This is a genomic window from Shewanella donghaensis, assembly GCF_007567505.1.
Taxonomy (GTDB): Bacteria; Pseudomonadota; Gammaproteobacteria; order Enterobacterales; family Shewanellaceae; genus Shewanella; species Shewanella donghaensis.
In genome coordinates this window covers 4,786,727-4,844,397 of the sequence record NZ_CP041783.1, presented here as the reverse complement: position 1 = coordinate 4,844,397, position 57,671 = coordinate 4,786,727, and the positions used below count along the sequence as shown (strand labels likewise).

At 40.8% G+C, this 57,671-nt stretch carries 50 protein-coding genes and 16 tRNA genes (2 of these 66 running past the window's edge); 33 read left to right on the top strand and 33 right to left on the bottom strand.

Features of this window, described 5'->3' with window-relative positions:
* The 3 genes in view from FPK91_RS20635 to FPK91_RS20625 are tightly spaced (at most 34 nt apart) and all read left to right on the top strand, a layout consistent with a single transcriptional unit that may run on beyond the window.
* A protein-coding gene (locus FPK91_RS20635) for an efflux RND transporter permease subunit (protein ID WP_144213937.1) crosses the window boundary here: on the top strand, nucleotides 1-149 show its 3' end. 3,079 nt of this gene lie to the left of the window's left edge; only the last 149 of its 3,228 coding nucleotides appear in the window; its start codon lies beyond the left edge, outside the window; the stop codon is at nucleotides 147-149.
* A gap of 20 nt (nucleotides 150-169) precedes the next feature.
* Nucleotides 170-391, top strand: a complete 222-nt coding sequence (locus FPK91_RS20630) for a YgaP family membrane protein (protein WP_144213935.1) — start codon at nucleotides 170-172, stop codon at nucleotides 389-391.
* Nucleotides 392-425: 34 nt separating this feature from the next.
* Nucleotides 426-836, top strand: a complete 411-nt coding sequence (locus tag FPK91_RS20625; protein WP_168926962.1) for a rhodanese-like domain-containing protein — start codon at nucleotides 426-428, stop codon at nucleotides 834-836.
* 101 nt (nucleotides 837-937) lie between these two features.
* Here the strand turns inward: FPK91_RS20625 and FPK91_RS20620 are convergent, their stop codons facing one another.
* From FPK91_RS20620 to FPK91_RS20600, 5 genes are all read right to left on the bottom strand, one after another.
* The gene (locus FPK91_RS20620) at nucleotides 938-1,402 is read right to left on the bottom strand and encodes a GNAT family N-acetyltransferase (RefSeq protein ID WP_144213933.1); all 465 of its coding nucleotides are present in this window, start codon (nucleotides 1,400-1,402) and stop codon (nucleotides 938-940) included.
* Between the two features lie 112 nt (nucleotides 1,403-1,514).
* Entirely contained in the window at nucleotides 1,515-2,090 is a 576-nt protein-coding gene (locus tag FPK91_RS20615; protein WP_158638105.1) for a CBS domain-containing protein, read from the bottom strand.
* A gap of 342 nt (nucleotides 2,091-2,432) precedes the next feature.
* Nucleotides 2,433-2,969: a YaeQ family protein gene (locus FPK91_RS20610; RefSeq protein WP_144213929.1), complete on the bottom strand. Its 537-nt coding sequence runs from the start codon at nucleotides 2,967-2,969 to the stop codon at nucleotides 2,433-2,435.
* A 130-nt stretch (nucleotides 2,970-3,099) separates the two neighbouring features.
* Nucleotides 3,100-4,026, bottom strand: coding sequence for a precorrin-2 dehydrogenase/sirohydrochlorin ferrochelatase family protein (locus FPK91_RS20605; protein ID WP_144213926.1), 927 nt, complete (start codon nucleotides 4,024-4,026; stop codon nucleotides 3,100-3,102).
* Between the two features lie 145 nt (nucleotides 4,027-4,171).
* On the bottom strand, nucleotides 4,172-4,489 hold the full coding sequence (locus tag FPK91_RS20600; protein ID WP_144213924.1) for a putative signal transducing protein: 318 nt from the start codon (nucleotides 4,487-4,489) through the stop codon (nucleotides 4,172-4,174).
* Nucleotides 4,490-4,618: 129 nt separating this feature from the next.
* On the opposite strand from FPK91_RS20600, the gene FPK91_RS20595 reads away from it, so the two are divergent.
* Together FPK91_RS20595 and FPK91_RS20590 are read left to right on the top strand one after the other, a co-directional pair.
* Entirely contained in the window at nucleotides 4,619-5,017 is a 399-nt protein-coding gene (locus FPK91_RS20595; protein ID WP_144213922.1) for a DUF3224 domain-containing protein, read from the top strand.
* On the top strand, nucleotides 5,014-5,238 hold the full coding sequence (locus tag FPK91_RS20590; RefSeq protein ID WP_144213920.1) for a hypothetical protein: 225 nt from the start codon (nucleotides 5,014-5,016) through the stop codon (nucleotides 5,236-5,238). Before FPK91_RS20595 ends, FPK91_RS20590 begins: the two co-directional genes overlap by 4 nt.
* A 95-nt stretch (nucleotides 5,239-5,333) precedes the next feature.
* On the opposite strand, the gene secF is transcribed toward FPK91_RS20590, so the two are convergent.
* From secF to FPK91_RS20560, 6 genes are all read right to left on the bottom strand, one after another.
* Entirely contained in the window at nucleotides 5,334-6,281 is a 948-nt protein-coding gene (gene secF, locus FPK91_RS20585; RefSeq protein WP_144213918.1) for a protein translocase subunit SecF, read from the bottom strand.
* Between the two features lie 14 nt (nucleotides 6,282-6,295).
* Nucleotides 6,296-8,143: a protein translocase subunit SecD gene (secD, locus tag FPK91_RS20580; protein ID WP_144213916.1), complete on the bottom strand. Its 1,848-nt coding sequence runs from the start codon at nucleotides 8,141-8,143 to the stop codon at nucleotides 6,296-6,298.
* A gap of 17 nt (nucleotides 8,144-8,160) precedes the next feature.
* Complete coding sequence (gene yajC / locus FPK91_RS20575; protein WP_144213914.1) at nucleotides 8,161-8,493, bottom strand: preprotein translocase subunit YajC; 333 nt, start codon at nucleotides 8,491-8,493, stop codon at nucleotides 8,161-8,163.
* Nucleotides 8,494-8,523: 30 nt separating this feature from the next.
* Nucleotides 8,524-9,666: a tRNA guanosine(34) transglycosylase Tgt gene (tgt, locus tag FPK91_RS20570; RefSeq protein WP_144213912.1), complete on the bottom strand. Its 1,143-nt coding sequence runs from the start codon at nucleotides 9,664-9,666 to the stop codon at nucleotides 8,524-8,526.
* 144 nt (nucleotides 9,667-9,810) lie between these two features.
* Complete coding sequence (gene queA, locus FPK91_RS20565; RefSeq protein ID WP_144213910.1) at nucleotides 9,811-10,851, bottom strand: tRNA preQ1(34) S-adenosylmethionine ribosyltransferase-isomerase QueA; 1,041 nt, start codon at nucleotides 10,849-10,851, stop codon at nucleotides 9,811-9,813.
* A gap of 124 nt (nucleotides 10,852-10,975) precedes the next feature.
* A complete protein-coding gene (locus tag FPK91_RS20560; RefSeq protein ID WP_144213908.1) occupies nucleotides 10,976-11,173 on the bottom strand; it encodes a hypothetical protein in 198 nt (65 codons plus the stop codon).
* 183 nt (nucleotides 11,174-11,356) lie between these two features.
* Here FPK91_RS20560 and FPK91_RS20555 point away from each other — a divergent pair, with 183 nt between their 5' ends.
* Nucleotides 11,357-11,953: an acyl carrier protein phosphodiesterase gene (locus tag FPK91_RS20555; protein WP_144213906.1), complete on the top strand. Its 597-nt coding sequence runs from the start codon at nucleotides 11,357-11,359 to the stop codon at nucleotides 11,951-11,953.
* Between the two features lie 130 nt (nucleotides 11,954-12,083).
* On the top strand, nucleotides 12,084-12,740 hold the full coding sequence (locus tag FPK91_RS20550; RefSeq protein ID WP_144213904.1) for an RluA family pseudouridine synthase: 657 nt from the start codon (nucleotides 12,084-12,086) through the stop codon (nucleotides 12,738-12,740).
* 250 nt (nucleotides 12,741-12,990) lie between these two features.
* On the opposite strand, the gene sstT is transcribed toward FPK91_RS20550, so the two are convergent.
* From sstT to FPK91_RS20515, 7 genes are all read right to left on the bottom strand, one after another.
* Entirely contained in the window at nucleotides 12,991-14,214 is a 1,224-nt protein-coding gene (sstT, locus tag FPK91_RS20545; RefSeq protein WP_144213901.1) for a serine/threonine transporter SstT, read from the bottom strand.
* Between the two features lie 247 nt (nucleotides 14,215-14,461).
* On the bottom strand, nucleotides 14,462-15,340 hold the full coding sequence (locus tag FPK91_RS20540) for a chemotaxis protein CheV (protein WP_144213899.1): 879 nt from the start codon (nucleotides 15,338-15,340) through the stop codon (nucleotides 14,462-14,464).
* An 88-nt stretch (nucleotides 15,341-15,428) separates the two neighbouring features.
* Nucleotides 15,429-16,991: a phospholipase D family protein gene (locus FPK91_RS20535; RefSeq protein WP_144213897.1), complete on the bottom strand. Its 1,563-nt coding sequence runs from the start codon at nucleotides 16,989-16,991 to the stop codon at nucleotides 15,429-15,431.
* Nucleotides 16,992-17,052: 61 nt separating this feature from the next.
* Nucleotides 17,053-17,523, bottom strand: coding sequence for a phosphatase domain-containing putative toxin (locus tag FPK91_RS20530; protein ID WP_144213896.1), 471 nt, complete (start codon nucleotides 17,521-17,523; stop codon nucleotides 17,053-17,055).
* Nucleotides 17,524-17,586: 63 nt separating this feature from the next.
* Nucleotides 17,587-18,849 carry a DEAD/DEAH box helicase gene (locus FPK91_RS20525; RefSeq protein ID WP_227006785.1) on the bottom strand — a complete coding sequence of 421 codons (1,263 nt, stop codon included), beginning with the start codon at nucleotides 18,847-18,849 and terminating at the stop codon, nucleotides 17,587-17,589.
* Between the two features lie 356 nt (nucleotides 18,850-19,205).
* A complete protein-coding gene (locus FPK91_RS20520; RefSeq protein ID WP_144213891.1) occupies nucleotides 19,206-19,727 on the bottom strand; it encodes a methylated-DNA--[protein]-cysteine S-methyltransferase in 522 nt (173 codons plus the stop codon).
* Nucleotides 19,714-21,270, bottom strand: a complete 1,557-nt coding sequence (locus FPK91_RS20515; protein WP_144213889.1) for an Ada metal-binding domain-containing protein — start codon at nucleotides 21,268-21,270, stop codon at nucleotides 19,714-19,716. The genes FPK91_RS20520 and FPK91_RS20515 overlap by 14 nt, the downstream gene beginning before the upstream one ends.
* A 234-nt stretch (nucleotides 21,271-21,504) precedes the next feature.
* On the opposite strand from FPK91_RS20515, the gene FPK91_RS20510 reads away from it, so the two are divergent.
* On the top strand, nucleotides 21,505-23,334 hold the full coding sequence (locus FPK91_RS20510; protein ID WP_144213887.1) for an ABC transporter ATP-binding protein: 1,830 nt from the start codon (nucleotides 21,505-21,507) through the stop codon (nucleotides 23,332-23,334).
* A 288-nt stretch (nucleotides 23,335-23,622) separates the two neighbouring features.
* Here the strand turns inward: FPK91_RS20510 and FPK91_RS20505 are convergent.
* The 7 genes from FPK91_RS20505 to FPK91_RS20475 all read right to left on the bottom strand — a co-directional run bounded on the left by FPK91_RS20505 (nucleotide 23,623) and on the right by FPK91_RS20475 (nucleotide 24,436).
* Nucleotides 23,623-23,698 (bottom strand) — tRNA-Val (locus tag FPK91_RS20505).
* Nucleotides 23,699-23,747: 49 nt separating this feature from the next.
* Nucleotides 23,748-23,823: transfer RNA gene (locus FPK91_RS20500), tRNA-Val, on the bottom strand.
* Between the two features lie 49 nt (nucleotides 23,824-23,872).
* Nucleotides 23,873-23,948: transfer RNA gene (locus FPK91_RS20495), tRNA-Val, on the bottom strand.
* A gap of 49 nt (nucleotides 23,949-23,997) precedes the next feature.
* Nucleotides 23,998-24,073 (bottom strand) — tRNA-Val (locus FPK91_RS20490).
* A gap of 51 nt (nucleotides 24,074-24,124) precedes the next feature.
* Nucleotides 24,125-24,200 (bottom strand) — tRNA-Val (locus tag FPK91_RS20485).
* A 43-nt stretch (nucleotides 24,201-24,243) separates the two neighbouring features.
* Nucleotides 24,244-24,319: transfer RNA gene (locus FPK91_RS20480), tRNA-Val, on the bottom strand.
* 41 nt (nucleotides 24,320-24,360) lie between these two features.
* A tRNA-Val gene (locus FPK91_RS20475) sits at nucleotides 24,361-24,436 on the bottom strand.
* A 421-nt stretch (nucleotides 24,437-24,857) separates the two neighbouring features.
* Between FPK91_RS20475 and gltX the strand changes: the two genes are divergently transcribed.
* The 10 genes from gltX (at nucleotide 24,858) to FPK91_RS20425 (ending at nucleotide 28,079) form a co-directional block, all read left to right on the top strand.
* Nucleotides 24,858-26,267 (top strand): glutamate--tRNA ligase, encoded by a 1,410-nt coding sequence (gltX, locus tag FPK91_RS20470; protein ID WP_144213885.1) that lies wholly within the window; start codon nucleotides 24,858-24,860, stop codon nucleotides 26,265-26,267.
* A gap of 108 nt (nucleotides 26,268-26,375) precedes the next feature.
* A tRNA-Ala gene (locus tag FPK91_RS20465) sits at nucleotides 26,376-26,451 on the top strand.
* Between the two features lie 81 nt (nucleotides 26,452-26,532).
* Nucleotides 26,533-26,608: transfer RNA gene (locus FPK91_RS20460), tRNA-Glu, on the top strand.
* A 122-nt stretch (nucleotides 26,609-26,730) separates the two neighbouring features.
* Nucleotides 26,731-26,806: transfer RNA gene (locus tag FPK91_RS20455), tRNA-Glu, on the top strand.
* Between the two features lie 106 nt (nucleotides 26,807-26,912).
* Nucleotides 26,913-26,988: transfer RNA gene (locus FPK91_RS20450), tRNA-Glu, on the top strand.
* A gap of 122 nt (nucleotides 26,989-27,110) precedes the next feature.
* Nucleotides 27,111-27,186 (top strand) — tRNA-Glu (locus tag FPK91_RS20445).
* A gap of 239 nt (nucleotides 27,187-27,425) precedes the next feature.
* Nucleotides 27,426-27,501, top strand: a tRNA-Glu gene (locus tag FPK91_RS20440).
* Between the two features lie 122 nt (nucleotides 27,502-27,623).
* Nucleotides 27,624-27,699, top strand: a tRNA-Glu gene (locus FPK91_RS20435).
* Nucleotides 27,700-27,805: 106 nt separating this feature from the next.
* A tRNA-Glu gene (locus FPK91_RS20430) sits at nucleotides 27,806-27,881 on the top strand.
* Between the two features lie 122 nt (nucleotides 27,882-28,003).
* Nucleotides 28,004-28,079, top strand: a tRNA-Glu gene (locus tag FPK91_RS20425).
* 501 nt (nucleotides 28,080-28,580) lie between these two features.
* Here the strand turns inward: FPK91_RS20425 and FPK91_RS20420 are convergent.
* The 3 genes from FPK91_RS20420 to tesB form a co-directional block, all read right to left on the bottom strand.
* Nucleotides 28,581-29,837: an MFS transporter gene (locus tag FPK91_RS20420; protein ID WP_144213883.1), complete on the bottom strand. Its 1,257-nt coding sequence runs from the start codon at nucleotides 29,835-29,837 to the stop codon at nucleotides 28,581-28,583.
* Nucleotides 29,838-30,026: 189 nt separating this feature from the next.
* Nucleotides 30,027-30,422, bottom strand: a complete 396-nt coding sequence (locus FPK91_RS20415; RefSeq protein ID WP_144213881.1) for a YbaY family lipoprotein — start codon at nucleotides 30,420-30,422, stop codon at nucleotides 30,027-30,029.
* Between the two features lie 6 nt (nucleotides 30,423-30,428).
* Nucleotides 30,429-31,292 carry an acyl-CoA thioesterase II gene (gene tesB, locus FPK91_RS20410; protein WP_144213879.1) on the bottom strand — a complete coding sequence of 288 codons (864 nt, stop codon included), beginning with the start codon at nucleotides 31,290-31,292 and terminating at the stop codon, nucleotides 30,429-30,431.
* A gap of 232 nt (nucleotides 31,293-31,524) precedes the next feature.
* Here tesB and FPK91_RS20405 point away from each other — a divergent pair, with 232 nt between their 5' ends.
* Nucleotides 31,525-32,406 (top strand): 1,4-dihydroxy-2-naphthoate polyprenyltransferase, encoded by an 882-nt coding sequence (locus FPK91_RS20405; RefSeq protein WP_144213877.1) that lies wholly within the window; start codon nucleotides 31,525-31,527, stop codon nucleotides 32,404-32,406.
* 129 nt (nucleotides 32,407-32,535) lie between these two features.
* Here the strand turns inward: FPK91_RS20405 and FPK91_RS20400 are convergent, their stop codons facing one another.
* On the bottom strand, nucleotides 32,536-33,300 hold the full coding sequence (locus tag FPK91_RS20400; RefSeq protein WP_144213875.1) for a phytanoyl-CoA dioxygenase family protein: 765 nt from the start codon (nucleotides 33,298-33,300) through the stop codon (nucleotides 32,536-32,538).
* Between the two features lie 256 nt (nucleotides 33,301-33,556).
* Between FPK91_RS20400 and FPK91_RS20395 the strand changes: the two genes are divergently transcribed.
* Nucleotides 33,557-34,321 (top strand): IclR family transcriptional regulator, encoded by a 765-nt coding sequence (locus FPK91_RS20395; protein ID WP_144214633.1) that lies wholly within the window; start codon nucleotides 33,557-33,559, stop codon nucleotides 34,319-34,321.
* Nucleotides 34,322-34,471: 150 nt separating this feature from the next.
* A complete protein-coding gene (locus FPK91_RS20390; protein ID WP_144213873.1) occupies nucleotides 34,472-35,950 on the top strand; it encodes an OmpA family protein in 1,479 nt (492 codons plus the stop codon).
* Nucleotides 35,951-36,024: 74 nt separating this feature from the next.
* On the opposite strand, the gene gndA is transcribed toward FPK91_RS20390, so the two are convergent.
* A complete protein-coding gene (gene gndA / locus FPK91_RS20385; protein WP_144213871.1) occupies nucleotides 36,025-37,554 on the bottom strand; it encodes an NADP-dependent phosphogluconate dehydrogenase in 1,530 nt (509 codons plus the stop codon).
* A 378-nt stretch (nucleotides 37,555-37,932) separates the two neighbouring features.
* Nucleotides 37,933-40,323: an OmcA/MtrC family decaheme c-type cytochrome gene (locus tag FPK91_RS20380; protein ID WP_144213869.1), complete on the bottom strand. Its 2,391-nt coding sequence runs from the start codon at nucleotides 40,321-40,323 to the stop codon at nucleotides 37,933-37,935.
* 409 nt (nucleotides 40,324-40,732) lie between these two features.
* On the opposite strand from FPK91_RS20380, the gene FPK91_RS20375 reads away from it, so the two are divergent.
* The 5 genes from FPK91_RS20375 (at nucleotide 40,733) to FPK91_RS20355 (ending at nucleotide 46,619) form a co-directional block, all read left to right on the top strand.
* Nucleotides 40,733-41,392: a 4Fe-4S dicluster domain-containing protein gene (locus FPK91_RS20375; RefSeq protein ID WP_144213867.1), complete on the top strand. Its 660-nt coding sequence runs from the start codon at nucleotides 40,733-40,735 to the stop codon at nucleotides 41,390-41,392.
* Between the two features lie 39 nt (nucleotides 41,393-41,431).
* Entirely contained in the window at nucleotides 41,432-43,657 is a 2,226-nt protein-coding gene (locus FPK91_RS20370; RefSeq protein ID WP_144213865.1) for an aldehyde ferredoxin oxidoreductase, read from the top strand.
* 15 nt (nucleotides 43,658-43,672) lie between these two features.
* A complete protein-coding gene (locus FPK91_RS20365; protein WP_144213863.1) occupies nucleotides 43,673-44,191 on the top strand; it encodes a hypothetical protein in 519 nt (172 codons plus the stop codon).
* 307 nt (nucleotides 44,192-44,498) lie between these two features.
* Nucleotides 44,499-45,500, top strand: a complete 1,002-nt coding sequence (locus FPK91_RS20360) for a LysR family transcriptional regulator (RefSeq protein ID WP_144213861.1) — start codon at nucleotides 44,499-44,501, stop codon at nucleotides 45,498-45,500.
* A 369-nt stretch (nucleotides 45,501-45,869) separates the two neighbouring features.
* A complete protein-coding gene (locus tag FPK91_RS20355) occupies nucleotides 45,870-46,619 on the top strand; it encodes an SDR family oxidoreductase (RefSeq protein ID WP_144213859.1) in 750 nt (249 codons plus the stop codon).
* A gap of 183 nt (nucleotides 46,620-46,802) precedes the next feature.
* Here the strand turns inward: FPK91_RS20355 and FPK91_RS20350 are convergent, their stop codons facing one another.
* Both FPK91_RS20350 and FPK91_RS20345 read right to left on the bottom strand, forming a co-directional pair.
* Nucleotides 46,803-47,279 (bottom strand): hypothetical protein, encoded by a 477-nt coding sequence (locus FPK91_RS20350; RefSeq protein ID WP_144213857.1) that lies wholly within the window; start codon nucleotides 47,277-47,279, stop codon nucleotides 46,803-46,805.
* A gap of 395 nt (nucleotides 47,280-47,674) precedes the next feature.
* Complete coding sequence (locus FPK91_RS20345) at nucleotides 47,675-49,594, bottom strand: propionyl-CoA synthetase (RefSeq protein WP_144213855.1); 1,920 nt, start codon at nucleotides 49,592-49,594, stop codon at nucleotides 47,675-47,677.
* A 505-nt stretch (nucleotides 49,595-50,099) separates the two neighbouring features.
* Between FPK91_RS20345 and FPK91_RS20340 the strand changes: the two genes are divergently transcribed.
* The 7 genes from FPK91_RS20340 to FPK91_RS20310 form a co-directional block, all read left to right on the top strand.
* Nucleotides 50,100-50,498, top strand: a complete 399-nt coding sequence (locus tag FPK91_RS20340) for a MerR family transcriptional regulator (protein WP_144213853.1) — start codon at nucleotides 50,100-50,102, stop codon at nucleotides 50,496-50,498.
* A gap of 126 nt (nucleotides 50,499-50,624) precedes the next feature.
* Entirely contained in the window at nucleotides 50,625-51,794 is a 1,170-nt protein-coding gene (locus tag FPK91_RS20335) for an isovaleryl-CoA dehydrogenase (protein WP_144213851.1), read from the top strand.
* A 245-nt stretch (nucleotides 51,795-52,039) separates the two neighbouring features.
* Entirely contained in the window at nucleotides 52,040-53,647 is a 1,608-nt protein-coding gene (locus FPK91_RS20330) for a carboxyl transferase domain-containing protein (RefSeq protein WP_144213849.1), read from the top strand.
* Nucleotides 53,648-53,674: 27 nt separating this feature from the next.
* A complete protein-coding gene (locus tag FPK91_RS20325; protein ID WP_144213847.1) occupies nucleotides 53,675-54,535 on the top strand; it encodes an enoyl-CoA hydratase-related protein in 861 nt (286 codons plus the stop codon).
* The gene (locus FPK91_RS20320) at nucleotides 54,535-56,604 is read left to right on the top strand and encodes an acetyl-CoA carboxylase biotin carboxylase subunit (RefSeq protein WP_144213845.1); all 2,070 of its coding nucleotides are present in this window, start codon (nucleotides 54,535-54,537) and stop codon (nucleotides 56,602-56,604) included. The genes FPK91_RS20325 and FPK91_RS20320 overlap by 1 nt, the downstream gene beginning before the upstream one ends.
* Before the next feature lies 1 nt (nucleotide 56,605).
* Nucleotides 56,606-57,511, top strand: a complete 906-nt coding sequence (locus FPK91_RS20315; protein ID WP_144213843.1) for a hydroxymethylglutaryl-CoA lyase — start codon at nucleotides 56,606-56,608, stop codon at nucleotides 57,509-57,511.
* Between the two features lie 82 nt (nucleotides 57,512-57,593).
* A protein-coding gene (locus FPK91_RS20310) for a CoA transferase subunit A (RefSeq protein ID WP_144213841.1) crosses the window boundary here: on the top strand, nucleotides 57,594-57,671 show its beginning. The gene runs 636 nt beyond the window's last position; 78 of the gene's 714 nt are visible here — the first part of the coding sequence; it begins with the start codon at nucleotides 57,594-57,596; its stop codon lies beyond the right edge, outside the window.

The window sequence follows — 57,671 nt, the reverse complement described above, 5'->3', positions numbered from 1 at the left end:
CCGCCATGATTGGTGGTTTATTTATCATTGATGACCCAATTTTCAATGGGTTAGCAATTAGCCTTATCTTCGGTATTTTTATATCAAGTTTATTAACCTTAATCGTCATTCCTATTTTGTATTATAGCGTGATGAAAAACAGATCTTAATAACAACCAAGGAGTTACCCATGTCTTTAGAAAAAAGTATTATGGCATTTGCAGGATTTATGGTGATGTTGTCTTTGGCATTAACTGCTCTAGTCAGCCATAATTTTATCTGGCTCACATTGTTTGTTGGCGTAAACCTATTTCAAAGTGCTTTTACTGGTTTTTGCCCAGCAGCAATGGTATTAAAGAAACTCGGTATTCGTTCTGAAGCAGAAATTGCCAACGACATAACTAGACAATAGAAAACACTAAAAATATAAAAAGGAATTATCCGTGCTGCAATTACAGGTCAACAACTTTACTCATGCTAGTTTTGTTAAACAGAACTTTATAAGACTGAGTCTTTTATGCCTGAGTTTGTTAATACTGAGCTTTAGCCAATTAAGCATCGCTCGAGATCAAAGCCCCGATATCGCTTGGGAAAAGATTAGCAATGGCGCGCTGATATTAGATGTCAGAACCGCTGAAGAATTCGCTGCAGGTCACCTTGAGGGGGCGGTAAATATTCCCTTTGAAGTGGTATTAACTGAGCTCACAAAACAGCAAATGGCAAAAGACACCAATATCGTGCTTTATTGTCGTAGCGGGCGTCGCAGTGGGATAGCTAACGATGAATTAGTTGCGGCAGGGTTTACCCAAACCTATAACGGCGGTGGATACCAAATGTTGTCGACAAACAAACGCTAATTTACTAATAACATATTAAAGCTCATAACAAGCCTTACCTTCACTATAAAATAACGGTAAGGCTTTTTTGTATTTATTTGAAAACCGTTAAGCATTTATATCTACATCAAAGATTTTTCCATCGGCACACAAGCAAGATCGATCCCCCTTGGAGAGTGCCAGATAGATTGAGTTTCCCCAATAAAGCCACAAGTTCGATAAAAAATAACCGCGTTTAATGAGGCGTCTAAAATTAACTTTTTGCACCCAGCCTCGCGCGCTATTGATTCTAAGTGTTGTAACATTGCCCGACCTAATCCCTGTCCAAATGCACTTGGCCTAACGAACATGGCATCAACCATACCTGTATCAACATCTATCATGCCGACACCTGCAATATCGCCATCTGCTATTGCCACATAACCAGTAGCCGCAAATACATCTGCAAATTGTTGAGGTAAATCCCCTTCGGTCCAGACTCTTAATACATCGTCATCATAATGACCTTTACATTGTGTCCATATCGCTTGATTACGAATTTCAAACGCTGTTTGTGCATCCGCTATAGTTGCCTTACGTATTTGCATCCATGCTCCGTATTATCAGTGCCTTATCTATTCCACTGTATATTGATTAAATACTAGAAACAAATTCAGTTTCATAAATATAGCAGGTTAATAATCCGGTGATTTCCAATGACTAACTAGCCGCCTTCACTTTATCGATATCATCTGCAATAACCATAAAACTGGGATTAAGATTGACATCTATAGATAACTTTAATTTCCGTACAATATCATTGGCAGAAATCAAACCTCGGATGATATGCGCCTGCTCGTCAATCACTAAACAATGTTGATGCTGAGAGTTTTTCAAGGTTTCGATGACATCACAAATTCGTGAGTTTTGAAGTTCTTTGTAATCAATGGCTTTAAGTGAATCCTTAGTTAACATGAAATCACTGAGAAGTAATTGCTCTCTGGGGAACCCTTGAGCAACGTGTTTTTGCATTTCTTGGCTATGGAGCATCTGCAAGCTAACCAACCCCATAAAGTGCCCCTGTTCATCAATCACAATTTTGAGCCTAACATGGGATTGCTTCATCAGATGTTCAACATCAACAGCGGCAGTATTCAATTTAATGACTAAGGGTTTAAGGTTGGTAAAATCAGTAAATACAGCAGAGGCAGAAGAGAAAATGTTAATGTGCTCAGAAACTTCTGGGCGTGCAAGTTGATCTATTTTCTCTACTGAATATAAATTTAGCGTCTTCATTGTCACTTCCTTCATAGACTAAACCATAATATTACAATGAGTTATCAAGTCTAGTTTTAGGAAGTTCAGATACTATTATGATAGAAGTTCTTACTAAATTACTTACAGAAGTTCTATCGACATTTTATCAAAAAAATATCGCAATAGCGTCATAAAGACTTCTTGGTATTTAATCGCCACTATCAACTTTTTGCTAAAAACTTACTACCTAATGTTATAGCAGTAATTGATAATGGATACATCAGCTAAACGTAGACTATATAACGTTTAAACTATAGCCTAATTTAGACAAACTACCGCTTTGCATGAATGTTTAATACCTATTCAATTGAGCGTAATAAATTATTTTAACTGTTCAGGTTGAATCATCAAGCTATTGGAATCATCTGAAATCCAAATCTCGCCGTCACTAATGCTGACTTGTAACTTCATACTTCTGGTGACAAAAGCTTCCATTGCCGTGACGCTTTCTTCAGAAATATTAAACACTGATAAGTTCTTATAACGTTGCAACGCTTGCTCGTTTTGCTTCCACCAAATAGGTACACTTCGGCCAGCATAAGTAATTAACTGAACTTGCTTTGAGCGACCACAGGCTTTACGTAACCATTTTTCATCAGCTTGGCCAAATTCAATCCACAAATTAATTTCATCTGATAGACTTTTTTCCCAAAGCTCAGGTTCATCATCAACACAAAGCCCTTTACTAAATTGCAGCGACTCAGATGCATTCATGATAAAAGCTAAAATTCGAACCATCATACGGCTATCAGTTTCAGAAGGATGTTGCGCTATAGTCAACTGGTGATCGGCATAATAATTTCTGTCCATATCTGCAATTTGAAGTGCAGCTTTATAGACGGTTGCTTTAGGCGCCATGAGAGTTCCAAACAAATAAAAAAACCGAGTCTATACTGTTTAACTTCAGTATGAAACTCGGTTTAAGATAAGTTTGCTGACTCTAGGGTTTATATCAGTTAATAAACGCTATCTAATGCTTTTTATAAAATTATAACGCACCAACTTGTAGGTGTTTAGCCATAGGAAAATGGGCTTTAAACTTTTTCAATTTGACAGTATCTAATACGATTAGCATTCGCTCACCATGATTATATTTTTCAGCGATCTCACTTAATAACGGTACCGCTTCACGACTGGCATCACGCCTAATTAATTCATTAATATCTGTGGTTAAGCCGTTAGGTGTTAGTTCTGAATCACGATAAATACATTCAATTTTTTGTAACAATGGCATCGCTGCAATGGGTAATAGTTCCGCATTGTCATTTTCATCTAACAATAAAATTTCGCCATCTGCAGTTAAACTGCCAAATGAATCCTCAAAGTGACTTTCAGTGACACTATCGAACCGGTCACTATTGAGTTTAAAGAAACGCTCCCAAAATAAACGCCTGTCTTTACCTGAAGTTATCTTACTTTGTACCTCTAAGCGCTTTGAGGCCACGAAATCAAATAAAGGGCTCAATGACTGGGGAAGGATAGTTTCAAGGCGAGAGCGAATAGTTCGGGCAAATACCGGAGCTGCACCAGCAGTACTAATCGCCACGACCAAACGGCCTCGGTCAACAATTGATGGCGTGATAAATCTGCAAAAACTGGGGTTATCTACCACATTGACCCAAATACCCTTTTGCGTAGCTAAAACAGCAAAGTCTTTATTAAGCTGCTCATTGGCTGTCGCCATATAGATCACATCATAATCAGCAATATCGGCAGCTTCGACTGCTCGTCGAGTGAGACGAATACGACCTTTTTGATGGTAGGCTTCAATTTCTTGGGCTATATCTGGGGCAATAATATCAATATTGGCTTCAGTTCGAGCCAATAAATCAAGTTTCCTAGTAGCGACTTCACCCGCCCCTACAATTAACACTTGTAAATTTTGTGTATCCACAAATAATGGAAAGTACTGCATGGATTACTCACGAAATAATTTAGTAACGCAACTATAACCAGTAATTACTTGGTTTGTCATAGTCTTATTTACTATCAAAGATAATGATTTATTCTGAGATGTACTCTCATTTTTCTTGAGAGGTACTTTTAATCACAATGAAAGCTTAATTATGATTGGTACTTTGGGGAGAGCTACATTGCCAACATAACTCAAAACTACCTTCATTCATTTCATGACATTGCACACATTGCCATTGCGGTCTGTCCATATCATGAGATTCTAAAATTGATTGGGCTTGTTCTAACTGATTTTGATTAACCCAAAGATCAACTGTTTGCATTTCAGCTGGAAGTTCTCCAACACCGCCAAGCAAAGCTTCACCAGTCAATTCAACCAATATACCATTGGTCTCGAGTAAACCTTTCCATGTATGGGCTTGAAGTAAGTTCCCACCTGTTAACAACACTTTTCTATCTTCCATTATTATTCCTACTGCATTGCTCTGGTGGCAAATTTTTAATCATCCTACTTGTAAATGGTTCTTGCTGTCGAGCATTGATTAAACTTTATACTCAATATATGCTCATGATAGCCCTAAAAGGAGATCCGTATGAAGCTTCAAGTATCTGGTGTATTTCAAATAACAAATTGGGATGAAACGACAGACATCGAACATCCTGATGGTGCAAAGCAAACATCAGCAAGTATCACACAAATGTATTCAGGCGATCTTGAAGGAGTGAGTCAGCCGAAATATATTATGTGCTACACCGCCGATGGCTTGGCTGTATTTTGTGGTTATGAAAATGTAGAAGTCAGTATTAACGGAAAATCAGGTAGCTTTGTACTACAACATAACGGAAAGTTCGAAAATGGTATAGCAAGCAGCGAATACATTATTGTTCCCAATTCAGGCCAAGGAGAGTTAGATAGTATCTCAGGAAAAGGAACATTTACTTCTGGTGAAAAAGGCCAAGCTCAATATGAAATGGAGTTGAGTAATTTATGACACCTTTCACTATCACACGTCTACATACCCAATTTGGAATTATTAAAGCCTCAGGTCAATGGCACACAAATTCCACCACTGACACTCAGTTTAATCAGCTTGAACAAATGTCGACTGATGGTTGGATTGCATTAGATATAAACCATCCAGCGAATAGCCAGTTTATTGCAGCAATTCAACCTGAAGTTCATCAACACTTATTATCACTACCACCCGCTTAATCGGATAGATCTATGGCTAAAACTATATTTAGTTAATAAAAAAGCCACTCAATTGAGTGGCTTTTTTGACTTACGCTTTACTGGTTCAGTTAGCGTTAAGGCATCATTGGAGGCTGATCAGCACCCTCTTTTTCAATCTCTACTGGCATCATGTGTTCACGATTAATACCAAGCTTGATAGCTAAGTAACTTGCAACGTAAATTGATGAATAAGTACCGACGAAAATACCACATAGTAACGCCGTCGCGAAACCGTGGATCATGCTGCCGCCTTTAAGGAACAAGGCAATAACTACCACTAATGTCGTTGCAGTTGTAATGATGGTACGGCTCATTGTTTGGGTGATTGAAGTGTTAACCACTTCAATTGGACCACCTTTACGCATTTTCAAGAAGTTCTCTCGAATACGGTCATAAACAACAATCGTATCATTCAATGAGTAACCGACCACCGTAAGCAAACCTGCTAATACGGTTAAGTCGAACTCTAACTGAAGCACAGAGAAGATACCTAAAGTAACGATAACATCATGGGAAAGAGCCGCAACAGAGCCCATCGCTAAACGCCATTCAAAGCGGAACGACACGTAGATAAGAATACATATTAGCGCCACAATAACAGCTAAGCCGCCTTGTTCTGCTAATTCCTTACCCACTTGAGGTCCAACGAATTCAACACGCTTTTGAATAACATTGGCATCAATAGCTTGTGCGCCCTGCATAATAGCCGCAACTTGAAAATCACTCTTAAGCTCTTCACGTACCGGTAAACGAATTAGTACATCGCGACTTGAACCGAAGTTCTGTACTACTGCGCCATCGGCCGCATCAGTATCATATTCTGCACGAAGTTCTAATAAATCAACTGACTTTGAGAACTCTAGTTCAACTACGGTTCCGCCTGTAAAATCAAGACCCCAATTGATACCTTGTGTTCCCAAAGATACGAAAGAAGCAATGACCAGTATCATAGACATAATACTGATAGGTTTTGCGTGCTTCAAAAAGTTGAGCGTTTTCTTAACTGAAAAAATTTGTAACATGGTCAACTTCTCCTTTAGATAGATAACTTCTTAACTTTTTTACCGCCCCACATGAGATTCACGATAACGCGCGTTCCCACGATAGAAGTAAACATTGAAGTTGCGATACCAATCATCAGAGTAATTGCGAAGCCTTTAACAGCACCCGTACCAACAGCGAATAAAATCAATGCTGTCATAAAGGTGGTTATGTTGGCATCAGCAATAGTTGAAAATGCATTAGCGTAACCTTCATGAATCGCTTGTTGAACACTTCGCCCAGCAAGTAACTCTTCACGGATGCGCTCATAAATCAGTACGTTACCATCAACCGCCATACCTACCGTCAGTACCATACCAGCAATACCTGGTAGGGTTAGTACAGCAGATAACATTGACATCACGCCAACAACCATCACTAAGTTAACAGTAAGCGCTAAGTTTGCGATAACGCCAAATGCTCGGTAGTAAATAAGCATGAAGACAACAACAACAGCCAAGCCCCAAATCATCGCTTGAATACCGTTCTGGACGTTTTCAGCACCAAGACTTGGACCAATTGTGCGTTCTTCTACAATCGTTACCGGCGCAATAAGCGCACCTGCACGAAGTAGTAACGCTAGGCTTTGCGCTTCTGAGTGATCCAGTCCGTTAATGACGAAATTTCGACCAAGGCGTGCTTGAATCGTCGCAACCGAAATAACTTCTTCAATTTTAGTCATCTTCACTGAGCCATCAGGATTGCGAAGACCGCTATCCTTATACTCAATAAATAAAGTCGCCATTGGGTTACCAATGTTGTCTTTAGTCACGTTAGAGAAGATATTGCCACCTTTAGCATCTAAGTTAATAGATACTTGTGGACGGCTATATTCATCAAAAGAAGGTTGTGCACCAGTAATATGATCACCAGTTAACATCACTTCTTTTTTCAGGACAGTAATACCGCCTGAACGACGAGGGAATACTTCAGAAGTAGCAGGAACTCGACCATTGGCTGCTGCACTAAGGTCAGTCTTTTCATCAACCATTCGAAATTCAATCGATGCTGTAGCACCTAAAATTTCTTTAGCACGAGCGGTATCTTGTACACCTGGTAGTTCGACAATGATACGCTCTGCACCTTGACGTTGTACCACAGGCTCAGAAACACCAAGTTCATTTACACGGTTACGAATAGTGGTGATGTTTTGCTGAAGTGCTTCTTCCTTAATTTGCGTAAGGTAACTTTCACTCATGGTGGCGTACAAAGCGAAATTATCGCCACTACTACCATCATTAAACACCATTTCGTTACTGCGAGACTTAAGGAAGCGTTCAGCTTTTGCTAAATTTTCCGCATCACGGAATTTAATTTCGAGACCTTTAGGTGTTTTACGAACACCTGCGTAACGAATTTTTTCTTCACGTAATTGCGTTCTGAAATCAGCAATTTTAGCTTCTTCCATCTTGCGAATCGCTTCACCCATGTCCACTTCCATTAAGAAATGCACACCGCCGCGTAAATCCAGACCGAACTTCATTGGTGAACCACCAAGGGCTTCAAGCCACTCAGGTGTCGCAGGCGCTAAATTTAACGCTACGGTATATTTTTCACCTAGAGCTTCAGCAATGGCTTCTTTAGCAAGTAATTGCTGATCAGAATTTTGAACACGAACCAGTAATTGACCATCTTCGAGCTCAGCGCGCTTTACCGCAATGCCTTTACTTTCGAGTAATCCATTTACTGTCGATAGAGTTGAAGTTGTCACTTCAGCGCCACGAGTCGCTACGACTTGTACCGCATGATCCTCACCAAATAGGTTAGGAGTTGCATAAAAAGCACCAACGGCGACGATAATCATCACCATGATGTTTTTCCACATTGGGTATTTATTTAACACACATGAGCCCTCTTGGCTTACAACGACTGGATAGAGCCTTTAGGCAATACCGCTGCAATATAGTCCTTTTTAATCGTGATTTGGCTGGTTTCATTGATAGTCAATAAAACGTAATCACTTTCTTCACTGATTTTAGCAATCTTGCCTAAAATGCCGCCGCTTGTTAGCACTTCATCACCTTTGCCTAATGCAGTCATAAGGTTTTTGTGCTCTTTAACACGCTTAGACTGTGGGCGGAAAATCATGAAGTAGAAAATCAAGCCAAAAATAACTAGCATGAAAATCAGTTCCATAGTGCCACCACCTTGAGGAGCGCCTGCTGCGTTTGCGTATGCATTTGAAATTAACATATTACTCTCTTTTTATTTTATTAAAAAAAATCAGTCAACTAACTTTGTTACTGCTGGGACCTCTGGTACTTCTCGACCCAGTTTGGTGTAAAACTCTGTGACGAAGGCGTCTAATGTACCCGTCTGAATTGCACCACGCAAACCTTCCATCAACATTTGATAGTAACGTAGGTTGTGAATGGTGTTTAAACGAGCACCTAAGATCTCATTACAGCGATCTAGATGATATAAATACGAACGAGTGTAGTTTTTACAAGTATAACAATCACAACTTTCATCAAGGGTAGCGGTATCATCGCGATGACGAGCATTACGAATCTTAACCACACCTTCAGAAGTAAATAAATGACCATTACGTGCGTTACGCGTTGGCATAACACAGTCAAACATATCTACACCGCGACGTACGCCTTCAACTAAATCTTCTGGCTTACCTACACCCATTAAATAACGAGGCTTGTCTTCAGGGATCTGAGGACAAACATGCTCTAAAATGCGGTGCATATCTTCTTTCGGTTCCCCCACAGCTAAACCACCAACGGCATAGCCATCAAAACCGATGTCAGTTAGTCCTTTAATACTTTCATCACGTAAATCTTCATATACACCGCCTTGAATAATACCGAATAGCGAGTTCGGATTTTCTAAACGATTGAATTCATCACGTGAACGCTGCGCCCAACGCAATGACATTTGCATCGATTTACGTGCTTCATCATGTGTTGCTGGGTATGGCGTACATTCGTCAAAAATCATTACCACATCACTGCCTAATGAATCTTGAATTTGCATAGACTTTTCAGGGTCTAAGAAAATTTTCTCGCCATTGATAGGTGAACGGAAATGCACGCCTTCTTCGGTGATTTTACGAATATCACCCAAGCTAAATACTTGGAATCCACCTGAGTCAGTCAAAATTGGACGCTGCCAATTCATGAAGTCATGAAGATCACCATGTTTACGCATGATTTCTTCACCAGGGCGAAGCCATAAATGGAAGGTATTACCTAAAAGAATATCAGCACCAGTAGCGCGAACTTCTTCAGGTGTCATACCTTTCACGGTACCGTAGGTACCTACTGGCATAAATGCTGGCGTTTCAACTGTGCCACGCTCAAAAATTAAACGACCGCGACGTGCGCGACCGTCTGTTGTATCTAGTTCAAATTTCATAAATCACCTTGCCAGATAAACAGTCTGACTCGCTGTTGTTTCATTAGACATGAGGGCATATGTCGTAACTTCAAGTGAGGTCACAAAATAAACCCAAAAAAATACCCACCTCTGTGGGCGGGTATTTTAGATCAAAATCAATCGTTACGGGGCTTTTTTCGTTAAAAACATGGCATCGCCATAGCTAAAAAAGCGGTATTTTTGCTTTATTGCGTGTTGATAGGCATTGATCACATTATCAAAACCAGAAAATGCACTAATTAACATTATCAAAGTCGATTCTGGTAAATGAAAATTGGTCACCATGGCATCGATGACTTTGAACTGATATCCAGGATAAATAAAGATATCTGTATCGCCTTTGAATGCTGATAGTGGATTATCGCCACTGGCTTTAGCGGCACTTTCTAAAGAACGAACTGATGTCGTTCCTACAGCAACAACACGTTTACCTGCTTCTTTCGTTTTTGCAATTAAATCGACCACTCCTTGGCTCACTTCAGCCCACTCAGAATGCATCACATGTTCATCAATGGTATCAACTCGCACTGGTTGGAATGTTCCAGCACCTACATGCAAGGTTACAAAAGCAATATTGACGCCTTTGTCTTTTAACGCAGCAAGCATGGCATCATCAAAGTGCAAACCTGCTGTAGGAGCTGCTACTGCGCCGGGTGTTTGGTTATAAACCGTTTGATAACGCTCTTTATCTGTATCTTCATCCGGACGGTCAATGTAAGGAGGTAAAGGCATATGGCCAACCTCTTCTAGCACTTCTAAGATAGTTTTATCGTCTTCAAGGCCTAGCTCAAATAAAGTGTCATGTCGGGCTAACATTTTCATTTTATAGCCACCGTCAACAATGACGATTGAATCAACTTTTGGGGATTTTGAGCAACGAACATGGGCCAAAATACGCTTGTCATCAAGCATTCTCTCAACCAACATTTCTAACTTGCCGCCGCTCTCTTTCTGGCCGAATAAACGTGCAGGAATAACGCGGGTATTATTAAAGACCATCAAATCGCCGCTATTCACTTTTGAAAGGACATCGGTGAATTGCTTATCTGCTAACTCACCAGAATTACCATCTAGCGTTAATAAACGTGAGGCATTTCGCTCCGCCATCGGATATCGAGCAATAAGCTCATCTGGTAATTCAAAAGAAAAGTCTGCTACGCGCATTTTTTGATACTCTTTATTTAGCCAATAAAAACGGCCGCTAGTCTATGGCTAGCAGCCGCTAATATCAAGTATCGAGCAATAAATAGTGTTCGGTTAACAATCACTCATCATGATTATTACGACATTATTTTGAATTTGGAGGTTTAAATTGGCTGGTACTTTTGTTGTCATCAACAATTGTCAATAAAGAATCATCGTCTGCAGAAACTGAATCTTGCCCTGGTTTAAAAGATTGAGTTTCAAACCTAAGATCAAATTCAACCTTTTTTCTTTTTTGGCTAGATTGCTGTCCTAAGACCGACATTATCCAGTTTTTCATCATCCTTGATCCTTTACTGTACTACTCGAGAGGTAATCGAAATTTTTCCGCAACATCCTTTGAAAATAATACCCATGACTTTTGAAGAGAAATCTATATGATAAAACTTACAGTCAGTTGTCGCTAAATTTTCATATGCGTAATTTAGCATCATACGGTATTTCCTCAAAAATAAAAGTACAAAATATGAACTTTCTTGCTCACTTACACCTAGCTGATATTAGTAAAACTGATTTAGCAGCCAATCTTGCTGGTGATTTTGCCAAAGGCGATATAAAACACTTCCCAAAGCATTTACAGCAAGGTATTTGGCTACATCGTCAAATTGATCAAATTACTGATTCACATGAAATAATTACTGATTTAGTCAAATTATTCCCAAAAACATCTCGAAGAGTCGCCCCAATCCTTATTGATTTAACATTTGATCACTATCTAGCCTACTATTGGGAGGAATATCATCACCAGTCGCTATCTGAATTTACCCAAAAGTCATATCATAGTCTTGAAAACACTAATGAACTTCCTCAAAAATTGGTTGATATAGCCCCTAGAATCATCGAACAAGATTGGTTGATGAGCTACCAAACCAGAGAAGGGTTAAATAAAGCCATTGAAGGTGTGAGCCAGCGAATTTCAAAACCCGAGTTATTCAACACTGCAATTAACGATGTTGATAAACTTTATGTAGAAATTGAAATTGCTTTTCGTACTTTTTATCCACAGTTAATGGCCTATAGCCGAATCTACAGTCGTAAGACCCCTGAGCAGTATTTGCCTTAAATCATCTCAATAAATACCCCCATAAATAGCCTGTTTAGCCGCTATTTCATTTTTAGCAGTGATATGCGTTACTGCTGAGGCTTTTATTTGCTAAAATAGTCATCTACTTTTTGTAAACTGATGCGATTAAATGCAAATTTTTGACTACCAACCACCAAGTATCCCTTGGCTTGATATCCGATATACAGACCGCGACATTATTGTCATTAATAAACCAGCAGGTTTATTAGCTAATCCTGGCAAGGCTGCAAATACCCATGATTGCGCCATTACGCGTTTACAAAAGGTCTATCCTGAAGCAATTTTGGTGCATCGCTTAGATTGTGATACCTCAGGAATTATGGTTTTTGCTCGTAACAAAAAAGCAGAATCACACCTTAAGACACAATTTCAAGATAGAAAAACCAAAAAGGTTTATATCGCAGAAGTTGATGGCAATGTTGAAACAGACAGCGGCACGGTTGAATTATCGTTAGCTGGCGACAAAGAAAACCCACCATTTCAAGTGGTATCTGAGCAAGGTAAATCTGCCATTACCCATTATGAAGTGATTGAACGTTTTCCTAACCATACTTTAGTTAGGTTAATGCCTGAAACTGGTCGTACTCATCAATTACGTGTGCATATGCTAGCACTTAACCACGTTATTCTTGGTGACAACTTTTACGGTGATGACATTACAGCAAAAGCGAAAAAGCGTCTTAGCTTACACGCACAAATGCTGACTATTACGCATCCGTACACTCAAAAGCAACGTACCTTTTTTAGCAAGCACCCTTTTTGCTAAAAATACTTTGCTAGACGCCGTATATTGATCGCTTGATAAGCCGCGTTAAATCGAATATACGGACACAAAAAAACCGACTTAATTGTCGGTTTTTTATTATCTCAAATAAGAGAGTAACTCTTCAAATTCGAATTTAAGGGTATAGTCCAAATTTATTAAGATATAGGCGATGATGCTTAACTCGCTAAAAGCTAGATCCAAGCCTGTAATCCAGTACTATAAACATTGAAACGAGCTAATACTCATTCAACTAGCTGTTGGCTTTATTCTCTGCTGCTTCGCAAGCTGCAGCAGTGAATACCACATCTGTAGAGCTGTTAAGCGCCGTTTCAGCCGAATCTTGGATAACACCAATGATGAAGCCCACCGCTACAACTTGCATCGCCACATCGTTTGATATGCCAAATAAGCTACAAGCTAATGGGATAAGCAGTAATGAACCACCAGCAACGCCAGATGCACCACAAGCCGATACAGCAGCAACAACACTCAATAACACAGCGGTTAAGAAATCAATTTGAATCCCTAACGTATGTGCAGCTGCTAATGTCAGTACTGTAATGGTAATAGCTGCGCCACCCATATTGATGGTTGCACCTAATGGGATTGATACTGAATAAGTATCTTTATGCAATTTTAACTCTTCGCATAACGCCATGTTAACCGGAATATTTGCCGCACTTGAACGAGTAAAGAAGGCTGTAACGCCACTTTCACGTAAACATTTCAGTACTAATGGATAAGGATTACGTTTAATTTTTACGTAAACCATTATCGGGTTAACGACTAATGCCATAAACAGCATTGCGCCGACTAATACAGCTAACAGCTGTGCGTAACCCGCTAACGCATCGAAACCGGTGGCAGCAATAGTGCCAGAAACTAAACCGAAGATACCGATCGGAGCAAAACGAATAACGAAACGGACGATTTTAGTCACACCATCACTTAAATCTGCCATCACTTTCTTGGTTGATTCATTTGCATGATGCAAGGTAATACCTAAACCGATACTCCATGCAAGAATACCAATATAGTTACCGGTTAATAATGCGTTAATTGGGTTATCGACAACCTTAAACAATAAAGTATTTAATACCTCAGCAATCCCTTGAGGAGGGTTAGACCCTTCTACGCCACCAACTAATACTAATGTTGTTGGAAATGCAAAACTGAATAGAACAGCTGTTAACGCTGCAGCTAAAGTCCCCACCAAGTACATCCCGATAATCGGACGCATGTTCGTTTGGGCATTTTTCTTTTGGTTGGCGATTGATGATGCCACCAGCACGAACACCAAAATCGGTGCCACCGCTTTTAACGCACCAACAAACAAATCACCTAAAAAGGATACTTGCTCTGCTGCCGAAGTTGAGAAAGTTGCGAGGAGGACACCGAAGACGATACCGGCGAGAATTTGTAGCACTAGGCTACCGTTAGCTACCCGTGCTAACAGAGATGTATTTTGATTCATTGCTTGACCTATATTCTTATATTTATGGCTTTTCTAAAGCACTCATTTTATTGCTTTATTAAGCTCTGTATTGGTGGCTTTTAATAAGCTCTGATAGGTATATATCGGATGGGATGCCTAAAGTCTAGTTTAGTGGCAAAATGATGCGCTAATATTACCCTGTATATCCAAACCAACCACATTAAGCCAACATGTGGTGAAAATTAACTCAGTAACGTGTGGAGTAAATTAATACTAAAAAAAGCCATTATTTGGTTCCACGTAACATCGCATCTATCAACTCATGGGCATCAAATTTAGTTAACGCTTCATCAGCACCGACTTGCTTAGCTTGGCTAACACTAATCTCACTCGACAATGACGTGTGTAAAATAATATATGCATTCGCCAGCAGAGGATTATTTTTAACTTCAAACGCTAATTCATAACCATCAAGTCCGGGCATTTCAATATCACTCACCAAAATGTCAATCGCTTGTTTATTATCTGCCGCCTGCTGCATTTTCTTTAATGCATCTCGTCCATCAGAAGTGACTGAATACGGAATATTAATAAAATCCAATGCATCTGAAAGCTGTTTACGAGCGACTTTAGAATCATCGACCAATAAAATATTCATTGGTTTTAACTTTTCCCGTTGAACATCGGTCAGAATAGCTCTGTTAGTAAGGGGGTCGTATGGGAATATTTTTGCCATGAGTAGTTCAACGTCAAGCAGTTGCACTAACTTATCGTCAATACGAGTAACCCCGGTCAGGAAAACGTCATGACCTAAGTTGGATGATGGCGCTTCAATATCTCGCCAATTACATTCCACGATTTTATCGATACCTTTAACTAAAAAACCAATAATCATCCTCTGGCAATCTGTGATGATTATATTACAGTTTTCATATTCCTCAGGGTCAATAGGCTTGAAACCGATAGATGCAGCCATATCAATAACAGCTAAAGTGGTTCCACGGATAGTGGCGGCACCTAATATAGAAGGATGAGATTGAGGAATACTTGATAAACGAGTGTAAGGGACTAGTTCACGTATCTTTAAAGTACCCAAAGCAAACTGTTGAGTATGAGAAATATTAAACAGTAACAATCCCTGAGATTGACTTGCTTTACTCTTCATTTGATCCCCATAAAAGAAATGTTATATAAAGTTAAACATAGCAATTTAGACATAGCAAACTCAATGAGTTAATTTTCTATTAGGATTGTTATAGTTGTGACTCTATAGGCAATAGTGACAAGAAGTCCGCAAAAAACTTACGCCAAAAACCAGCTCCAGGTTCTGCATAAATGGTTTTATTATGAAGATGATCGAGCCAAACCAGTTCGCCATCTTTAAACACAACTTCGTAGGCCTTATTAAAACCTGAATCGTCTAAGCTCTTAAGGATACTTTTTGCAAGTTGTTGATTATGGAAAATAAGACCCATTTCAGTATTGATAAAAGCTGAACGAGGATCGAAATTAAAGGAGCCAACAAAGATCGCTTTTTCATCGATGATGAAAGTTTTAGCGTGTAAGCTTGTACGACTACTTCCTTTCCAGCTGGATTTTTTTACCGAAGGGTCATCTTTAACTTCATAGATTTTAACGCCACCCTCAATCAATTTCTGTCGGTACTGTTGATATCCTGCATGAACTGCGAGCACATCGGTTGCCGCTAAACTGTTAGTTATAATGGTGATTTTTTTACCCTGCTTAACCGCGTCTATGAACGCGTTTGTAGCATTGTCACCGGGGACAAAATAGGGTGACACAATCAATAGCTTATCTTGAGCTTGCTCAAAAAAGTAACTCAAATCGTCTAGCAGAACAGTGCCATCTGGTTTTTCCAATTTATTGGGAGGATCATAAACAACAAGCCCTTCCCCCCAATACCAATCAAGAGATTTACTTTTTAATCGATCAAGGAGAGGGCTATTTTCCAGACGTTTTACATAATCGTTGGTTGCTAAGGTCGATTCAAAGCTGACAGCTTTGCTTTTCAAAGACGTTAAATCAAAATTTACATCATTTGGGTCAACTAATTGCTCTATGCTTTGAACTTGCTCTGAATTCCAGTAAATATCAAATTGGTCAGAAACTTGATCAACCGCCGCGCCAATAGCCAATAAGTCAAAATCACCAAATTCAACATCTTCATTAGCTGAGAAATACTCAGCACCGATATTGCGCCCACCCACTACGGTCACAAGGTTATCGATAGTCAGTGATTTGTTATGCATGCGGTGGTTTAAGCGGTTAAAGTCCCATAGAAATGCCATACCTCGATAGTGACGCTCAAACGACGGGTTAAATAACCGTACGTCAATATTAGGATGATTTGCGATAGCCAATAAACCTTCATCGCCATTTACAGTGGTTAAATCATCCAATAGGATTCGTACTCTTACCCCTCTTTCTGCCGCTTTATACAAAAACAAACTGAGAATTTTTCCCGTTTCATCATTTCGGTATATGTAATACTGCAAATCAATACTTTTGGTCGCGGCTTCAATCATCGCAAGTCTTGCTACAAATGCATCAACGCCATCAGCGAGTGTTTTAACACCCGTTACTTGCTGTTGAGAGTTGTAAGCTGTAGCTACTTTAGGGGAAACTTGTTGTTGGAGTTGAATTTGGGAGTCAATATATTGAGCAAGAGACGAATCCGTAGGAGGAGACAGCTTATATTCTTTTGTTAAAGGCTCAAACTGAGCGTTATTGGCGCAACCAGATAAAAAAAAGTAAAACACGCAACAAACTAAAAATAAATAATTCGTTTTGGCCATGTTTTGCTTCCTTTCTGTTGTTATCTAATAATTTACAATCGCCGAACAATCTTACTATGGTTTAATCTTGCAGTGCATACAAGACATCAAACACGAATTGATCCCAACCTTCTGAGCTAAAAGCAATATCCCTTACATTTCTCACTTGACTGACGGCGTGAACCGGCGCTGCGCCATTGTCTAAGAGATAGTACGCCATCATGATACCCGTTCTGTCTTTACCAGAACGACAATGAATTAATACCGGAAGATGTTGTGCTTCACACTGTCGGATAAAGGCTAACGCTTTGGGCATTTGCTTTACACAAATGGCCTCATCACCCTCTTGGGGTGGAATATTTTTAGAAAACGGAGTGCAGCAGTATTTAAGCCCTAACGCTTCAATCGCTTGATCATCGACGTCATCACCATCATTAACAGACAGGATTGCGCCAATGCCCTCGGCTTTTAATTCTGCTAAATTCCAAGGATCTTTATTCGGGCCACTGCGACCAGCAATGACCCCTTCGACTAACCAAAATAACTGCTTCATAAAATCGTTAGTACTCTTCTCAATTCAGGAATGATGTTGTTTTGGCTCTAGTTTGGCCTAAGTTTATTCAAGATCAGGTTTTGTGGCATGAGCCCAAAATTCAACATTGACCGCAGGCTTGTTTTTACGTTTTTTCTTGCCGGTGCCTTCAGGTCTTGCCATCGGTTTATCTAGCTCAAGTAAATCATCAGGCATTTGCTCATCAGCTTCAAAACCGACAACTTGTTCGCGTTCTAAACGCAGAGCATTCTTTTTCTCAATAACTCTAAAATGATGATAATCAGCATGGGCAAGTAGCGTTATTGCTAAACCAACTTCACCGGCACGACCACTCCGACCAATACGGTGCATGTAGTCAGCAGGGCTTCTTGGTAAATCAAAATTGATAACAACTGGCAGCTTTTCAATATCAAGACCACGTGCTGCGATATCAGTTGCAATTAACACTTCAATATCGCCCGATTTAAAGCCATCAAGCACACGATTACGTGCGCCCTGCGCTTTATCGCCGTGGAAAACTTCAGCGGTAATACCGCGTTTTGACAGTTTTTCAGCTAAATGACGACAGCTATTTTTAGCATTAACAAATATCAATGCTTGGCGCCATTTATGCTCTTTAATGAGATGAGCTAATAATGCCGTTTTGCTTTCACGATTTACCGTAAAAGCACGTTGGACTAAGGTACTTTCATCAGCACTTTGTAACTGGATCTCTACCGGATTAGTTAATAAGCTCTCAGTCAGTACGCGAACGCCTTCAGGGAAGGTGGCTGAAAATAACAGTTTTTGTTTTTTCTCAGGCATTAGTTTTAAAATTGATGCGAGTTCATCAGTAAAACCAAGGCTTAACATTCGGTCGGCTTCATCGAGTACTAAGGTTTTCACCTTATCGAGTTTAATCGCATTGCTTGAAATCAAATCTAATAATCGACCAGGTGTTGCAACTAACACATCTGCGCCACCACGAAGGGCAAGCATTTGCGTATTGGCAGACACACCACCAAACACGGCAACCGTTTTAATCGCACCATTAAAATGAACCGCATAAGATTTAACGCTATCGGCAACTTGTTTTGCAAGCTCACGAGTAGGCACTAACACTAATGCTGAAACATAGTTACCTTTGTCTTTTGAAGAAGCGCCAGACTGACTTAACTGCTGTAAAATAGGTAATGCAAATGCAGCTGTTTTACCTGAACCGGTGTTCGCGCCAGCAAGTAAATCTTTACCCGCTAATACATGAGGAATAGCTTGTGCTTGAATAGGCGTGGGAGTGAGATATTCAAGTTCAGTTAACCGCGCTAATAATGGCGAGATTAGGCCCATTTCAGTGAAACTAACGTTATTAGCTTCAGCTTGCACAGCTGAAGTAGTTTCAGCATTTAGGCTCGTTTCAGTATCATCTTTGCGATCAGTAGCAGAGGTCATTAATTTAAGGCGCTCAAAATAAGGTATAGCCAGCTATTTTAGCGTATTTATCACGCTTAAGTTAGCGAAATAGAGCAAGCAATGGTTAATTACTATACTTATTAACAAATAAGTACAAACATCTTCTCAGTTAAGCTTCTATAACCCTTGGTATTCTCCTTCATATAACCCTTAATATGATCGTTACCACGATGCTTAATCGTAGCCCGATATAAATCACATTAAAACTTTTAGCCTGTGGTTCTATACTAAGATTAAGAGTCACTCGACTCTAGAGATAACAAATCCTGTTTCATTTTTAAGCCATAAGCATAACCCGTTAAAGTGCCATTTTTACCAATAACCCGATGACACGGCACGATAATCGCTATGGGGTTAGCGCCGTTTGCAGCACCAACAGCTCGAACGGCTTTGGGTCGATTAATGTTATTGGCTATATCCCCATAACTACATACTTCGCCAAATGGAAGCTCCCTTAGCGCTTGCCAAACTTCATGTTGGAAAACCGTCCCCGTTGCCGCCAGTGTGACTTCAAAATGTTGGCGCTTGCCAGCAAAGTACTCATTTAGCTCAGTGATGGCTTGCTGTACATGCTTTTTAGCTTGCGTGATTGAGCTAGCACTAGCGTCGTGAGTGTCGTTAATGCTATCGGCATCAACGTCATTGATCACTTGCAAGTGTGTCAGGCCTAGCTTTGAAGCTTGAAGTTTCAAATAACCAACAGGGCTGAGTTCGATTTGCTGATAAATTGGTTTTTGATTATTAATTTTCATCATTATTCCATAATTGAAAGGTTAAATAGCTGCCCCATGGACTCACTTGCTTAGCGATTTCATCACAAAACTGTTGATACTCTTTGTTGGTGAACTCTTTAGTATCCTCAACCGTCAGCCCATTTTTACGGCGTAAAGCTTTCAAGCGATTTTTAATCACTAAATCACCACTTAAAAAAACATCGGGGTCACTTTGGCCTCGCATCCGAGCATATGCAATAGTCCAAGGACCAATCCCCTTCACACTTATCCAGGCATCAGGTTCAGCATCGGGATTATCAGCCACAAACTGCCCAAGTAAATTCAATGCCGCTTTTCGTGAACCTGGCATTTTAAACTCTGCTAAACCCGCATCAGCTACTGCTTGAGGTGTCGGGAAAAACATAATTTCACGGCCAGCGAGTGTTATTGTTTCACCATAGTGTTTAACCAGTGTATTAAGCAGTTTGCTGGCTTGAACCACGCTAACCTGTTGACCAAGTACCGCTCGGCATCCAGCTTCAAATACCGATGCAGTGGCAGGAATTCTTAACCCTTCTGTAGGTGTTAACCCCATAGCGACAAGTGATGTGAATGATTGATGAATAACCTCCATATCAGCATCTAAATCGAACAGCTTTCGCACAAACAGAACAACATAATGTAGATGGTTTAAGTGCTCCGTTTTCTCAAACTGCACCGTCAGTGATAACTGATGTTTCCCTTTAACGGGCAGCACATCAATAATGCCTCTCACTTGTTGCTGTCCAATCGTTAATTCAAAGCTTCGACCATAGGATTGTGTGTGTTGATCAAGCCACTCCATGCCTTCAACGGATCTAAGCTTATAAAAAGCCCATTGCTTAGCCCAATTAAACGGCGGCCTATAATCTAACAACAAACTGATACCATTTCCTGAATCATCGTCAGTATGAGTCTTACTGGTATTTCGTCTCAATTGTGTCGGAGTCAATTGTAATTGTTCCATAAAAACTTCATTAAATCGCCTGATGCTGTTAAATCCTGCAGCCAATGCCACATCAGTTATGGGTAAGTTTGTTTGATGTAAAAGCTGCTTGGCAAACATCAATTGACGATATATGGCGTACTTCTTTGGCGAAGTCCCTAACTGGCTGTTAAATAGTTGGCTTAAGTAACGACTAGTAATACCCAGTCGCTGTGATAATGAGGTTAATGTTTCGGCATTTTCACCGGTTAAACAGCCGTTATCAATCATCTTTATTGCGCGATGCAAACTCGTTTGAGTCCCCTTCCATGCATTAGAATCCGGTGCACTGTCTGGGCGGCAACGTAAACAAGGCCTAAGTCCTGCCTGAGCTGCTTTAATTGCAGAATCGAAGTATCGGACATTTTGCTCTTTAGGGGCAGTTGCAGGGCAAATTGAACGACAATAAATGCCTGTTGTTAAAACACCGGTAAAAAAACGGCCATCAAAACGAGCATCACGACTTAGCCTTGCTTGACGGCAAACATCACCAGGTATATTGCAGAGTTCAGAGCCTGGCTCTGATGCAATACCCAATAGTTCGAGTGATTTTATCTGCATAGTGTCTGTGGCCTTAATTAAAGCTGCAAATTCGCAACGTCTAAAATGATGTTGTCACTCTAACCAATATTAACTCAGCTCACTAGCGGAAAACGGAACTTAATACCTAATCAACCTAAACATTAGCTCACAATATTTGACGACAGAGATCCAACACTTAACTAACAAGTTATTGGTTAGTTAAGGTATCCTTTAATTATCTTGCCCTTGTATGTTTCTGAAATTGAGAGATAGATGTTTAAATTCTTTGAATCCCTAACTAACCCCTTGCCCCAAGAAGAGCCGTCCCAAGCCCCTAAGGGCGTTTACGCTTTTTGCCGCCATTACACCCGCGGGTTTGAAAAGCACTTAATTATTATGTCAATTTTGACTGCTACATTAGCCATTTTGGAAGTGTCACTATTTGGTTTTATGGGCAAACTAGTTGACTGGCTAGTCACTAAAAACCCTGAAACATTGATGCAAGATGAAGGCACTACATTAATTGCCATGTCTGTCACCGTACTGGTAATCATTCCATTGCTAGTCGCTCTGCATGCCGCTGTAGTGCATCAAACTTTACTGGGTAACTATCCAATGGCTATCAGGTGGCAAGCACACCGATATTTACTCAAGCAAAGTATTTCATTTTATCAAGATGACTTTGCAGGCCGAATAGCCACTAAAGTCATGCAAACATCATTAGCTGTGCGTGAAACAGTGATGAAACTATTAGATGTATTGATGTACATCATCATCTATTTCACTTCAATGTTAGTCATGATAGCCAGTGCTGACGTGCGCTTAATGTTACCTATGTTGGTATGGTTATTCGCTTATATCGCCATTCAGTGGAAACTTGTGCCTAAACTTAAAGCCATTTCTGCCGAGCAAGCTGATGCTCGCTCATCAATGACTGGTAGAATTGTCGACAGCTACACCAATATAGCCACGGTTAAGTTGTTCTCACATACAAAGCAAGAAGCCGAATATGCTCAAAACAGCATGATGAGGTTTCTTAAAACTGTTTATGGGCAAATGCGTTTAGTGACTATCATCAATGTATTGGTGCAAACCATTAACTACATGCTGGCATTTACTATTACTGCTGTGTCGATTTGGTTATGGGCTGATAACGCGATAACCGTTGGTGCTATTGCCATTGCCGTGAGCTTGGCCTTGCGTCTAAATGGTATGTCCCAATGGATCATGTGGGAGATAAGCTCACTATTTGAGAATATTGGTACCGTTACCGATGGCATGAATACCTTATCTAAGCCTATCGAGATTGAAGATAAACCCGGCGCAAAGGATATTATTGTCAGTAAAGGTAAGATTGATTTTAATGATGTCAGTTTTCATTATGGTGAAAAATCTGGCGTGATTAGCGACCTAAATTTAAACATCAAAGCCGGAGAAAAAGTCGGTTTAGTGGGTCGCTCTGGAGCGGGTAAATCAACCTTAGTGAACTTATTAATGCGCTTTCACGATGTTGAAAAAGGTCATGTTAGTATTGATGATCAAATCATCACTGACGTTACCCAAGATTCGTTACGTGCAAAGATTGGCATGGTGACGCAAGATACCTCGTTACTGCATCGCTCGATTCGTGAAAATATTCTCTATGGCGATCCAAATGCTTCAGAGCAACAGCTTCAAGCTGCTATTGAACAAGCCCAAGCGGTAGAGTTTATTAATGATTTATCCGATCCATTTGGCAATACCGGATTAGATGCTCAAGTCGGCGAACGCGGTGTAAAACTCTCTGGCGGCCAAAGACAACGTATCGCGATTGCACGCGTATTGTTAAAGAATGCCCCTATTTTACTTTTAGATGAAGCAACCTCTGCATTAGATTCTGAAGTAGAAGCTGCCATCCAAGAAAGTCTATATGAACTAATGGAAGGTAAAACGGTTATTGCTATTGCGCATCGATTATCAACCATTGCAGCAATGGACAGACTGATTGTTATCGATAAAGGGCAAATAGTGGAACAAGGAAGTCATCAAGAATTGATTCAGTTTGGTGGAATATACGCCCAGCTTTGGTCTCATCAAACAGGGGGGTTCTTGGGGATTGATTAAGGGTCAACCATAGTTAACGCACTGTTTATTCCAACAGCTGTTGTAACTGTTATTAAGACGCTCATTTTGATGACTATCAAAACTGGGCGTTTTTTATGTCTTTCTAACAAGTAATTTTAGGAACTGTTGGCTTTTATAGTGAGATTAATCAAGACACATAGGAAATGTTCACAAGTATAAGCAATGTTTATTTAGAAATGTGAAATGAAGATGTTGAATTAGCGTGTTAACTGAGGTTTTGAGGTTTTGAGGTTTTGAGGTTTTTTGAAAGTATAAAACGAGGAAATATGGTGGTCGATATTGGGCTCGAACCAATGACCCCCTCCTTGTAAGGGAGGTGCTCTCCCAGCTGAGCTAATCGACCTGGGCTTACTTTTCTATCTTTCTCTCACGTCATTTTCTATAGAAGAAAATGGTGGTCGATATTGGGCTCGAACCAATGACCCCCTCCTTGTAAGGGAGGTGCTCTCCCAGCTGAGCTAATCGACCTGGGCTTACTTTTCTATCTTTCTCTCACGTCATTTTCTATAGAAGAAAATGGTGGTCGATATTGGGCTCGAACCAATGACCCCCTCCTTGTAAGGGAGGTGCTCTCCCAGCTGAGCTAATCGACCTGGGCTTACTTTTCTATCTTTCTCTCACATCATTTTCTGTAAAAGAAAATGGTGGTCGATATTGGGCTCGAACCAATGACCCCCTCCTTGTAAGGGAGGTGCTCTCCCAGCTGAGCTAATCGACCTGGGGCTTACTTTTCTATCTTTCTCTCACGTCATTTTCTATAAAATGAAAATGGTGGTCGATATTGGGCTCGAACCAATGACCCCCTCCTTGTAAGGGAGGTGCTCTCCCAGCTGAGCTAATCGACCTGGGCTTTCTTTGTTTCTATCACGTCATTTTCTGTAAAAGAAATGGTGGTCGATATTGGGCTCGAACCAATGACCCCCTCCTTGTAAGGGAGGTGCTCTCCCAGCTGAGCTAATCGACCTGGGCTTTCTTTTACTTACACAGTATTCTCTAAAAAAAGAATGGTGGTCGATATTGGGCTCGAACCAATGACCCCCTCCTTGTAAGGGAGGTGCTCTCCCAGCTGAGCTAATCGACCTCGCTGTGTGGGGCCGTATTATAGGGAGCAACGAAATACTGTCAACGACTTTTTTATTAAAAAAGTTCAGACGCGTTAAAAACAGCCGTCTTGGTTGATTGTTAGACGCTTTGAGGCGCCTTTACTTGGCATTAGTCTCAAATTGGCTGACAAACATCACCTCTACAATATTAATCCCGACATATTGCACTCGCAGCCTTTATGAATGCCTCTTAGTGAGAAGACTATCAATACTGTTCATTTTCAAGCTTAATTTGACTGCGCAATGTTAAGTGTCATTGACTATAGTCAATGGCTGGTTCACAGGAATGAAAATATCAAGGGTGGAACTCGCATAAGGTAGTGGTTTGGGTATAGAATATCGGCCACTTTATTATATCTGTCTATATATAGACGTTTTTGCATAGGTTAGTGTCCCATTATGACAACTAAGACGCGTTTTGCCCCAAGCCCAACAGGCTTTTTACATGTAGGTGGTGCTCGTACAGCACTTTATTCTTGGTTATATGCCAAAGCAAACCAAGGTGAGTTTGTTTTACGTGTAGAAGATACAGATATTGAACGTTCAACACCTGAAGCATGCGCTGCGATTTTAGAAGGTATGGAATGGTTAGGACTAACTTGGGATGAAGGTCCTTATTACCAAACTAAACGTTTTGATCGTTACAATGAAATCATTGCACAGATGTTAGAACAAGGCAGCGCATATAAGTGTTACTGCTCTCGCGATCGTATTGAAGCAATGCGTGAAGAACAAGCTGCAAACGGTGAAGCTCAGAAATATGATGGCCGCTGTCGTAACTTAGCACCACGAGATACTGATGAGCCTTTCGTTATTCGCTTTAAAAACCCAACTGAAGGTAGCGTTGTATTTAATGATCACGTTCGTGGTCGCATTGAATTCTCGAACGATACTTTAGATGATTTGATCATTGCCCGTACTGAAGGTACCCCAACTTATAACTTCTGTGTAGTTGTTGATGATTGGGATATGGGTATTACTTGTGTTGTTCGTGGTGAAGATCACATCAATAACACCCCACGTCAGATTAATATCTTAAAAGCATTAGGTGCTCCAGTACCTGAATATGCTCATGTATCGATGATTCTCGGTGAAGATGGCGCTAAATTATCTAAGCGTCATGGCGCTGTTGGTGTGATGCAATATCGTGATGATGGTTATTTACCTGAAGCATTATTGAATTACTTAGTTCGCCTTGGTTGGTCACATGGCGATCAAGAAGTTTTCTCAATGGATGAAATGAAGCAATTATTCAAACTTGACGATATTAACAAAGCTGCTTCAGCTTTTAATACCGACAAGCTTAATTGGTTAAACCAACATTATATAAAAGAATCAGCTCCAGAACATGTTGCTTCTTATCTACAGTGGCATATGGATGATCAAAAAATTGATACTTCAAACGGCCCTGCTTTACCTGAAGTTGTTACTGCACTTGCTGAAAGAGCGAAAACATTAAAAGAGTTAGCGGCTTCTAGTCGATACTTCTATGAAGATTTTGAAGCTTTTGATGAAAACGCAGCTAAAAAGCATTTACGTGGTGTTGCCATGGAACCGCTTAAATTAATTCAACAAAAGATTTCTGCATTATCTGATTGGTCAGTTGAAGCAATTCATCAAGCAATTGAAGATACAGCAGCAGAACTAGAAGTTGGTATGGGTAAAGTCGGAATGCCTTTACGTGTAGCTGTTACAGGCGCCGGAATGTCACCTGCTGTAGATTTAACCTTATTTTTGATTGGAAAGGCTCGTTGCGAACAAAGAATATCCAAAGCGATTGAATTTGTAGCAGATAGAATAAATTCTTAAAAAAACGAGTTGACACTTTTAGGTATGCTGCATAGAATGCGCCTCGCAGTTGAGACACGATGCAATTATTTATATTGCAGCATGCTTAAATGTATTAAGTAATATTGAGGGGCTATAGCTCAGCTGGGAGAGCGCTTCGCTGGCAGCGAAGAGGTCCACGGTTCGATCCCGTGTAGCTCCACCAATTTTATTTAATTAAAGCGTTAAATCTTAGCCTACAGGATTTAATGAGTAATCACTCTTTGCAGAGTCTAATGCAGTCCGGGTCCCCTTCGTCTAGAGGCCTAGGACACCGCCCTTTCACGGCGGTAACAGGGGTTCGAATCCCCTAGGGGATACCACCTTCTTTTTTCGAAGAGAAGAAAAATTACTAAGTAATTGGTAGTTTGAAATTTAAAGCGTTGAATCTTAGCCTACAGGATTTGATGAGTACTCACTCTTTGCAGAGTCTAATGCAGTCCGGGTCCCCTTCGTCTAGAGGCCTAGGACACCGCCCTTTCACGGCGGTAACAGGGGTTCGAATCCCCTAGGGGATACCACAATTTATTTTTTCTTGATGTATTTCGAGAAAATTAAAAAAGCGTTAAATCTTAGCCTACAGGATTTAATGAGTATTCACTCTTTGCAGAGTCTAATGCAGTCCGGGTCCCCTTCGTCTAGAGGCCTAGGACACCGCCCTTTCACGGCGGTAACAGGGGTTCGAATCCCCTAGGGGATACCAACTTCTTTTTTCGAAGAGAAGAAAAATTACTGAGTAATTGGTAGTTTGAAATTTAAAGCGTTGAATCTTAGCCTACAGGATTTGATGAGTACTCACTCTTTGCAGAGTCTAATGCAGTCCGGGTCCCCTTCGTCTAGAGGCCTAGGACACCGCCCTTTCACGGCGGTAACAGGGGTTCGAATCCCCTAGGGGATACCACAATTTTTTTTCTTGATGTATTTCGAGGAAATTAAAAAAGCGTTAAATCTTAGCCTACAGGATTTAATGAGTATTCACTCTTTGCAGAGTCTAATGCAGTCCGGGTCCCCTTCGATTAAAGAAGAGACGCCTAGGACACCGCGCTGTTTTTATTAAAAGCACGGCGGTTTCACTTTAATAGCCTTCTAAAGTGTTACTTATAGGTCTTCGTTATATTAGAAGTTAAACAATATGTCCGGGTCCCCTTCGTCTAGAGGCCTAGGACACCGCCCTTTCACGGCGGTAACAGGGGTTCGAATCCCCTAGGGGATACCAACTTCTTTTTTCGAAGAGAAGAAAAATTACTGAGTAATTGGTAGTTTGAAATTTAAAGCGTTGAATCTTAGCCTACAGGATTTGATGAGTACTCACTCTTTGCAGAGTCTAATGCAGTCCGGGTCCCCTTCGTCTAGAGGCCTAGGACACCGCCCTTTCACGGCGGTAACAGGGGTTCGAATCCCCTAGGGGATACCACAATTTATTTTTTCTTGATGTATTTCGAGAAAATTAAAAAAGCGTTAAATCTTAGCCTACAGGATTTAATGAGTATTCACTCTTTGCAGAGTCTAATGCAGTCCGGGTCCCCTTCGTCTAGAGGCCTAGGACACCGCCCTTTCACGGCGGTAACAGGGGTTCGAATCCCCTAGGGGATACCAACTTCTTTTTTCGAAGAGAAGAAAAATTACTGAGTAATTGGTAGTTTGAAATTTAAAGCGTTGAATCTTAGCCTACAGGATTTGATGAGTACTCACTCTTTGCAGAGTCTAATGCAGTCCGGGTCCCCTTCGTCTAGAGGCCTAGGACACCGCCCTTTCACGGCGGTAACAGGGGTTCGAATCCCCTAGGGGATACCACTTTCTTTTTTCGAAAAGAACATAAACCACTTAATTGTGGTTTTTTTGTGCCTGAAATTTGTGTCTAAAACCAGGTTAAAGATAAATACAGTTCTTGGATAACCACCATGTGTAAGCCTCTATGGTTAGAAACTGATTTTAAGCTGCTATCAGTTTACAACTCAAAGCAGCCCCAAAAGATTCATGTCATTAATAACCTGTAATTTGACTAAATTGTCAATTTCGCAATGACGAGTCAACCCATAACTCAACCCTAATTCATCTTCTTTCATAGCAATAGATCCCATAATGAATAACCTCATTTAGTCGACTAAGCCTGTATGCTATTTCGACCGTTTAACAAATCAGCTTTCAAACAAAGTGATTAGCTTCACAGAATGACAACTTTGTGAAAAACCGATAAGAAGTATTTAATCTGAGGAACAAACACCAAATTTAAAACAAAAAAAAGAAGCCACAATGGCTTCTTTCTAAAGTGATTTTATCGGTCTACTGATGCAACTAATGATTCGTGTTACTGACCTTTTGATAATGCGACAATCTAAATATGGCAATTAAAAGTAAACACAGTAAGCCAAAAGATCCCACAACCACACCCTGCCATTCAGCCTGATGCCAAAAAAGCATCAAATAAGGCCCTCCGACAGCCGCACCTAGATAATAACTGCAAAGATATAACGAGGTAGCTTTAGCACGATGAGAAGACGCTCTGATAGCCACAAACGAGTTACAACAACTATGTGTTAAAAAGAAACCACTCGCGGTTAACAAAAATCCTATCACGATAGCAGTTAAATTATCTAACAAGGTCAACAACGTGCCTAAGGTCATCACTAACAAAGCGGCACGAAATAAGAATTGTACCCCAAACTTTATCACCCACTTAGATGAAAAATATGAAGTAAACGTACCACTGAGATAACATAAGAATATTAATGTTGCACCGAAACGACTAAACCCATAAGGTTCAGCCATTAAATGTAATTGAATAAAACTAAATTGATTCACCATCATCATGAAGGCGATTCCACCAATTACGTAAACCAAACGCATTTGATGATCTGATAAATGGTGAACAAACCCACCTATATCTTGTTTTATTTTCACCACCAGGCTTTGCTTATTCGTTTCAGCCAAACTCTTGGTTTCAGATCTGGGTAATAAATAAGTTACGAGAGAAATTAAAGCTAATGTCACGAAAAAATTAACTGTCATTGCTTGTTGCCAAGTAAAATACTGTGACAACAACCCGCCCATCAAACGTCCACCAATACCACCTAAGCTATTAGACATAATATAAATACCGGCAGCTTTAAGTAAAAAACTTGCTGGTAACTGTTCTTTAAAATAAGCCATGGCAATCGCTGGAACCGCAGCTAATAAAACCCCTTGTAATAGCCTCACCATTAATAACGAATCAAAGTCTTCAGCAAAAATAAGTAAGACATTGGAAGCCACTAGCAACCACAAACTGCACATAATCGGCATTAACCGACCTACACGATCTGAAATCACAGCATAAATGAGTAACGAAAAAGCTAATGAGAAACTAGTAAAAGACAGAATAAGCGTTGCATTGGCGCCACTCACATTAAAATGCTCGGCAATCGACGGCAGCATTCCTTGCATAGCATACAAATTGATATAAACAACAACAGATGCAAGACACAATGCCCAAATCAAACGAGTTTCAGATTTAGAACGGTGGGTATGGGTATCACGAAGATCAGTTACTGCAGTTGCAGAGAATTCAGGCACGACTTACGCTCGAATAGGAGACAAAAAGAAGTATTAATTATTGCGCGATAATAAACATAAGCAATGATGAAAATAATAAGATGTGACTTATGCCCTAAATATCATTTCAATGATTTGTAGGGCATATACTGTGTTTGATAACTGAGTGTAATTTATCAGTACTAACCAAGCTTAATCAGTCGGTTAACCCTAACGTTTTACTTGTTTCATCACTACTTCAGTCGTGTACTTGTCATTATTGATCACTCGAAACTTTTCATAGGTTTGAAAAAGAACTTGTTCATTGTAAGTAATCATAGCCACGACACCATAATCGATATCTGAATCGATACCTTCGGCTGGTAGAGTAAATTTAAAAGGGACAGGCGCTCTCGCAATATCAAACGTTTTCTGTGAAATAATAGAGCCAGGTGTATTAAAATCAATAATGGCAATATTGACTCTACAGCCCTTAGGTAAAGCAACTTTTTCTAAATATCCCGCATATCCATTGATCACAACAGGTTCTTCTGGTGTCACCGTGACACATGCACTAAGCATTAATGTAATAATGGCTAGTAAGGTAATTTTAAAACTAAACTTCATCTTTACTTATCCTTTCGTCATTCTAAGCAGGCCTTCTTGAGTAGCTGAAGCTACTAAACGCCCTTGTTGATCAAAAAATTGGCCTTTTACAAACCCTCTTCCACCACTGGCATTAGTACTCTCTACACTGTAAAGCAGCCAATCTGAAAAATTAAACGGTCTATGGAACCACATTGCATGATCAATTGTTGCCATTCTAACGCCAGGCGTTAAAAATGATACGCCATGGGGCTGGGCTGCAGTAACTAAAAAGTTGAAATCTGAAGCATAGGCCAATAAATATTCTTGCACGCTATGATCTTTAGGTATGTTGCCACTCGCTCGCATCCAAACATAACGCTTAGGCTCTGTTGAGTCAGGTGCAATGGGATGAACCGGATTAACCAAACGCATTTCGATTGGTGAGTCTGCCATAAATTTGGCTAAAATCTTCTCAGGAATTTTATCTCGCATGCTAACAGCCAACTCTTGTTGGTTTAGTAACCCTTCAGGACCTGGAACACTAGGCATTACAGCTTGATGCTCGTAACCCTCTTCCGGCGCCTGAAATGAACAAGTCATGTAAAATATCGGTCTGCCCTTCTGAATGGCTTTAACCCGCCTAGCACTGAAACTACCACCATCACGCATATTTTCAACATCATAAACAATAGGTAGCTTTTCATCCCCAGCTCGCAAAAAGTAAGAATGTAATGAGTGGACATGTCGATCTTCATTTACCGTTTGTTTAGCTGCACTTAAAGCTTGCCCCATAACTTGGCCACCAAATACATGGCCAAACCCTAGATCTTGGCTTTGACCACGAAACAGCCCTAATTCAATTTGTTCTAATGATAATAAAGACAAAAGGTCATTTAATACTTGGCTCATAAAATTCCTAGCAGTTTTGGCAAATAACTATCGTGTAAGGTTAACGTAATAACCACTGTTGGAGGACTATTTAATCATAAATTAATCGAGATAATAGCGAAAATCAGCATTCCTTAATATTTAGCAGCAATTTTTCAGCTCTTGCGGGATCAGAACGGCGTACATAACCAGAAAAAATTGCTATGCTATAAGTCTATTCTAATTTAAATCAACACCCTGAAGCCTTAATTATATGCAATCTTGGATTTTAGCTATTAGACCACGGACCTTGCCAGCAGCAATCGGTCCTTTATTAATTGGTAATATTTTAGCACTACATTTAGAGCAGTTTACTTTTACAATTGCTTGTACCTCAATGCTGTGCGCTATTTTATTACAAATAGCCGTAAACCTTGCCAATGATTACTTTGACTATAAAAATGGAATCGATACCGATGAAAGAGTCGGTCCAGTTCGAGTAACACAAAGCGGCATGATTTCACCTAACAGTGTTAGAAATGCAATGATTTTGTGTCTTGTTCTCGCGCTTATCGTTGGCTCAGTATTGATTGTACATGGTGGTTGGCCTATCGCCATTTTAGCCGTAGCGTCTTTATTAGGTGCGGTTTGTTACAGTGGCGGCCCATATCCACTAGCCTCTCACGGCTTAGGTGAAATAGCCGCATTTATCTTTTTCGGACTTGTGGCCGTTGTAGGTAGTTTTTACTTACAAGCTGGTGAAACGAGTACCAGCGCGTGGTTACTTGGTAGCGCAATAGGTATGTTTAACGCAGCAATTATGTTGGTAAACAACACCAGAGATATTCAAACAGACACCAAAGCGGGTAAAAACACCCTTGCTGTGCGCATCGGTCAAGCGCAAGCAAGGGTATTATATCAAGCACTAGTTTATTTACCTTTTGGGCTTATCATTGGCGGGTTTCTAATGGGGGTTCTTTCAGGTTTACCGGTTTTACTTGCAGGTCTTGCATTGGTTTACGCTCGACAATTAAGTGGAGAGTTTAGTAACACCAGTGGCGAAGCATTGAACCCTATTCTTGGGCGAACAGCAAAACTTACCATGGTATTCAGCTTTCTATTTAGCATTGGTTTAGTGTTTAGCTTGCCTCAGTAGCGCATTAAAACACATGCTTTACCCATAAAAATGGCTTCCACTATATACACACTCGGAAGCCATTTTTTATCACTAGTTAGCATAGGTATTAATAGTAATTTTGAAAATACTATTAATAAAGCTATCAGTCTATTCACTTTCCCAAGCTAAAATCGCATCATCGCTAACGCGATTCAATGGATAATAGATCGCTTCATTGTCATAAAATGCCTGGTTAGATGTGGCGTTGTAAGCACAAATCATCGACCACCTGGGCTTATCTGAACAATTCTGATTAGACTTATGCAGCAAATTACAATGGAAGAACAACACATCACCAGCTTCTAGTTCCACATTGATCAGCTCATGATGCTTTATGGCCTGTTCGACAAACGTCATGTCAGCCCCTTTTTGATCGCCAGTTTTATTATGATCTAAACGGCCAATATGATGAGATCCCTTTAACACTTGCAAACAGCCATTTTCGACAGTCGCATCGTTAATGGCAATCATGCAGCTTATCGCTTTGGGATACATCATAAGGTTATCTTTGTGCCAATAACCAAAATCCTGATGCCATTCCCATGCCCCCCCCACAAACGGTTCTTTCATCATAATTTTAGTGCTGGTGTGGTAAGTATCCTCACCTAATATTTTCTCAACAGAGTCGACTAATCTGCGACCACGAGAAAACATACTATAAAAATCATTACCCGTTTCTTGCCAAATACACACTTTACTCACAGCACCTTGGCTATCTTTTTTGTCCCACGCATTTTGATAAAGCGCATCATCATTAAAAGCAAACTCTTGTAAACGAGTGATCTCCAGTGGATTGTAATATCCCTTAATGATGACATACCCATCTCGGTTGAAGTCTTCGATATCTTGTTTGCTTAATTCAAACTTACTCATGATTAATTATCCTTAATTACGATACGTTTATCTCGTGTTTATTGTTAACAATTGTTCAACAAGATAAATTCATTTGCAAGCTGTATTTATATACAAATTTATTATTTATATTGGTATAGTTAAATTAACTATCGAAAACAACATACCCGACTAAACAAAATAAAACTTAACTGTTGAAATATAAGAAAAAATATTTAAGTTTATTTTCTAAAAACACTCTGCAATCATTTTACCAAGGTGAAATCCTGTGAACAAAATGGAAGAAAAAAAATATTCGGTACCAGCCTTAGATAAAGGCTTTGATATTTTAGAGTACTTAGTTGAACAGAAAAAGCCGTTATCACAGTCTGAAATTGCTAAAGGGATTGGTCGTAAGCCTAACGATATTTATCGCGTTTTAGTGAACTTAGAAGCTCGAGGTTATTTAAACAAAGATAATGCATCAGGGCGCTATCAAGTGGCTTTTAAGTTGTATAATTTATCAAGAAATATCTCACCAATAGATGAAGTAAGACAATGTGCTTTACCATTAATGGAAGATTTAGCCGTCTCAATAGGCCAATCTTGTCATTTGGCGATGCTATATCAAAGCCAAACCATGGTAATGGTTCAAGCAAGAAGTCATTCACCCATTTCAATTAACATCAATGAAGGTTGTTTATTCTCCACTTTACAATCAACATCTGGAAAGGTGTTACTGGCCAACAGTAATCAAGCTGTGCAGCAAATGCTGCTCAATCGCGATGATGATTTCAACTCAATGAGCAAAACCCAACAACAGTCCCTCTATAATGAGCTTAACGATATTAAACACTGTGGTTTCATCAGTGGCGAAAATCAACTTTCTCACGGCATATATGAGTTTTCTACTCTAGTAGGCCAACCTGATGGGAAAGTCATTGCAGCATTAACGGTTTCGTCACTGCAAAGTATTTGGGATAAAAGCGATATTACATTTCTAACGGATACAACACTCGATACAGCTAGATTAATCACTCAGCAGTTGGGTAACTATCCCTAAATATGGCATTTAATCAACAAGCTCACTTTATATCAATACAAGCCCTTGATTTTCAGCTTATAGATGGAGCAGAATAGCGGAGAAAAGGAATTTATAGCCCTTAAAAGCTAAAACATTAAAGCAATCATTTTAATGTTCAAGGAGAAAAAAATGATTCATTACATTATAAAATACTTTGTCACGATACCAAGAAACAATCTAACCAAAACAATATCGATACTATTACTGCTTGCAGCATCATCAAGTTCATTAGCTCAAGAGACACTATTTCAAGCTATTGAGCACGCTAAAATATATAAACAGTCAGAACGCCACTTTACCCCTTTTGAATTAGTAACGGGTACCAGTAAATCCCAAATAGACACTACAATCGTTAGCGGAAAATTAACTCGAACCAGTTATATAATTCCCGTTGAATTTGAACCATCAAACATCGTCAATAATTATAAACATCAACTTACCGAACTCGGTGCTGAGATACTATTTGAATGTCAGCACGGTAGCTGCAACAATGTAAAGGAAATACAAAAGACGATAAAGCCACTTAATCATATTCCAAAATCAAATCCAGCATTAATTTCAGCAAAAGTTCAGTTAAAAAACAAACTCATCTATGTTTCTGCAATGTCAGTCAATTGGCAAAAGGAAGCCTCATTGCAACTCGACATTATAGAGATGATTGATGAACCTTTGAATTTAATCTCAGTGAATAAAAGCTATTTAAGTAGTGCTATTGAGCATAAAACCTTTAAAGATAATACCCATAAAGACGAATCAAATTCGAGCGATCACCCAATGTTAGCCCGACTACCAGGAGCTTATATTCAGGATTATCAACAATATGATTTTGGCCAAACAAAAGTATTTTCAGATGTTATAAAAGGTCAGCATAAAGTGATATCACTTGAGGGACGTATTACTGATATTAACTATCAATTACCACGTACTTATTCTGAGTACGAAGTGAATGCCAACTATCATGCAGCACTCACCGAGTTAGGCTTTATAAAAACCTATGGTTGTACAAGCACTCATTGTGGCAAATCGCGCCATATTAAAAAAAGAATAGACTCGCTTGCCCATATTGGGTCTGATGAGAGTCAATTTTATACTCTCTATACTCTCAGTCGTCCTGAAGGCAATGTCTATGCAATGACCTATATCATCGGTTTTGAAAGTGGTTTATGGACAGAAGTAAAATTGATAGAAGAGACAGCACTTATCAATGATCGCGTTTCCATCGATTTAGACGCTCTATCAGATAAGTTAGCGCAAACAGGTCACGTTGCGTTAGATGGCTTACTGTTTAAATTTGATAGTGATGAAATGCTACCAGAAGCAAAAGCAGTCATTGATGTAGTGGCTCAATATTTAACCGCTCACCCTCAACAGCAATTTTATGTCATCGGCCACACTGACGATCAAGGCAAGCAAAGTTATAACCAAGTGCTATCAGATAAACGTGCGCAAGCTGTTGTGAAGCAGCTAACACAAAATCATGGTATTGCTAAAAAGCAGCTAACAGCAAAAGGCGTTGGTGAATACTCACCTATCGGCAATAACACCAACGATGTGGGTAAAAAACAAAATAGACGGGTTGAATTAGTGCTTAGATCAGATTCAAAATAAGCATCTACCTATTTACCGCAATAAAAAAGGCTTCTCATTGAGAAGCCTTTTATCATGATCTTATTAAATCAACATTATACTTTTGACAGGACGCGCTCTTTAGCACTCCAATCTAAATGATATTTCTCACCAACAGGTTTATCTGTGCGTTCAAAGGTATGTGCACCAAAGAAGTCACGTTGGCCTTGTAATAAGTTTGCTGGCAATGTTTCGCAGCGATAACTATCATAGTAAGCAATAGCAGAACTAATACAAGGCGCTGGTATGCCCTGCATCACAGAAGCCGCTACTGTTTTACGCCAGTTCATATGCTTAGTCGATAAGCTTTCACTGAACGTATCTGCCATTAACAAGTTAGGCAATTCAGCATTATCTTGATATGCCTGTGTAATTGACTGCAAGAATGTGGCGCGAATAATACAACCCGCGCGCCAAATTTTAGCAATTTCAGCAAAATCTAATGTCCAGTTTTGCTCTTTTGCCGCCATTGCCATCAGCTGGAAGCCTTGGGCATAACAACAGACTTTAGCGCAATATAACGCGTCTTCTAAATTAGCAATAAATGCTGCTTTTTCTGCATCAGAAAGCGTTACAGCGGCTGGGCCAGATAACTTACTTTTCAATTGCACGCGTAAATCTTTTTGAGTGCTGACAGCGCGAGCATAAACCGCTTCTGCAATCGTTGGCGCTGGGCAACCAATTTGTAAACTGCTTACAGCTGTCCACAGTCCGGTACCTTTCTGACCCGCTTTATCAAGGATCATCTCAACAAGGGGTTTACCCGTTAACGGATCATCTTGTTGAAGTACTTCAGCACTGATTTCCATCAGGTAGCTGTTTAAGCTGCCTTTGTTCCAAGCACTGAAAATATCACCGACTTCATGAGCCGATAAACCTAAACCATCATGCAGTAATTGATATGCTTCGCAGATTAGCTGCATATCAGCATATTCAATGCCGTTATGAACCATCTTCACATAGTGACCAGAACCTGCAGGACCGATGTAAGTGGTACAAGGTTCACCTTCAATAACAGGGTTCCCTGGTTCAAAACGTTCAATAGGTAAACCTGTAGCAGGATCAACTTTCGCAGCAATCGCTTTCCAAATAGGCGCAACATATTGCCACGCAGCTTTATCGCCACTCGGCATCAGTGAAGGGCCGAATCTTGCGCCGACTTCACCACCAGAAACAGCCGAACTAAAGAATACAAATTGTTCTTTATAACGGGCTTCACGGGCTACTGTATCAGTCCATAAACTGTTACCAGTATCAACCACGATGTCATCTGACTCGATGCCCGCTTCGATAAGTGCATTACACACACCATCAACTGGTCCACCAGCGGGAACAGAAAGCACAATGACACGAGGTTTAGCTAAAGAAGACAGCATTTCGGTAAGATTATTACAAGCCAGCATTCGGGGTGCTGTATTGGCTTTTCTTTCCGCTTGTTCTTGATTAATGGCAGCATTAACTTTGACAGTATCTAAATCAAAAGCAGCAACCTGGTAGCCATTATCAACGATGTTTAACGCGAGATTTTTGCCCATAACACCGAGGCCGATAACGCCGATGTCTGAACTGAATGATTGGGTTTTCATTTATTATTTTCCAAAGGTCGCAGAGATTAATCGCGCGTAGCGAATCCATTTGGAGCGTGATTATACTGATTTCTGTAACTAAATTACAGTCTCAAAATGTGCACACTCTATTGCAGAAACTGGAAGGCTACATGTTTAAAGGGATACCTTTCAACATTAACACTTAAAAACAATGAGTTAATGGAAGTGTCATTAAAAATTAAATGACTTAAGTCGTTAATGACATATCACTTACATGGGTATTTTTTACATTGCGAGTACAGTTAGTGGTTAGTTGATAGTCATGTTGATAAATTAAAAGGCTAAAACTTTTCAGTTTTAGCCTTTTATAGTGAAAAAATTCACCTTATCTTGCAGGTTTTTAATTCAAACCATACTTTAGTTTAGTCCATGCATCACATCTATGCCCTTGCTCTTACCTTCAGCATGACAAGTCATACAGCTTTCACTGCCAGGCTGATATATAGCACCTGATGTGGCATCAACTTGGTAAACCCCGCCAAATGACTCTGCATGTGCAGACCAGTTTTCAACGTTATTATGACAAGTTGCACACACTGCGACAGTGGGAGAGTATTCTGCAATCTCGCCTGCAACAGTTGCCTCTTTGGTCGCCACAATGACAGAAGGCTCATCAAATAAATTTTCCAGCGTTAATTGGCCTTCATCATGACAGGCACGACAATCGTTGGCTTCTGCAGGATATGTCATCATTTCACGCTCATCACCTTTGTAACCTTGAGTTGTGCGAGTGTTAGCATGTAAAGAATGCACTAACTCACGATAACCTAAACTATTCTCAATGGTTCTGAAGGCTTTAATGCTCGCATCACCTGGCGTGTGCTTATAACTTGCATTCAAGTATTTAACCATGTCATTGGTATGACAACTTTTACAGCTACCATCAGCAAAACCAGTCGCGACTTGAGGAGCATGGCATGCACCACATGTACGCCCATTACCTGGAGTCGATACCTTACTGTGTGCATCATTTACACGAGCTTGGAACTGATTATCATGACAAGCGGTACACTTTTGCTCGTTAATCACTTCATTGTATACAGAAACGTCTTTAGTCAATGCAATTGCAGCGTTCGCAGGAACTTCAACCGTGGTCGCTGTCAGTGATTCACATGAGGTCACAATACTTGTGGCCTCATCACCACAAATAAGCGCTTTAGCATACAAGGTACCGGTATCTGTTAGTCCGAAATCAGCAACATTAATATGACTAATCACTGCAGTAATTTTATTAGTCTCTCTGACTAAACTAATATCATCATTGTCACCAATAATATTCCAAACTAGACGTTGACCATTATTGATAGGTAACTCAGTTTGATTTTCATTGCCTGCTGCCACTAACCATAAACTATCAAATGACGGATCAAGTTCAGGGTTTATGCTCAGCGTATCGAAAGTGAGTTCTGCCGTTAATGTACCTGCATCACTATCTAATGCACTGCTTGTTATTTCGAATTCATACTGTGATGTAATAATGTCATTAATATTCACATTGGCATTATGAAATATTGCCGAGCCTTGTGGGTTGTTTGAATCTGGGTGACAACCACTACAACTCATTTCCCATGCATTTGGAAATGCATCACGGTCATGGAATAAACCAACAGCCGTTCCATTCCAGCTTTCTGGTGCATATTTTTCATGACAACTAAGACAAGTTTCTTGACCCGGATATTGATAGAAATCAGCTTGCGGTGTTGCATTTTCAATATGACATTGCTGACATTGATGCATATCACCAGGATAGGTCACCTCACTGTAATCATGCACAGACCCTTTGTAGCCAATAACAAGGTAATCACTTTTGTGAATTTTGTGTACTAGTGATGCCATGCCAATACTCACACCCGTTTCAGGGTCGCCTGAGTAACTGGTATGACACATAACGCAGCCTTCATAATCAAAGCGCTTGCTACCATGCATTAAGATACTTTTATCAGAAGCTAAATCAGTAGTGTGACAACGAACGCAGCTTTGGTCTGCAGCAATCAGCACTCGACTGTCAGCTTCATCAGCAGCAACGCCGGTGCTAGGATCAAAATCAAACGTACTGTTTACCAGCATTGATGATGTTTCTGCACCTGAATAAGGCAATAACTCAAGATAGATACGATGAACTTTTTCAGCATCATACTGAGTATCAATGGCATCAATTGCTGAATAGTTTTCTAAGGTTTGCGTAAAAGTATAACGATATAAACCGTTGCCAACCGACTCTAAGCAAGTGACTCCACAACCTGATTCTATGCTCGCTTGCCATTGGGTTCCTTTATTAACATCCCAACCCTCTTCTAAATCGTTATCAGCAACATCACCTGGTTCAACTACATTATTAATGTAGCTGGTCCATTGTGGAGATAGGTCTGTTTCTGCAGTGCCAGTCACTGGCTCTTGCTCACTATTTAAAGGTCTAATGCGCCTTTGTTGATCGCCCAACTTTGCGATACCTGCGCCAAGCGTAGGGATGGCATCGACTTCATCTAAGCCAACAACTGCCACACCATTCTCGTTACTTAAATAAAAATCAAACGAAACAGCTAAGTCATCACCAATTGTGACTGTTTCTATAGAGGCTTTTAAGGTTTTTGCGGAATAAATTGAAATATTCACATCACCAGGAGTACCGTCCTCTCCATCAGATCCATCCGAACCATCTGAACATGCGGTGAGCGCCATCATAGGAATTAACATTAATGGCGTGACTAGCCACTGTTTATAATTACCAGTTAGTTTTACCTTCATCATAGGTGTTCCTTTTTATTTTAGTCACATACTATTTTTATTTACTTATAATAATTGTTTATTTAAATAAATCTTATTGTGATAGCAATCAAGTAAACAATTAAATTAATGAATTATTTTAAAATAACTTTAATTTGATATTAACGATTCCAATTAATAATATTCAATATGTAGAAGCTGTAATTGCAAAATATAAAAACGTTTAAAATCATAAATTAAAAATGAAAATCACAATTCCACCTTTTAGAATACACCCCATAAAAGTGTGACCTGCAATATATATTCAAAGAATTAAGATTAATTGCATTTCAAATGTGATCATAATCAAATTGTTTTTAATTTAGTTCATTAATACTCAAGTGAAATAAAAGAATAATTATATTTTGAATTAATAACTAAAAGGAAATAAAAAATGATTACAAGGAGAGCGTTGCTTGCCAATGGTGCAAAGGTCGCTGTTGGTACTGTTTATTACGGTACTTTAGTCAGTTTTTTAACCGGTTGTGGCAGTAGCAGTGATGATGATACTGATACAGATAAACCTATCGTTGAAGTCCTTCCTGGCGGATTAATGGTCGTAAACCCTGTGATGTGCGTTGGCTGCCGTCGCTGTGAGATTGCCTGCAGTTGGAGTCACGGAAAATCAGCGGTGAGCCCAAGCACAGCAAGAATTAAAGTCGCTAAAAATCTTAACTTTGGACCACATGGTGTCCAAGATAATTACGAAGACCAGCGCGGTGAGCAAGGCGACGGTACTATCGTTCCTTCAACCTGTCGTCAGTGTGATGTCTGCATGACAGTCTGCCCTCAAGAAGCTATTTCGATAAACGAAACCACAGGCGCAAGAGTGGTAAATGATTCACTTTGCGTTGGTTGTGGTTATTGCGCCGACAAGTGCCCGCAACAAGTCATTACCATAGATAAAATAACGAGAAAATCTCTCAAATGCGATCTTTGTGAAGGTAACCCTAACTGTGCTCAAGTTTGTCCAACTGGCGCAATTAAATTTTATACCTGGGAAGATGCAGTCGCTGAAGTAGAACTCCATGAGAAATATCTCGCTCTCGTTTAAGTATTATTTATCTCAAGGGATAATTTTTAAGGAATCATTATGAGCAATAAATTTGGCGGCTGGGCCGGTTATGTATTACGAGTAAATTTAACAACGGGTTTAATCACAAAGGAAACAACTGAAACATACCACGATTATATTGGCGGCATGGGCATTGGTTATAAAGTGTTATGGGATAATCATGCGGATGGTATTAAAGCCACTGACGAAGAAAATAGATTAGTTATTTCAGCAGGCCCATTAAGTGGTTCAGGAGCTATATGTTCAGCAAGAACCACGATTACGTCTCGTAACCCCGTTATCAGAAATCACTTAATTACTGACGGACACTTTGGAGGGCACTTTTCTCCAGAATTAAAATTTGCAGGATATGACGCAATCATCGTTGAAGGTAAGTCTCCAACGCCTGTTTGGCTAAGAATTGAAGATGATAAAGTTACCCTTGAACCCGCAGATTCATTATGGGGTGTAGGAATATTTGATACTTTCGCTACCATCAGTAAATTAATGGGCCAACAAGCTCAGGTGGCAGCGATTGGTCCAGGTGGTGAAAACCTCGTCGCACAATCAACCATTCAAACCCAAGGCGGTCACTCTGCAGGTGGACATGGTTCAGTATTAGGCTCTAAAAAATTAAAAGCGATTGGTATTATTGGTACCGGTACAGTGGATATTGCAGAAAGCACCACCAATGAACAACTGCGCGCATTAGATGATCATATTCTCGGTATTATTGGTGCCAATAATAACGGCGTTGTACCAAATCAACCGCAGTCTTGGGCTGAATACAGCAGCACTACAAGTCGCTGGCGTGGCGGCCCGGGGGTAACGTGGGGCGCAGCTGACACTCCTGTCATATTAGAAGAAACCCCATGGGATGATCGCCAAAAAGTGGCAATGCGTACCTCTATGGCAGAATCATATTTTGGCCGCGAAGAAGCAAATAAAATCTTTAAACGCCCAGGTGGTTGCCATTCATGCCCTATTCGCTGCTTCTGTGAAATCAAAAACCCAAAAATGAAGACCGAATATAAGCTACCGACTGAAAACATCACTAACGTATGTTTGGGCTTCCTTGATCCTTGGTATGCGATGGGAAAACCTAGCCATGGCGAGAAACGTACCGACATTCAAACTGTTGGCGGCTATTACATGGATAACTTCGGTATTTGGAGTGCCTACGGTCAATTATCTCACGTCATGCGTGAATTTACAGCCCGCTCATTTTGGGAAATTCTATTACCTGCAGATGAGTTTGCCGCTATAAACTGGGCGCAATATGCTGATTTAGATGCCCACTTCATGCAAGACTTTTATACCCGCATTGCTTACGGCGCATCTTATGAAGGCTCAAACATTCTAGGTCGTACTCTTGGTAGAGGTTTACATAATTTTATCAACGATGATGGTGAACTATATCACTTAGAAGATATTCTGAATGAAGTTGAATCACCAAGAATGGCGGGATTAACATTCGCACTCGAATCAGACGAGCACTATGAATTCTATGGTAAGGCATATAGCGTATTCTTAGATAGTCACCTAAAAGTATTTAACCGTTCAATGGTGGGTGGCGTGCATCATGCTAGTGAGTCAGCGGGTCAAGTTGGCGCATTACTTAACACCGTATTTAATCGCGACCCGCAGTGTCACTCACATATTAACTTAATCAATTGTGGCCTTCCTTGGGCAAAAATTGCCGAAGTAGCTGAATCAATGTGGGGGCCAGGCGCATTTGATCCAGTCAAACATTACACCGCAATGAACACCTCTAAAGCTAAGTTTGCTAAATGGTGTTTAGTTAAAAACGTACTGCATGATTCCCTGACTTTATGTAATTGGATGTTCCCATTATTGGTTTCTCCAGATGTAGAGAAAGATTACCTCGGTGATAGCTCAATCGAATCACAAATGTTCTCTTTAGTTACAGGGGTTAAAACCACTGAGCAAGAGCTTGATGATAAAGCCGAAACGGTACTGCAACTTCATCGTGCATTAACAGTATTGCAAATGAATGAGCCAAATCAACGTGACAATCATGATGTGCTCGCTGAATGGGTATACGATTTAGACAGTGACAAAGCCTTTGGCGATGAAGGCACGATTAAAATGGATCGTGATGACATCCAAGTGGGTTTAGACATGTTCTACGCAGAAATGGGCTGGGACAACGCAACAGGTGTACCAACACGTGCCACCCTTGAAAAATTCAAGCTTGGGTATGTTGCCGATAAACTTGAAGGCCTAGGGCTATTACCTGCTTAATTGAGTGGTGAAATTATGATTGAGTTAGTTGATTACATTCGCTTGTTAAGTCGTGATGGTCGTTTAGTCACTGCAGAACAGATTATTGCTGTTGCAGGCTTAGAACTTGAAATCGAAGATGTTAATGCTGCCCATCAAGAATTAATTAAAGATGAGCAATATGCCGATATCCTTATCATCATGGGAAAAGAAGATTTTTACTTTTACTCAAAAAAGTACATTGTAAAAAGCTATGCTGAGCAATGGATTGGCGTCAACGATGGTGAGTTACTCAACACCATGGTTAATTACATTCGACGCTATGCAGCGTTAGGTGAATTGGCTGCGGCAGATAATTTTGCCCATCCTCCTTATAATCTAAATAAAGATGAGCTAGCGGGGTTAATAAAACAGTTCCAAGCGGTAACAGGCTATGAAGATATCAAGTTGAATATTGCTAATGATGGAACCAAACAATTTTTCTCAACTAACTCAATTACGGTCACCTATGCCGCGGTTTTAGCTGATGTTGATCCATTTGAGTGGTCAGCCTAACCTAAAAGTATTAGTGTAAATGAGCAATAACAGTTAATAAGTGCCAAATTATGATTTGGCACTTATTTTCTCATAAAACATATTTAACTTATGAGATAAATAACATAGATAACATACTGTTATTCAGTAATAAAAATCATTCCACTCCGTTGACCTCTGCGAACTATCATTTACAGAGCATAAACCCGCAAATAGTGTGACTAAGTTAATAGTTAATACAATCAGTCAAAACCTTCTATCCCTAAGTTGGTATATTTTATTGTATATGTATTTCACAGATATACGTAATATAGGGGTAAATTAGCCAATGATGACCACCACCACTCAAGAAAAACTTCAGCATCTTGACTACATGACATTATTAGTATTTTTAAGACTCTATGAGTTTCAAAGCGGCAAACTGACAGCTGAAGCTTTTAATGTGCCTCAATCAAAAATTAGTCGTTGTCTATCAAGATTACGTGATGGATTTGATGACCCACTCTTTATTAAGAAAGTAGCTGGCCTTGAAATAACTGATAAGGCACAACGCCTTTACCCAATCATCAAAAAAATCGAAATTAACCATATCGATTTAGCGCAAGAAATTGAAAAAAGTAGCACTAATCTTCATAACGAAATTACCATTCGGGCTCCTTCTGGATTTACCAATGGCGTATTAAGAAAGCTATACAACTGCACTTGCCATAATTCATGCGTTAAATCTGCAGTGCTACAAGACAATGGCCCAAATGATGAAGAGTTACTGCTCAATAATCATTGCGATGTTGTCATTAGTTGCCAACCTTCAACCCATGTTGGTATTCAAAATCAAAAGATTTGTGAAGTCACTGATACTTTTGTAGTCGCAAGACTTGATCACCCTATTTGGGATGAGATTTATAAGCCAATTTTAGACCGTGTACTCAACTACCCAGTCATTTTGACGGAAGTATTACACTTTAATAGTGAACTTGAGGCGACACCACTGAAGCAGTTTGCAGATAGTCGAAAGCGAGAGCTTAATGTTGCCGCTAAAACCAATAACCTTAATGAGATATCAGACTTCTTAATTGGAACTGATGCTATTACGCTGGTGGTTTCACAGGGTGCGGTTGATTACTTATCGCAAAACGATGATATTCGAGCACAAATAGTCCCAAAAGTTGAGCGTATGGAACTAATGCGAAATAAACCCAACATGACGCTTTATATGCAAACGAGAAAATCAGAACGTAAATTATCAAACTGCATTAAACAAAAACTGGCAGACTTGATCACCGTAGGGGCGAATGGTTGCATTAAAGCATCGCAATTTGAACGAGGATAACGAATAAGTTGCCAACCATTAAATGAAGCATTTCGTTAATAAGAGCAGTAAAACCATAATTTGCAGCTCTTATTATTGAGCGCTTTCCCCTCCCCTTTTTTGCCTTCTGTTTACTCTCTACCCGCTGGCAATAAGCTGGTTTCTAACTGAATATAGTCAAATCACGTTCCCATCTACAGCAGCTATCTCATATCAATCTCATAGGTAACTATCCTAGTTAACTCATTCCGTATTTGACAGCGTTACGCCTTACCCGCAAGATAATCAAAAGCAATTAAACGTTTGATTGAATTTTTAACTGTCGAACGACTTATATTAAAACTCATAAAATTAACCATAAATGTTTGCCTCATAAAGAATGGAATCCACATGCACAGAAAAAATATCATCATCACTGGAGCCAGTTCAGGGCTTGGCAAAGGCATGGCAATTGAGTTTGCTAAACAAGGCTGTAATTTAGGATTATGTGCTCGTCGCACCGAGCGCCTTGATGAACTCAAAACTGAATTACTGGCAATCAATCCACAAATTAACGTTTGGGTGTTAGCCCTTGATGTGAATAATCATCAACAAGTCTTTGAGGTGTTTGAGCAATACCAACAGCTAATGGGACAAGTCGATCGTGTAATCGTTAATGCAGGTATGGGCAAAGGGGGATCGATTGGTACCGGATTATTTGAAGCCAATAAACAAACAGCACAAACTAACTTTGTTGCAGCGCTTGCTCAATGCGAAGCAGCAATGAAAATTTTCAGAGAACAAAATTCAGGGCATTTGGTCACAGTGTCATCTATCAGTGCAGTAAGAGGTTTTCGACGTGCGATGACAGTTTATGCCGCAACGAAAGCCGGCTTAACCTCACTCACCGAAGGCATTAGAATTGATGTCATGCATACGCCAATAAAAGTCACTTGTGTACACCCTGGCTATATCAAAACTGAGATAAACGACCACGCCCAAGGCGCGCCCTTTATGGTGGATGCACAAACAGGTTGTAGAGCGATGGTTAAGTCAATCAATAAAGAGCCTGCAACGTGTTATGTACCCAGTTATCCTTGGGCAATACTGCAGTTGATACTAAGAATCCTGCCAGCAAGTATAATGCGAAAAATGAGTTAAAAATCGACTCCCTGACTTAAAATCATGCGTTTTGACATGAAATTTGTTCAAAAAATAATTTGATGCCGTTTCATCAAAAAAGTTTCAATGTTCTAGTTTTATTCATATTTCATACACAAAAAAAGCAGACATCTGTCTGCTTTGTGTTAACTCGAAAAACCGATTTTTTTACATTACGATTATTTACTTCACTTCAGTAATATTAATCGTGCCTTTACCGTAAGTAGGGTGCCCCTTCTTTTGTTCTGCAGGCAAGCGGTTAATGCAATAATTGATATAAAAGATACTGAATAATACCGTTAATACTTTATTGATTTTGTACTCAAAGCTAAAATTAACTTGAGCATAATCTTGCAATGCAGCCCTCGCTCTAAATGCCCAAAACACATAAAGAATAAAAGCTGCAAACAATAATAAACTGCCAAAGCCACTCACTAAACCTAAGTCACTATGAGATAACATACCGCCAAAACCGAAGCTAACCGCAATGCTCATAATGAACGTATCATCGGCAGTGCGAATTGAGGTTATCTTATCCATTTTAGGGTATTTTGCAAATAGCCAAATAATTGGATAAATCCCACCAGTAAATAATGTTAGCCAAAATAACCGACTGGTTTTTGTATTGATCTTATCTGGTAATTCTTTAATGTTGTTCATTCTAGCAATACTCAATATTTAGCTTGATGGGTTAGGGAGACGTTTCTGGTCAGTTTGCACAAATCCACTCTGCATTATCACAACCGACGTGGCTGTAATCAGCTTGTAAAATAGTACTATAAATCAGCAATTAACTGACACTTAAGGTTCTCTTATCTGGATTTTAGATCATTTCTATCATTTGGCAATATTTCTATCTCCCAGAATCCAGATAAATACTTAGACTACACAGCTATAAAGCGTCAAAACTAAAAAAACCTCTTGAAAAACTACCTTTAAAAGCAGTAAACCTTTACTCAAACCTTTATGGAAACCGGCACCAAAAGAAAAACGAACACAGGCTTATAGCCGGTGTTCGTTTAACATGACTTAGTTCGCTAATTCACCCTACCGAGTTAAGCCGTAAGTTCTTTAGCTAGCGCATCGGCATAGCCCATTTTCGTTAGCGCTGTTCGAATGATATCGAGCGTCATCGGGTCTTCGATGGTGGCTGGGACGGTATATTCATTATTGTCAGCAATCTTTCGCATAGTGGCACGTAGGATTTTACCAGAACGGGTTTTAGGCAGTTTTTGTACCGCGCTAACGAGCCTAAATGACGCTACTGGGCCAATTTCGTGACGAACTAATGCCAAAAGCTCTTTATATAACACTTCATCAGGTACATCGACGCCATTCTTAAGCACCACTAATCCTAGTGGCACCTGCCCTTTGAGTTTATCTTGCACCCCAATAACCGCGACTTCAGCAACTGCAGCATGTTGGCATAACACTTCTTCAAAACGGCCGGTAGATAATCGATGACCCGCAACATTAATAATGTCGTCAATGCGGCTCATAATATAGAGATAACCATCTTCATCAATATAGCCAGCATCGCCCGTTAAGTAATAACCTTCATACATGGATAAATAGCTTTCTACATAGCGTTCATCATTATTCCATAGCGTCGTTAAATTCCCTGGTGGTAGCGGTAATTTAATCACCACGTTACCACTTTCGTTGGCGTTAACTTGCTCTCCCATCGCATCAAGCACTTCTACTTGGTACCCAGGTACAGGTCTTGCTGGCGATCCCGCTTTAATCTCAATCGGATCAACACCCATCAAGTTCGCCGCCACTGGCCAACCGGTTTCAGTTTGCCACCAATGGTCAATCACGGGCTTTGAAAGTTTATCTTGCGCCCAATTAAGGGTATCAGGATCGCAGCGCTCGCCCGCAAGGAATACTTGCCCTAAACATGATAAATCTACGCCTTCAAGTAAGGTTCCATCAGGATCTTCTCGTTTAATCGCACGAATTGCAGTGGGCGCGGTAAAGAAGCTCTTCACCTTCTTTTCTTCAATTATGCGCCAAAAAGCGCCTGCATCAGGCGTACCGACAGGTTTGCCCTCATACATTAATGTGGTCGCGCCAATGAGTAATGGCCCATAAACAATATAAGAATGACCCACAACCCAGCCCACATCAGATGCAGCCCAAAACACATCACCTGCTCCAATATTGTAAATGTGTTTCATCGACCACATTAACGCAACCGCATGTCCGCCATTATCACGAACAACGCCTTTAGGCTTACCCGTTGTCCCCGACGTATAAAGCACATATAACGGATGAGTAGATTCAACTGCTAAGCAATCTACAGAAGGTGCATCACAAACAGCTTGTTGCCAGTCAACATCCCTCGGCGCGGTTAACTCAGCGCTATATTGCGGTCGATTGAGGATAATACAATGTTCAACTTGGTGAGTTGCTTGGCTTAATGCGTCATCGAGCAGAGGTTTGTATTTCACCACTCCTGATGGCTCAATACCGCAAGAGGCAGATAACACCAGTTTGGGTTCAGCGTCGTTAATGCGAGTGGCCAATTCATTGGCAGCAAAGCCGCCAAAAACCACTGAATGTATCGCGCCAATTCGGGCACAAGCCAACATGGCATAGGCGGTTTCAGGCACCATCGGCATATAAATAACCACTCTATCGCCTTTTTCTATGCCAATTGATTGCATGTAGCCCGCTAAACGACTCACTTGTGAGAGTAACTCTTGGTACGTAATACTGTACTGATTTTGAGTAACAGGACTAATGTACTCAATGGCAATACGCTCGCCATGGCCGGCGATGACATGACGATCGACAGCGTTATAACAGGTATTCATTTCACCACCAGCAAACCATTGATAAAATGGCGCATTACTGTCATTCAATACTTGCTCAAACGGTTTATCCCAAGCAATGGCAGTCGCGGCCTTACGCCAAAAACCATCTTTATCTTGTATAGACTGTAGATGCATCTCAATTCCTAAACCCGCCATAACCTACTCTCCTAACGACTGACATTTTACGTAAAGTTGTTTTATAAACTTTCTTTATAAAAAGATATAAAGCATAAGCATCACTTAATCCTGAAAAAAAGCTGGCACACCCCAAAAATGGCAAAGTGATAACCTTCAGAAATATATGATGAGTATTATTTAATTGAGATCATTATGGCGTGGTTAAAAAACAAACCCCATTAGACCAAGGGATATAGCAAAGCCATCAAGCATTGGACTAAAACCTAAGTGATAACAAGTAGGTTTAAGTTGATGATAATTATAAATTAGCACTAAAAAGGATAATAAAAAACCGGCACATGACTGAGTATTATGGTTATAATCCCAGCTTGTTAGTCATGTCCCCTCTGCGTTAATCCACTGCTGTTGGCAAGCTGTATTTACATTGTTTTAAGACAAAAAAACCTTAGCTAGCTGGCGACAAACTTTACCTTTACGTAAACTTCATATATCTTGCTTCAAAAGACGTACTTTTGGTGAAACGATGAGCGCAAGTTTAAACCCACAATCCACATATTCAATTAGTGACCTATCAAAAGAATTTGATATCACCACCCGTAGTATTCGTTTTTACGAAGACCAAGGGTTAATAAAACCTAAACGTCGCGGACAGACACGTATTTATAGTTTAAAAGACCGTGTTCGTTTAAAGCTGATATTGCGTGGCAAACGCTTAGGTTTTTCGCTAGCGGAAACCCGTCGTTTGTTCGAACTTTACGATGCAGATAAAAGCAGTACTTCACAACTTCATACCATGTTGGAGTTAGTCGAAGACAAAAAAGCTTCTTTGCAACAGCAAATGGACGATATCAAAGTTGTACTAATGGAACTCAATTCTGCAGAACAACAATGTAAGTCAGCGTTAGAGGAAAGTGTTAAATAACGACTCATCATCGACACCGAAAGATCCGTTTGACTGAATAATAAAAGCAACAATATAAAAATTATAAGCCTAAGAAACAACATAGTTTCACGGCGCAGATAGCTAATATTCAACAGGACACAGACAATGACATCACTCTACACAAGCCTAAATTTCGGCCTGGGCGAAGACGTGGACATGCTTCGCGATGCCGTACATGATTTTGCCTCAAACGAAATAGCGCCCATTGCGGCGCAAGTCGATAAAGACAATGAATTTCCTAACCATATGTGGCCAGTACTAGGTGATATGGGACTTCTTGGTGTCACAGTACCCGAAGAGTTTGGTGGCGCTAATATGGGCTACTTAGCGCACGTTGTCGCCATGGAAGAGATTTCACGCGCATCAGCTTCAATCGGCCTAAGTTATGGCGCTCACTCAAATCTGTGCGTTAACCAAATCAACCGTAATGGTAATGCTGCCCAAAAAGCCAAATACCTCCCTAAGCTTGTTAGCGGCGAACATATTGGCGCACTCGCCATGAGTGAACCCAATGCTGGTTCTGATGTGGTGTCAATGAAGCTAAGCGCGCGTAAAGAAGGCGACCGCTACGTGCTTAACGGCAATAAAATGTGGATCACCAATGGTCCTGACGCTGACACCTTAGTGATTTATGCCAAAACAGATTTTGACAAAGGTGCCCATGGCATCACTGCATTCATTGTTGAAAAAACCTTTAAAGGATTCAGCACCGCGCAAAAGCTCGATAAATTAGGCATGCGCGGCTCAAATACCTGTGAATTGGTATTCGATAACTGTGAAGTACCAGAAGAAAATATCTTAGGCGGCCTCAATAATGGCGTGAAGGTATTAATGAGTGGTCTAGATTACGAACGCGTGGTGCTATCTGGTGGCCCATTAGGCATCATGAATGCCTGTATGGATATTGTTATGCCGTACATTCATGAACGTGAACAGTTTGGTAAATCCATTGGTCAATTCCAATTAGTCCAAGGCAAATTAGCCGATATGTACACTGGCATGAACGCCGCGAAATCTTACATATATAACGTGGCAAAATCTTGCGACCGCGGTGAAGCGACTCGAAAAGATGCTGCTGGCGCCATTTTATACAGTGCAGAACTTGCCACTAAAATGTCACTGGATGCGATTCAGCTTCTAGGTGGTAATGGTTACGTGAATGATTACGCCACTGGGCGTTTATTACGTGATGCTAAGTTATATGAAATTGGTGCAGGTACCTCTGAAATTCGTCGTATGTTGATTGGACGCGAGCTGTTTAACGAATCCAAATAGCTTGTAAATTTGGATAGTTAATCCAAATAGCTTTTAATTTTGGATAGCTAATTCAAATAGCGGTTAAACAAAACAGTAAGCAAACAGCGACTAAAATAACGACAGAATTAACGCCAGAAAACAGCACCAAAACTATTCAACGTTAACGTCGATATCAAAGTGTTTAGTGCGTTGCGTGGTTGAGATACTCCCCCATTGGTCTCAGCCATGCTATCGCCTCACTTGACTCATTAAGGATATGAATTGTGACGCAATTGAGCAGCCGAATAAACTCCCGTAGCGACGAATTTAAAGCCAAGCAGAATGACATGGCCGCATTAGTCGATGACCTAAAAATCAAACTCGCAAAGATTGAACAAGGTGGCGGCCCTGTCGCACTTGAACGTCATCTATCGAGAGGTAAATTACTGCCCCGTCATCGAGTGGAAAAACTCCTTGATCCTGGTTCACCTTTTTTAGAAATCTCACAATTTGCCGCCTATGAAGTTTATGACGAAGCCGTTCCCGCTGCAGGCGTGATTGCAGGTATTGGCCGTGTAAGCGGTGTCGAATGCATGATTATTGCTAATGACGCAACCGTTAAGGGCGGCACTTACTACCCTATTACGGTTAAAAAGCATTTACGGGCACAAGACATTGCCAGTCGCTGTCATCTACCTTGCATCTACCTAGTTGATTCTGGCGGGGCAAACTTACCAAGACAAGATGAAGTGTTCCCAGATCGCGATCATTTCGGCCGTATCTTTTACAACCAAGCACAAATGTCAGCTAAAGGGATTCCGCAAGTGGCTGTGGTCATGGGCTTATGTACTGCGGGCGGCGCATATGTTCCCGCTATGGCAGATGAGTCGATTATCGTAAAAGAACAAGGGACGATTTTCTTAGCGGGTCCACCGCTAGTGAAAGCTGCTACCGGAGAAGAAGTGACCGCTGAAGAGTTAGGCGGCGCTGAAGTTCACACTAAAATTTCTGGTGTTGCCGATCATTTAGCTCAAAACGATGACCACGCACTAGAGCTCGCACGCAAAGCGATTTCGCGCTTAAATCATCAAAAGCAAATTGCAGCCCAGCTAAGTCCATCAAAGCCGCCTAAATTCGATATTAGTGAATTATATGGCATTGTCGGCACCGACCTTAAAAAGCCATTTGATGTTAAAGAAGTGATTGCCCGGGTTGTTGATGATTCTGATTTTGACGAGTTTAAAGCCAACTATGGCAATACTCTGGTTTGTGGTTTTGCCCGCATCCATGGTTACCCTGTCGGCATTGTGGCAAATAACGGTATTTTATTTTCTGAATCTGCCCAAAAAGGCGCTCACTTTATTGAGTTATGTTGCCAACGTAAAATCCCCTTACTGTTCTTACAAAATATCACTGGCTTCATGGTGGGTAAAAAGTACGAACATGAAGGCATTGCCAAACACGGCGCCAAAATGGTGACCGCAGTATCTTGTGCCAACGTGCCTAAGTTCACTGTCATTATTGGTGGTAGCTATGGCGCAGGTAACTACGGCATGTGTGGCCGTGCATTTGAACCCACCATGATGTGGATGTGGCCTAATGCCCGTATTTCAGTCATGGGCGGCGAACAAGCCGCTGGGGTGTTAGCAACCGTGCGTCGTGATGGTTTAGCCCGTAAAGGCCAACAATGGTCAGATGAAGACGAGCAAGCATTTAGAAAACCCATTGTTGAGCAGTATGACAAAGAAGGCCATCCATACCACGCCAGTGCGCGCCTTTGGGATGATGGCATTATCGACCCAGCTCAAACTCGTGATGTGGTGGGTTTGGCCTTATCGGCGGCATTAAATGCGCCTATTGAAGACACCAAGTTTGGTGTATTCCGCATGTAATTGCGGCTTAACAATAGGAGTATTTTTATGACAGAAACCACGAATAACAAGCAGTCATTTCATCATCAATTTGAATATGTGGAATGTAAACTTGACCAAGGTGTTGCTGAGCTGATTTTAAATCGCGTTGAAAAGCATAATGCCTTTGATGAAGTGATGATAAACGAAATGATCACCGTCATCGAAGCCTTTGCTAAAAATGACCACTGCAACATGTTAATTGTGCGCGCTAATGGCAAAAACTTCAGTGCCGGCGCCGACCTTAACTGGATGCGCAAGCAAGCAAAAATGGACTTTGAGCAAAACCTGCTTGATGCCAATGAGCTTGCTAAATTAATGCATGTACTGGATAAGTTTCCTAAACCTACCATCGCATTAGTTAATGGTGCGGCTTTTGGCGGCGCATTAGGGTTAATTTGCTGTTGTGACATCGCCATCGCCAATGAGCGGGCAAGCTTTTGCCTCAGTGAAGTCAAACTTGGCTTAATCCCCGCAGTTATCAGCCCATACGTGGTACGTGCCATGGGTAACCGTCAAGCGCGCCGCTATATGCTCACCGCCGAACGTTTCAGTGCTGCCGTAGCCTTAACCCATCAAGTGATCCATGAAATCAATGACGACCTAGACGCCGCAGCAAAACCTTTCATCGAGGCGTTTAACGCTAACAGTCCACAAGGCATGGCTTGGGCAAAAACCTTAGTATCTCACCTTGAAGATGGCGTAATCGATGACGCAACGCTTGCACATACTAGCGAGCAGATTGCTCGAATTCGTGTATCAGACGAAGGCCAAGAAGGCCTTAATGCATTCTTTGAAAAACGCACACCATCTTGGAATGCGCAATCGACCATAAGCAGCACTAAGACTGATGCACAGGGAGCCCAATAATGTTTACTAAAATTTTAATTGCCAATCGCGGTGAGATTGCATGTCGCATCATTAATACCGCTCGCGCTATGGGTGTTCGTACTGTCGCACTATTTTCAGACGCAGATGCCAATGCACGCCATGTTGCAATGGCGGATGAGTCATTCCACATTGGTGGCAGCGCACCCGCTGATTCATACCTAAAAGCTGATGTGATTATTGATATCGCTAAGCGCGCCGGTGCTGAGGCCATTCACCCAGGTTATGGTTTCTTATCTGAAAATGCCGCCTTTGCCCGCAGTTGTGAGCAAAATGGCATTGCCTTTATTGGCCCAGGCAGTGATGCCATTGATTCAATGGGCAGTAAAAGCGCCGCTAAAATCATTATGGGCGCAGCCAATGTGCCGTTAGTACCGGGTTATCATGGTGATGACCAAACTGACGAAACTCTGCTGGCTGAAGCTAAAAATGTCGGCTACCCAATGCTTATCAAAGCGGCTTATGGCGGCGGTGGTAAAGGCATGCGTATTGTCGAAAACCAATCAGACGTGCTTGAAGCGATCAATTCAGCTCGCCGTGAAGCGGCATCATCATTTGGTAATGACAAACTATTGATGGAGCGTTACTTACGCCAGCCCCGTCATGTTGAAGTGCAAGTTTTTGCTGACTCATTTGGCAATACTATTTACTTATCAGACCGAGATTGTTCAATCCAACGTCGCCATCAAAAAGTGGTTGAAGAGGCGCCAGCGCCTGGGCTTTCTGATGCACTGCGTAAACAAATGGGTGATGCAGCAGTTGCAGCCGCTAAAGCCATTGATTATGTCGGCGCAGGGACTGTTGAATTTTTACTTGATACCGATGACAGCTTCTACTTCATGGAAATGAATACTCGCTTGCAAGTGGAGCACCCAGTGACAGAAATGGTCACCGGACAAGACTTAGTAAAGTGGCAGTTAATGGTTGCCAGTGGCAGTGAGTTGCCACTTACTCAAGCGGAAGTGCGCATTCATGGCCACTCTTTTGAAGTGCGTATTTATGCTGAAGACCCCCGCAATGAGTTTTTACCCGCAGCAGGCAAATTAAACTTCTTGCGCGAACCCGATCAAAATCGCCACGTGCGCATTGATTCTGGTATTCGCGAAAATGATGTCATCAGTAACTTTTACGACCCGATGATTTCAAAGCTAATTGTGTGGGATGAGTCTCGCCCACGGGCATTACAGCGTTTAACTCACGCGTTAAGTTCATACCAAATCAGTGGCGTTAAACATAATATCGAGTTCCTTGCCAATATCGCTGAGCATAAAGCTTTTGCTGACGCGGATTTCTGTACTGATTTTATTGAGCGTTACTCACACAGCTTAATTGGTGATGTCACTGACGAGTCTGAAAATGCACTGGCGTTAGCAGGACTTTACCAAGTTCTGGCCCGTCAGCAAGCAGCTAAGTTAACCGCCACAAACTGTAATGACCCCTATTCACCTTGGGGACAGGTTAGCGGCTTTAGACTCAACAGTGCCAGCGTGCATCATGTTGCCTTGTTACATGAAACTGGCGGCGATGAACATGAACTGCAAAATCTGCTGATCACTGATTTAGGTGACTCGTTTCATCTTGCACAGAACGGCCAAGCGCTAAAACTTGCAGGCTCGATTAAAGATGAAGTGCTACTGGCTGAAATTAATGGCCATAAAAGCAAAGTCCCCGTCAGCCATCAAGGTGATGACTTCACCTTGTTCTTACCCAGCGGCAGTTATCACTTTAAAGCGGTATTAGCTCAAGTAGCTGAAGATGAAGTGAACAGCGCGGATAAGCTCAAAGCCCCAATGAATGGCACCGTGGTAACCCATTTAGTTGAAGTTGGTGACAGCGTTAAAGAAGGCCAAGGTCTTCTTGTCATGGAAGCTATGAAAATGGAATACACCATTGAAGCGCCTTTTGATGGTGTCGTCAGTGCGTTTTACTTTCAAAGTGGCGAGCTCGTCACCGATGGCGCCCAGCTGCTTAATGTAGAAGAAACTCTTAACGAAGAGTCACCTGCAGCTAATGAAGCACAAGCGCCAAGCACTGAACAAGAGAAGGCATAACATGCTACCGAGCAATCTCCCTACTCAAGTCAGTATCTTTGAAGTTGGCGCCCGTGACGGACTTCAAAATGAAAAAACAGTCTCAATTGAAAACAAAATCGCCCTGATTGAGCAATTAGCAGATGCAGGCGTAAACCGTATTGAAGCTGCCAGTTTTGTGTCACCTAAGTGGGTGCCACAAATGGCCGACTCCGGTGATATTTTACGACAAATCAAGCGTAAACAAGGGGTGGTCTACTCTGCCCTGACCCCGAACTTAAAGGGACTGGAACTTGCGCTTGACGCTGGCGCAGACGAAGTAGCCATTTTTGGCGCGGCATCAGAAAGCTTTAGCCAACGTAATATTAATTGCTCGATTGAAGAATCAATAGCGCGCTTCGAGCCAGTCATGGCGCTGGCTAAAGAGCAAAATATAAAAGTGCGCGGTTACGTGTCATGTGTACTGGGTTGCCCTTACGAAGGTGACATTGATATCGCCCAAGTGGCACGAGTGTCTGAAATACTTTACAAAATGGGCTGTTACGAGATTTCGCTCGGTGACACCATTGGTGTTGGCACGCCACTAAAAGCCCGTAAGATGGTTGAAGCAGTTGCTAATTTAGTCCCCGTTGATAAATTGGCGCTGCATTTTCACGATACTTATGGTCAAGCGCTGGCCAACATCCAAGCCTGCTTAGAAACTGGGGTTAGCGTTATTGACTCATCTGTTGCAGGCCTTGGCGGCTGCCCTTATGCCAAAGGCGCATCAGGTAACCTCGCCACTGAAGATGTGGTCTATATGCTCCATGGTATGGGTATTGAAACAGGCATAGATTTACAAAAACTTGCCCAAGCAGGCATGAAAATTAGCCAAGTATTAGATCGACCAACAGGCTCAAAAGTTGCTCAAGCGCTCTTAGCGAACTAAATAAGTAACTGCGCGTTCAGCATTAGTAGCACTCATTAGATTGATAAAAATTTGCTCACAGCAAAATGAAAAGGACAAGATTATGGCAGGACTGAATAAAGTCGTACAAAGTTACCAAGAAGCCTTAGACGGCCTAAGTAATGACATGACAATCATGGTC

Excerpts from the sequence above, each read along its gene's own strand:
- gltX (WP_144213885.1), top strand. The coding sequence starts at position 24,858 with ATGACAACTAAGACGCGTTTTGCCCCAAGCCCAACAGGCTTTTTACAT.
- FPK91_RS20540 (WP_144213899.1), bottom strand. The coding sequence starts at position 15,340 with ATGAAGAGTAAAGCAAGTCAATCTCAGGGATTGTTACTGTTTAATATT.
- gndA (WP_144213871.1), bottom strand. The coding sequence starts at position 37,554 with ATGAAAACCCAATCATTCAGTTCAGACATCGGCGTTATCGGCCTCGGT.
- tesB (WP_144213879.1), bottom strand. The coding sequence starts at position 31,292 with ATGAGCCAAGTATTAAATGACCTTTTGTCTTTATTATCATTAGAACAA.
- tgt (WP_144213912.1), bottom strand. The coding sequence starts at position 9,666 with ATGAAATTTGAACTAGATACAACAGACGGTCGCGCACGTCGCGGTCGT.
- FPK91_RS20395 (WP_144214633.1), top strand. The coding sequence starts at position 33,557 with ATGGAAGAAAAAAAATATTCGGTACCAGCCTTAGATAAAGGCTTTGAT.
- FPK91_RS20335 (WP_144213851.1), top strand. The coding sequence starts at position 50,625 with ATGACATCACTCTACACAAGCCTAAATTTCGGCCTGGGCGAAGACGTG.
- FPK91_RS20515 (WP_144213889.1), bottom strand. The coding sequence starts at position 21,270 with ATGCAGATAAAATCACTCGAACTATTGGGTATTGCATCAGAGCCAGGC.
- FPK91_RS20525 (WP_227006785.1), bottom strand. The coding sequence starts at position 18,849 with ATGGGCCTAATCTCGCCATTATTAGCGCGGTTAACTGAACTTGAATAT.
- FPK91_RS20600 (WP_144213924.1), bottom strand. The coding sequence starts at position 4,489 with ATGGAAGATAGAAAAGTGTTGTTAACAGGTGGGAACTTACTTCAAGCC.
- FPK91_RS20375 (WP_144213867.1), top strand. The coding sequence starts at position 40,733 with ATGATTACAAGGAGAGCGTTGCTTGCCAATGGTGCAAAGGTCGCTGTT.
- FPK91_RS20360 (WP_144213861.1), top strand. The coding sequence starts at position 44,499 with ATGATGACCACCACCACTCAAGAAAAACTTCAGCATCTTGACTACATG.
- secF (WP_144213918.1), bottom strand. The coding sequence starts at position 6,281 with ATGTTACAAATTTTTTCAGTTAAGAAAACGCTCAACTTTTTGAAGCAC.
- FPK91_RS20520 (WP_144213891.1), bottom strand. The coding sequence starts at position 19,727 with ATGATGAAAATTAATAATCAAAAACCAATTTATCAGCAAATCGAACTC.
- queA (WP_144213910.1), bottom strand. The coding sequence starts at position 10,851 with ATGCGCGTAGCAGACTTTTCTTTTGAATTACCAGATGAGCTTATTGCT.
- FPK91_RS20320 (WP_144213845.1), top strand. The coding sequence starts at position 54,535 with ATGTTTACTAAAATTTTAATTGCCAATCGCGGTGAGATTGCATGTCGC.
- FPK91_RS20535 (WP_144213897.1), bottom strand. The coding sequence starts at position 16,991 with ATGGCCAAAACGAATTATTTATTTTTAGTTTGTTGCGTGTTTTACTTT.
- FPK91_RS20370 (WP_144213865.1), top strand. The coding sequence starts at position 41,432 with ATGAGCAATAAATTTGGCGGCTGGGCCGGTTATGTATTACGAGTAAAT.
- FPK91_RS20405 (WP_144213877.1), top strand. The coding sequence starts at position 31,525 with ATGCAATCTTGGATTTTAGCTATTAGACCACGGACCTTGCCAGCAGCA.
- FPK91_RS20340 (WP_144213853.1), top strand. The coding sequence starts at position 50,100 with ATGAGCGCAAGTTTAAACCCACAATCCACATATTCAATTAGTGACCTA.
- FPK91_RS20345 (WP_144213855.1), bottom strand. The coding sequence starts at position 49,594 with ATGGCGGGTTTAGGAATTGAGATGCATCTACAGTCTATACAAGATAAA.
- sstT (WP_144213901.1), bottom strand. The coding sequence starts at position 14,214 with ATGAATCAAAATACATCTCTGTTAGCACGGGTAGCTAACGGTAGCCTA.
- FPK91_RS20610 (WP_144213929.1), bottom strand. The coding sequence starts at position 2,969 with ATGGCGCCTAAAGCAACCGTCTATAAAGCTGCACTTCAAATTGCAGAT.
- FPK91_RS20325 (WP_144213847.1), top strand. The coding sequence starts at position 53,675 with ATGACAGAAACCACGAATAACAAGCAGTCATTTCATCATCAATTTGAA.
- FPK91_RS20510 (WP_144213887.1), top strand. The coding sequence starts at position 21,505 with ATGTTTAAATTCTTTGAATCCCTAACTAACCCCTTGCCCCAAGAAGAG.
- FPK91_RS20620 (WP_144213933.1), bottom strand. The coding sequence starts at position 1,402 with ATGCAAATACGTAAGGCAACTATAGCGGATGCACAAACAGCGTTTGAA.
- FPK91_RS20555 (WP_144213906.1), top strand. The coding sequence starts at position 11,357 with ATGAACTTTCTTGCTCACTTACACCTAGCTGATATTAGTAAAACTGAT.
- FPK91_RS20605 (WP_144213926.1), bottom strand. The coding sequence starts at position 4,026 with ATGCAGTACTTTCCATTATTTGTGGATACACAAAATTTACAAGTGTTA.
- FPK91_RS20380 (WP_144213869.1), bottom strand. The coding sequence starts at position 40,323 with ATGATGAAGGTAAAACTAACTGGTAATTATAAACAGTGGCTAGTCACG.
- FPK91_RS20630 (WP_144213935.1), top strand. The coding sequence starts at position 170 with ATGTCTTTAGAAAAAAGTATTATGGCATTTGCAGGATTTATGGTGATG.
- FPK91_RS20530 (WP_144213896.1), bottom strand. The coding sequence starts at position 17,523 with ATGAAGCAGTTATTTTGGTTAGTCGAAGGGGTCATTGCTGGTCGCAGT.
- FPK91_RS20550 (WP_144213904.1), top strand. The coding sequence starts at position 12,084 with ATGCAAATTTTTGACTACCAACCACCAAGTATCCCTTGGCTTGATATC.
- FPK91_RS20400 (WP_144213875.1), bottom strand. The coding sequence starts at position 33,300 with ATGAGTAAGTTTGAATTAAGCAAACAAGATATCGAAGACTTCAACCGA.
- FPK91_RS20315 (WP_144213843.1), top strand. The coding sequence starts at position 56,606 with ATGCTACCGAGCAATCTCCCTACTCAAGTCAGTATCTTTGAAGTTGGC.
- FPK91_RS20590 (WP_144213920.1), top strand. The coding sequence starts at position 5,014 with ATGACACCTTTCACTATCACACGTCTACATACCCAATTTGGAATTATT.
- FPK91_RS20615 (WP_158638105.1), bottom strand. The coding sequence starts at position 2,090 with ATGAAGACGCTAAATTTATATTCAGTAGAGAAAATAGATCAACTTGCA.
- FPK91_RS20595 (WP_144213922.1), top strand. The coding sequence starts at position 4,619 with ATGAAGCTTCAAGTATCTGGTGTATTTCAAATAACAAATTGGGATGAA.
- yajC (WP_144213914.1), bottom strand. The coding sequence starts at position 8,493 with ATGTTAATTTCAAATGCATACGCAAACGCAGCAGGCGCTCCTCAAGGT.
- FPK91_RS20390 (WP_144213873.1), top strand. The coding sequence starts at position 34,472 with ATGATTCATTACATTATAAAATACTTTGTCACGATACCAAGAAACAAT.
- FPK91_RS20560 (WP_144213908.1), bottom strand. The coding sequence starts at position 11,173 with ATGATGAAAAACTGGATAATGTCGGTCTTAGGACAGCAATCTAGCCAA.
- FPK91_RS20365 (WP_144213863.1), top strand. The coding sequence starts at position 43,673 with ATGATTGAGTTAGTTGATTACATTCGCTTGTTAAGTCGTGATGGTCGT.
- FPK91_RS20415 (WP_144213881.1), bottom strand. The coding sequence starts at position 30,422 with ATGAAGTTTAGTTTTAAAATTACCTTACTAGCCATTATTACATTAATG.
- FPK91_RS20350 (WP_144213857.1), bottom strand. The coding sequence starts at position 47,279 with ATGAACAACATTAAAGAATTACCAGATAAGATCAATACAAAAACCAGT.
- FPK91_RS20355 (WP_144213859.1), top strand. The coding sequence starts at position 45,870 with ATGCACAGAAAAAATATCATCATCACTGGAGCCAGTTCAGGGCTTGGC.